We start from the raw sequence: 57,671 nt of genomic DNA, 5'->3' as shown, positions 1-57,671 counted from the left end.
CTGAAGAACGGATTAACCGGGCGAAGAAAATTTGTGAAGCGGAGAATGGAATCTACATTCCTCCCTATGATGATCCACTGATTATGGCCGGTCAGGGAACAGTCGGACTGGAACTAATCGAACAGGTTGAAGACATTGGTGAAGTGTATGTGCCAATTGGCGGCGGCGGATTAATTTCCGGTGTATTAACAGCAATAAAAGAAACCAAGCCATCCATCCGGGTGATTGGGGTTGAACCAGCAATAGCGAACGATACGTATTTATCGCTTAACAAAGGAGAACGGGTAAATATTGGTGGTACGACGACCATTGCAGACGGATTGCGGACCTCTATACCGGGCGAATTAACGTTTCCGGTGGTCCAGAAATACGTGGATGATATTGTATTAGTGGACGAGGATGCGATTCAGGAAGCTTTTGGGATAGTACTAACAAGAATGAAGCAAGTTATTGAAGCCTCCGCCGCTGTTTCAGTTGCAGCTGCTTTAAGAAGTGCTCCCGACGGCAAGCGAATTGTTGCGCTCGCCTCCGGTGGAAATATTGACAATAAGGTGATTCAGTCATTGCTGAAATAGAGTGAAGCAGCTGTTCTTTAAAGCGATAAAGACCGGAATGGAAAGGGGATCAAAATAATGGACTTGGATTTACAAGGGAAATCGGTAATTGTTACAGCAGCAAGCAAGGGATTGGGAAAAGCGACTGCCAAAAAGTTTGCCGCAGAAGGTGCACATGTATTAATTTCCAGCCGCAGCGAAGAAGAATTGAAGAAAACACGGGAAGAAATTCGGTCGGAAACAGGAAACGGACAGGTGGAATATACGGTTTGCGACATTACGGATGCACTGTCAATCAAAGACTTAGTATCAAAAGCAGTGGAGCTAAACGGCAAAGTAGATGTGCTGATTAACAATGCCGGCGGTCCACCAGCTGGAACGTTTGATGACGTTGATGATGACGACTGGAATCAGGCATTTAAGCTGAACCTGCTAAGTTTTGTACGAACCATCAGGGAGGTGCTGCCCCATATGCGGAAGCAGGGTGCCGGACACATCATCAATCTTGCTTCCTCGTCAATTAAACAGCCCATTGATAACCTGATTTTATCAAACACTTTCAGAGCAGGAATTGTCGGGCTTTCCAAAAGCTTGTCACAGGAATTAGCACCGGACAACATTTTAATTAACACAATCGGCCCGGGCCGGATTGCAACGGATCGGGTAGAACATTTAGATCAGGTAAATGCGGAAAAAACGGGTAAACCTTATGAGAAAGTCAAGGAGCAGGCGGAAAAGTCGATACCAATCGAACGATATGGCGAGCCGAAAGAGTTTGCCAATATGGTTGTTTATCTATGCTCCGGGGCAAATACCTATGTCACTGGTCAGGCATTGCTTGTGGATGGTGGGATGGTAAAGGCGTTGTAACGATACTTAACTGCGGTTTCACTCGCACAGGAGAGTGGGGACACTCATTCTCCCGTTAAAGGTATATAGTGCAGATATGACCAAAATTAAAATCGCACATAAAAGGGTCGGAAGCGCACATATCTGGCACCAAACCGCACATATATCTTTCAGAATCGCACATATACGGTATCAAATCACACATATCTGGGCTTCCTGACCATCCCATGCGCTTCATTTTATGTAAACATGCAAAATATATTTGCGGTAATCCACTGGCACCGCAAATATATTTTGCATTCTATTAATCTTTCATCCTGTCAAATAAGCATTCTAACAATTGGCATGGAATTTGCTAGTATGAAAGTGGAAAGATAAATAATTTTGGGAGGGCTTACATGTTAACACCATATAAACACGAACCATTTACAGATTTTACAGTAGAAGAAAATCGTCAGAAACTGGATGCTGGGATGAAAACGATCCAGGCTGAACTTGGAAAACAGTATGATCTTCTAATTGGCGGTGAACGTGTTTCCACTGAGAAAAAAATCACTTCCATTAATCCTGGAAATAAAGAAGAAGTTATTGGAACAGTAGCAAAAGCAGGTAAGGAAGAAGCTGAAAAAGCAGTTCAGGCTGCAGCTGAAGCTTTTAAAACATGGAAATTTACGAAAGCAGTGGACCGTGCCAATATTCTAATTCGTGCGGCTGCCATTGTGCGCCGCAGAAAAGCTGAATTCAAGGCACTGCTTATTAAAGAAGGTGGTAAACCTTGGAAGGAAGCTGATGCGGATATTGCAGAAGGCATCGACTTCATGGAATATTATGCACGCCAGATGATTGAATTGGATCAGGGAAAAGAAATAAACAGCCGGATTGGCGAGTACAATCGTTACATGTACATTCCGACGGGGGTTGCGGTTACAATTCCGCCATGGAACTTTGCATTTGCGATTATGGTCGGTACAACCGTTGCACCAATCGTGACAGGTAATACGACGATTTTGAAGCCGGCAAGTGCCACACCTGTCATTGCGGCAGAGTTTGTTAATGTATTGCTGGAAGCTGGTATGCCGGATGGCGTCATCAATTTCCTACCTGGAAGCGGCGGAGAGGTCGGCGATTATCTTGTCGATCATCCCAAAACATCCCTGATTACGTTTACCGGATCCCGTGATGTTGGTACACGTCTGTATAGCCGTGCTGCAGTAGTGCAGGAGCAACAAAACCATCTGAAACGTGTTATCGTGGAAATGGGTGGAAAAGATACTGTTGTTGTGGACAAAGAAGCAGATATTGATGTTGCAGTAGATGCAATTGTAACGTCTGCGTTCGGATTTTCCGGACAAAAGTGTTCTGCCGGATCACGAGCTGTCGTCCATGAAGATGTCTATGATGAAGTACTTGATAAAGTGGTGAAGCGTACAAACGAATTGACTGTTGGAGAAACAACGACACCTGATATGTACATGGGTCCTGTTATTGACCAGGGTGCGTATGATAAAATTATGGATTATATCGAAATTGGCAAACAGGAAGGAAAACTTGCTGCTGGCGGTGAAGGAGATAATTCGAAAGGCTTCTTTATTCAGCCAACCGTTTTTGCTGATGTCGATATTGAAGCACGTATCATGCAGGAAGAAATTTTCGGGCCAGTTGTTGCCTTTGCCAAAGCAAAAGACTTTGACGAGGCGCTTGATATGGCCAACAACTCAGAATACGGCTTAACCGGCGCAGTCATTTCCAGAAACCGTGAACATCTGAACAAGGCAACGATGGAATTCGATGTAGGTAATCTGTATTTCAACCGTAATTGTACAGGTGCAATCGTCGGATATCAGCCATTTGGCGGGTTCAAAATGTCCGGTACAGATTCCAAAGCAGGCGGTCCGGATTACCTGGCATTGCACATGATGGCAAAAACAGTATCAGAGACATATTAGAATTTTACGGAGCGGGATGTGACAGCATCCTGCTCCAATCAAATGGAAGGAGGAGTTTTCATGGCATCGTCAAAAGAAGTTATCGAACAGACAGAACATTATGGTGCGCATAACTATCATCCGCTGCCAATTGTCGTTGCTGAAGCTGAAGGTGTATGGGTAAAGGATCCTGAAGGCAATAAATACATGGATATGCTGAGTGCCTATTCTGCTGTAAACCAGGGCCACCGTCATCCCAAGATTATTGCTGCGCTGAAAGATCAGGCGGACAAAGTAACGTTGACATCACGTGCATTCCATAATGAGGTACTGGGACCATGGACCAAGCGTGTTGCAGAGATAACCGGAAAAGATAAAGTGCTGCCAATGAACACCGGTGTAGAGGCTGTTGAGACCGGAATTAAAGCAGCCCGCCGCTGGGCATACGAAGTAAAAGGGGTGGAAGACAACAAGGCAGAAATCATCGCAGCAAGGGGAAACTTCCATGGTCGGACATTAAATGCAATTTCTTTGTCTGATGATCCCGGCGCAACAAAAGATTACGGTCCATTCGTTCCTAACATTAACAAGGTGGAATATGGTGATGTTGACGCGATTCGAGCGACAATTACACCAAACACAGCTGCTGTAATTGTAGAGCCAATCCAAGGTGAGGCAGGAATTATTATTCCTCCAGAGGGATATTTAAAAGAAATCCGTTCAATCTGTGATGAAAACAATGTATTGTTCATTGCTGACGAGGTGCAAACTGGTTTTGCACGTACTGGTAAGATGTTTGCATGTGATTGGGAGGGTGTTATTCCGGATATTTTTGTCATGGGTAAAGCATTAGGTGGCGGCGTAATGCCGGTATCTGCAATTGCTGCCAACAAAAATATTATGGATGTTTTCACACCGGGTTCACATGGTTCAACATTTGGCGGAAATCCGTTGGCTTGTGCCGTATCAATGGCTGCGCTTGATGTGATTGAAGAAGAAAAATTGGTTGAGCGTTCACTGGAACTGGGTGAATACTTCGAAAAAGCATTGCGCAAAATCGACAATCCGGAATTGAAGGAAATTCGTGTCCGCGGATTGTTCATCGGAGTTGAGTTCAGTCACCCGGTCCGCAACTATTGTGAAGCATTGAAGAAAGAGGGCGTGTTGTGTAAAGAAACACATGATAACACAATCCGTTTTGCACCACCATTGGTGATTGAAAAAGAGGATCTTGACTGGGCAATTGAAAAAATTCATAACGTGCTTTCGAAATAAAAATGTGCTTTTAAACCTGCTTCGACTGGATAGTCGGGGCAGGTTTTTCTTTTACGTTGGAGGATTTTCCTGTTTAAATTTTCCCGCGGCCAATTGACACCGGACAACTTTTAGGCTACACTATTTTCTAACATTTAAATAATCTTGAAACTCTTATTATGAGCAGGCTGAGGGAATTGGACCGATGAAGCCCAGCAACCGGCGGTAAATCTATTGTGAAACGGTAACATAGCCGTTATCATTCATGATTTGGCACGGTGCTACATCCAACAGAAAGAAGTAACTTTCTGGCAGATAAGAGGTGGATCGAATCTTAATCGTGATAATCATCGACCTCTTTTTTTATAAAAGAGGTCGATTTTTTTATTGGAGAAAGGAGGACACAGCCAGATACATCTCGTTTCAATTTAAACTAACTAGAGAAAAGGGAGAGAGAGCAAACATGAAAAAAGGATTTATTTCTGTATTTAGTATTATATTTATCATTGTTTTAACTGCATGCGGAGCCGACGCATCTGGTGATGAGGTGGACAGTGACCATATCGTTGTTGGGGTTACAGCAGGGCCGCATGAAGAAATTATGGAAAAGGTGAAAGATTTAGCTGCTGAGCAAGGTCTTGAAGTGGAGCTTAAAGTTTTTACTGACTATGTTATTCCCAACACAGCCCTTCATGAAGGAGAGCTTGATGCAAATGTTTATCAGCATCAGCCATTTCTGAATAACTTTAATGAAGACAAGGGCTTGAACCTGGTTTCGATTGGTAAAGCCGTTAATTTTCCAATGGGTATTTACTCCGAAAAGATCAATAATATAAAAGATTTGCAGGAGGGCGGCACAGTTGGGTTCCCCAGTATTTCAACCGGTGCACCAAGGGCATTGAAGCTGTTTGAATCTGCTGGAATTATAGAATTGAAAGATGGCGTGAAGAACAGTGAATTAACTGTGGATGATATTGTGAAAAATCCAAAAAACCTTGAATTTGAACCATTGGATGCTGCGCAAATTCCGTCATTATTGGGTGAACTGTCAATTGCGGCAATCAATACAAACTACGCCACTGAAGCTGGGCTGGTTCCTACCGAGGATGCGCTGGTTATAGAGCCTAAGGATTCTCCATGGGTAAATGTTATTGCCACACGAGAAGAACTGAAGGACGATCCAACATTGAAAAAACTGGTTGATATTTACCATTCACCTGAAGTGAAACAGTTTATTAAGGAAAAATATAATGGATCTGTAATTCCCAGCTGGTAATAAAATTTTTCAGATGCCCCATTCACGAAATGGGGTGTTCTTTATACAAGGAGTGATTCATACATGATTCAGCTTGAACATATATCCAAGGTATTTGATGGAAAGAAAGGACAAACACAGGCGCTGAAAAACGTATCATTGTCTGTGCAGAAGGGTGAAATTTTTGGAGTTATTGGATACAGTGGTGCAGGAAAAAGCACGCTTGTCCGCTGTGTCAATCTGCTGGAACGACCAACAGAAGGGCGCATTATGATAAATGATCGTGATTTAACCACCTTATCAAATGCGCAATTGAATGAATCAAGAAGAAAGATAGGAATGATTTTTCAAGGGTTTAATTTACTTTCGACTGCCACTGTCTATCAAAATATTTTTCTGCCATTGAAATTGACTGGTGTTTCTAAAAAGGAAGCAAATGAACGTGTAGTAAAATATTTGCGTATTGTGGGACTTGAAGATAAACAGGAAGCTTATCCTGCCCAATTATCAGGCGGACAAAAGCAGCGTGTTGCTATTGCACGTGCACTGGCACACGAACCGGAAGTTTTGCTTAGTGATGAAGCAACAAGTGCATTGGACCCGGATACAACGGAGGCAATACTTGATCTTCTGTTGAAAATAAACCGGGAACTTAACATTACCATTTTGTTAATTACGCATGAAATGCATGTTATTCAGAAGGTGTGTGATCATGTTGCGGTAATGGAAAATGGAGAAGTAATCGAATCCGGATCGGTGCTGGATATTTTCACTGACCCGCAGCACACAACCACCAAAAGGTTTACAAGCAGTTTATTCAAGGGGGATGTACCGCAGGATTTACTGGAATCACTGGAACAAAGGGGATCCGTTGTTACGTTATCTTTTGTTGGAAATTCTTCGGAGGAACCTGCTCTTGCGGCGGTCAGTAAGAAGTTTGACGTCTATCCGAATATTTTGTCTGGTAACATAACGCAGCTGAAGGATCAGCCTTTCGGGCGCCTGGTAGTCTTTTTTGAAGGGAATAACGATGAAACAACGTTGGCGATTAACTATCTGGAAAGCGTAGGAGTAAAAGTGGAAGGGGTGGATAAAAGTGTTCGAAGTGATTACCGCGTTTCTTAATCAATGGGGCGATGAAATTGCTGAAGCGATTATTGCCACGATTCAAATGGTAGTGATTGCGCTTGGAATTTCCATTGTGATTGGGCTGCCGTTAGGAATTTTGCTCGTGCTGACAAGACCGGGTAAAAGCCTGGAAAATAAATATTTTTTTCTTTTCTTGAATACACTGATCAATACGATTCGTTCGATTCCATTCATCATTTTGCTGTTTTTCATATTACCATTCACTAAGTTAATTGCCGGAACAACCATTGGCGTACAAGGCGTGATCGTACCGCTGGTTGTGAGTTGTTCACCTTATATTGCCAGATTAATGGAGTCGGCACTGCTTGAAGTGGACCGCGGTGTTATTGAAGCTTATGAGGCAATGGGGATAAAACCGAGGTCCATCATATGGCATGTACTTGTACGGGAGGCACGACCCGGGATCATTCTTGGATTAACGATTGCGACAATAAGCCTGATTGGTGAAACAGCAATGGCAGGTTTGGTTGGTGCCGGTGGATTAGGTGATTTAGCCTACCGTTTCGGACATCTTCGTTACGAAGTGGATGTCATGTATGTGACCGTATTTATATTAATTATTATGGTTCAAAGCATTCAAACTTTTGGTAACCGCATGTCAGCTCGAATGAAAAAAGGATGATCATAGTCGGAAATCTATTTCAAAGCTGGTAAAACGGGGTGGGGGTATAGGCGCCATCGCGTTTTTGCCGAAAAATAGTTATTTGTGCGGAGGCCCATTTTTGGGGCATAATTATACAAATTTGTAGCTGAAAAGTCGTACCAGAAATGTATCATTTCACCTTATAAGCTCTGTCAAAACAGGAAGGTATTGAAACTTGATTACCATGATCAATTCTGCCAAAAATGTCGTCTTTTGCATCTTTATTCCTTTTAATTTCCAATAATTAGTACTATTTAATCGTTTTCATAAAGTTTCGATATGACTATGGGAATCTATTATTTGATTTGCTATTGTGGAATAGACGGTCCGTATAGATTTTACGAAAAGCGCGCGCCTTTCATATTAATGAAGGGGATGGGTGATGCAGTTTGAAGAAGAATAAAATGTTGAGTACTGTTGCCGGAACAGCATTGGCGGTAAGTTTGACGCTGACAGGTGTGACGGGAACGGTAAGTGCCGAAGAGGCAGGCAATAAAGCGATTCAGGAAATGAAGTCGATGACTAATTCAAACTTTAATATAGTCTGGAACAAAGGGGAAACCGCTCCAACATTTGTATCTGGTAAACTATCAAAACAAAGCGTTAAAGGTGTTGGGCAGATAAAAAACTATATTGAAGAAAATAAGGAATTATATAATTTGGATCCGAATTCGGATTTATCTTTTGTTGAAAAATCAACGGACAAGCTTGGCATGACACATTATGAGTTTACACAGTCAGTAGACGGGGTTCCGGTTTATGGAGCAACGTTTACGGTTCACACAAATGAAAACGGAATTGTGTCGGCGGTAACTGGTAAGGTTCATCCAAAGGCTGCAAAAGATTTGGGCAGAAATCTTAAAGCAGACTTATCAAAAAAAGATGCAATTGACAGTGCCTGGGAATCAATTAATCTGACGAAAAAGGAAACAAAAGCAAAAAATGCAAATAAAAAAGCATTGAAAAAAGCAAGTAACCTGGCGAAATCAGAAGTGAAAAACACAGCGGAAAAGGCAGACCTTGTTGTCTATTCAACAGGTGGAGAAAGTCATTTAGCATATCATGTTGAATTGCAGTTTATTTTCCCTGAACCTGGCAACTGGCAGATCTTCGTTGACGCAAATGACGGTTCCATTATTGATTCCTATAATGCAGTTACCGACGCTGGTGCAGCCAGTGGCTATGGATACGGAGTTCTCGGAGATTACAAAGAATTGAACACGTATTTATCAAACGGGTCTTATTTCTTGTATGATGTGACGAACCCAATGAACGGCGTGATTGAAACGTTTACGGCTGAAAACGGAACATATTTGCCTGGATATCGTTCATCAGATAGTAATAACGCCTTCACTAGCGGTAATCAGGCTGCTGCTGTAGACGCCCATGCTTATGCTGACCAAACGTATGATTATTTCTATAACACATTTGGCAGGAACAGCTATGATGGTAATGGCTCATCAATCCGTTCAACTGTACACTATGGCAGCAACTACAACAATGCTTTTTGGAATGGTCAACAGATGGTATACGGGGATGGCGATGGATCAACATTTGCTCCATTATCAGGTGCACTGGATATCGTTGCGCATGAGTTGACACATGCCGTTACGGACTATTCAGCGGGTCTCGTTTATCAGGATCAGCCGGGTGCATTGAATGAATCGTTGTCAGATGTATTCTCCGTATTTGTTGAGCGGGAGGATTATCTGCTAGGTGAAGATGCATATACGCCACGCAGAAGTGGTGATGCGTTACGCAGTCTTTCCAATCCGCCGGCATATGGGCAGCCCGAGCATATGGATGATTACGTGTATACGAATGCGGATAACGGTGGGGTTCATACAAATAGTGGTATCCCAAATAAGGCCGGATACAATACGATTGAAAGTATTGGTGTAGCAAAGGCTGAGAAAATTTATTACCGTGCACTAACTGTCTATCTTGGAGCATACAGCAACTTCAGCGATGCACGCGCAGCACTGCTGCAGTCAGCTGCTGATCTTTATGGGAATGGATCGGAATATGATGCAGTAGCAAATGCATGGAGTAACGTAGGAGTATACTAGAGTTTGAACGGTTGGACTGAAGTGAAGAAACTGGGACAAATTAAAAATTGAAAACTAAGAGACGAACAATTTATAGGACTAGCGGAGGAAATATACGTAGACTCCTGTGGGAGAAAAGGCATAGGTAAGACTCCGAAGTGCGTTAGCACAAGGAGGCTTACCAGCCGCCCACGGAAAGCGAAGTATATTTCCGGAGCGGAGGAGCCTATCTCGTTAATTCGTCTTTTCTTTTGATAAAACACTTTTTGTCCCAGCCTCTTTGCATTTCTAAGGAGTTGAGCGAAATGTTGCGAATTTCGTTATTGTTGATTTTGATCATTGGTTTAATTTCCTGCAGTCAGCAGGGTGAAAAGCCGAAAGTTGATGAGCAGACCGATCCAAATAGTGAACAGTCTTCAGGAAGCAGTGGCGGTATCGTGGCCGGAAGTTTGGAAACCTCACTTCAAATTAAAGATGATCATGCATTGTTTCGAGTGAAAAATCAAACGGAACAAGTGAAAGAACTTCATTTGAAAAGTGAGGATGCGTTTGAGTACATTATCAGAAATGGCGGTGGGGAAGTGGTGTTTGAACAGTCGCAGAATAAAGGTGAAACGGTCGTGCTGAAACAAGCGGAAGAATTGAAATATAAAATCCCATTGCCAGGTGATTTACAGGATGGAACGTACGAACTAACGGCAATACTTCATGGAAATCCTGAGTTGGAAGAAGTGACATCCTTTTCTGTTGGGGAATAGATTAGTAGGGGTCTGTTCAGTACCACCCGGTTTTGAGTTCTTCTATTTAAATAATTGACGGAACTTTCAAAGTTTGCTATATTATTCACCATAATAAAAATATCCAAACGGCTGCTAAATCCAGTTGACTCTTCTGGACAAGAAGAGCAAGCCTGGGGTGTAAACCAGTTGTATGAAGACAGGAGTGAAGTTGATTTCGGCTCCGTTCATAGTGCTGGTTTATTTTTATTTTAAGGGTGTTGGATGTCTTATAACATTAGAAAACTTGGTTGTCACCAAGCCTTTAGGTGACAGCCATAGTTGCACTTATGCAGTAAGAAAGTTTTATACTTTCTTACTGCCGAAAAACAGCGTCCGCTGCGGGGTAAGGCAGATGCTGGTCTTTTTCAAAACAGGAGCCTTGGTGTACAGCTTATTTTTTGTAAGGGATTGCATTAGGGTACAAACCCGGAATTTTTATGGATTAGCAGTTGGAAATTAAAACAGCGGAGAGGATGAGGAGTTTGTTCAGCGATCAGGAACGAATGATACTTGGGATTATTGTAGTGGTCTATTTTTTACTATTAATTTGTTTTTCGTATTACATTAACAATCGTAAAATAAAGAACTATGAAGATTACAATGTTGCCGGACGGTCTGTCTCCATGTTCCCATTAATTTTAACGTTTGTCGGAACAGCCGTTGGTGGATCGATTTTACTCGGATTTATGGAAAATGCGTATCGTTTCGGGATGGGGCAGCACTGGCTGAATATCAGTATCTTAATTACGGGTATTATTACCGCATCGTTTCTCGTTAAGCGGATTCGTTTGATTGGCGAAAAACATCAAATGGTCACGTTGGGCGACTTTACCGCACTCCGATATGGCGAGGGAGCCAGACTGCCGACGGTAATCAGTGTGCTTCTTGCCTATTGTGCCGTAACCGGGATGCAGTTTGTTGCGATCGCGACGATTTTAAACTTGACGATTGGTCTCAGTATGACTGCCGGAATTATTATCAGCTGGGTTTTGCTGACGTTAAAAACATTCCTTGGCGGCCTGAAGTCGGTCGTTTGGCAGGATGCAATTCACGGCACTATTCAAACTTTAGGTGTTTTTCTATTATTTGTGGCCGTGCTTTGGGCTGGAAGTGACTGGGGTGAAATGAAATCATTTGCCGATTCAATCGGTGACTCCGGAGCATTAAGTATTACCAGTATTTCCACGAGTGAGGTACTGGTCTACTTCTTTACGATCGGCGGATACCAGTTTGTCAGACAGGATTTATGGCAGCGCTTTTGGGCAGCAAAAGATTATAAAACAGCCTTATCCGGATATTGGATTGCCATCGCCCTTGCTTTTTTAATTGGTGTTGCGATTATTTCAACAGGAGCTTTTTTGAAATATGGTATGCAGATGACCGAAATTGAACCGAACCTTGTTTATTATGAAGCAATCGGGGCAGTGTTTAACTTTCCAATCGTTGTAATTATGGTCATTGCACTTATGGCAACGGTCATTTCATGTGCTGACTCCTTCTTCATGGCGGGTTCATCTTCTATAATAAACGATATTATTAAGCCGCGAATTAAAGATAAATCTGAAAAAAAGATGCTTCTTTACAGTCGCTATTCGGTTGTCGCGGTATCGGTGATTTCGGTACTGCTCGCTTTGTACATGCCTGAATTGGTCGTGTTATGGGTGATTGGTACAGCGATGCTTGTCTCAGGGTTATTGGCGCCATCCATTTTCGGATTGTTTTGGAAAGGGGCTACGAAAGCTGGCGGGATTTCAGCGATGTGGCTTGGTTTATCGGTAGCGGTAATTTGGCAATTAGCTGGACATCCATTCGGCATTCACCCTGTATTTATTGGATTGCCATTGTCGACGTTAACATTAATTATTGTTTCGTTGGCAACGAAAAAAGAACACTCAGATGCAGAAGATATCTGGTCCCATGTGAACTAATAAATTGGAGATGTTTGAATGAAACCACTTACTGTAAATTTTGCACGAATGAAAGAAACGATTGAATACAGTGCTAAAGTCGGGGAGATTCCCAATCAGGGACTCCGCCGTCTTGCCTTATCAAAAGAAGATAAGACAATGCGGGAGCAGTTGCGGGAATGGATGATTGATGCCGGTTTGGAAGTGAGGATTGATGACTTTGGCAATATGTATGGAAGAAGAAAAGGACAGACAAATTTTGATCCGCTGGTAATAGGTTCACATCTTGATACACAGCCTAATGGTGGCAGGTTTGATGGTGTTCTCGGGGTGTTGACTGCTTTGGAGGCAATTCGTACTCTGAATGATTATGAGATTGAAACGTACCGGCCAATTGAGATTGTAAATTTTACGAACGAAGAAGGTGCACGATTTGAACCGCCGCTTTTGGGTTCCGGTGGTCTGACAGGTGTTTTCTCAAAAGAATATGTGTATAACAGGCAGGATCGGGACGGGAAGTTTTTCAAAAATGAATTGGCGGAAATTGATTTCAAAGGTGGTGAAACAAATCGGCTGCAGCGAGCGCATGCATTTCTGGAGTTACATATTGAACAGGGTCCGGTATTGGAAAATGAAGGGGTAACGATTGGCGCTGTAGAAGGGATAAAAGGAATGTCCTGGCTGGAGCTGAAAGTAACCGGTGAAGGAGGACATGCCGGGCCAACCCCAATGCCGCTTCGAAAAGATGCAATGATGGCAGCAGCTAATATAATCTCGCATATAGAACAAAAAAGCAATGTATTTGATAACGATTTAACTGTGACAGTCGGACGGCTAGATGTAAAACCGGGTGCTGTAAATTGTATTCCGGAAGAGATTGTCTTTTCAGTGGATGTCCGGCATTTGGACGATGAAGTTCGTAAAAAGTTTATCGATGAGATGAAGGTGGAAATGCAAGATATGGCTACGGATAGAAAGGTGGAACTGGAAACAGAAACACTGTGGGAAGTGAACACATCAACCTTTCATGAGGGCATTATTGATCAGGTCTCGAAAAGTGCCGAGCGCCTTGGTTATTCGAACAGACGATTGTACAGCGGTGCGGGCCACGACGCGAAATATATGAATGCGTTTTGCGCAACCGGAATGATTTTTTTGCCGAGTGTGGATGGTAAAAGTCATGTTGAATCGGAATTAACGTTGGATGAGGATATTGAAAAAGGTGCGAATGTTTTACTGGATACGATGATTCATGTGACTGATAACAATGAACAACTGTAAAAGCACAGGGGGAATTTCAATGGAGAAGGTTACTGGGTTCATATGGGACGAGAGCTATTTCTGGCATCAAACCGGAAATGGTGCATTAAATATTAATTCAGGCGGGTGGATACAGGAAGATACCCATGCGGAAAATCCGGAAACCAAGCGCCGTGTAAAAAACTTATTGGATCGGTCCAAGTTTATGAAAGAACTGCAGCAAATCGAGCCACGGGAAGCGTTGCTCGATGAAGTGGGATTGAATCATGGCAGGAAATACATTGAAAAAATAAAAAAGTTAAGCGACAGTGGTGGCGGTGATGCAGGTGAGCATGCGATTGTTGGACCGGATTCGTATGAAATAGCACTCTTGTCAGCAGGCGGAGTGATAACGGCGACTGATGCCGTCATGCAGGGCAAGGTTCACAATGCTTATGCGCTGACTCGGCCTCCAGGTCATCATGCTGGACAGGACGAAGGAATGGGTTTTTGTTTATTCAATAATATTGCAATCGCTGCCAAACATGCGAAGGCCAAATATGGATTGAAGCGGATTGTGATTATCGACTGGGATGTGCATCATGGCAATGGAACCGAAAACGCATTCCGGGATGATCCGGAAGTATTATTTATATCGATGCATCAGGAAAATATTTTCCCGAAAAATCGCGGACAGATCTCCTATGCCGGCGAAGGGAATGGGGAAGGATTTAACGTAAATATTGAATTGCCTGCCGGGACTGGTAATGAAGGATATCTTTATACATTTGATCAAGTAATCGAACCAATCATAAATCAGTTTGAACCGGAACTAATTATGGTTTCAGCGGGCCAGGATCCGAGCCGGTTTGATCCGCTTGGAAGGATGCTGATGACAGCGGACGGTTTTTATCAGATGGCTATGACGGTAAAAGGGTTGGCAGAAAAACATTGTGACGGCCGGCTTGTTGCCTGTCATGAAGGAGGATACAGTACAGCATATGTACCATTTTGCACGATTCGGATTTTGGAAGCACTAAGCGGAAAACAAAGCGGTGTTGATGACCCATTCGATCAGGGTTATCATGAAGGACCGTTGTATCAAAATCAGATTGATGCAGTTGAAAGGGTTAAGGAGGTTCAGGGTGCTTATTGGAGGGTTTGAAGGTCAGGTGAATCCAGGGAAATACTTGGTATCTGAAGTCATACGTGTGTATTTTTACTGGCTGTCACCTAATAGCTTGGTGACAACCAGGTTTTCTAAGATTACTACTTAAAAACTTGTAAACTATAAGATCCACATCCACTGTGATGTGGGTCTTATAGTTTTTATAAGCAATTAATCCACCTCACATAAACGCACCAAACCAATATCCAAGCCCGGTCCCAATATAGTTTCCAACAATATACCCAAGGGTTCCTACAAGCAGGATCGGCACTATCAATTTGTTCCATCCTTTCGCTATTGCCATTGCGGCGGCAGTTGTTGGACCTCCGAGATTTGCGTTGCTGGCGAGCAGGACCTCCTCCAAGTTGAATTTGAACAGTTTTCCCAGGACAAGTGAGAATAATAGATTCATCAAGACAATGATTAATACAAATACAAGCAGCAGCGGCGAGGTTGTAACCACTAGAGCAATAGATGCCGGTACACCAATCACAACAAAGAACAAATAAATCAGAAATGTTCCGATTTCCTGTGTTCCTTGGATGTTTTCAAAATAATTTGGCATCAGAATTACGGCAAGAACCGTTAGTGTTGTCAGCATGAGATAGCGGTCACCAATGATTCCGCCCAGAATTTGATAAAATACATTTACATTTTCACCATTTGGAATGGTTCCAGCAAAGAAATCGGCAAGGTGAAAGGATATGGTGACAAGTGCGAATGCAGATGCAACACTTAACGCGATGTCTTTCAGGGAAATCTCTTTCCGTTTCCAGAATGATGCTGCCTGTGTTTCATCTTCATTACTGGACGCTCCCGACTCAACCTCATCAATATGCGGTGTCCGAAACATGTTTCGAAAAAAATTAAATGTAGGAATAGCCATTAACACAAAAAAGAAAGTTGCCATCATCATATTATCGGCAACTACCGTGGCGGATACCAGCTCACCAGGTGTTTCAAATTTGGCGGCCATCGCGGCAAAATTGACCCCGCCTCCTGTGTAGGATGCCGACATCATGGCACCGATTTTATCCAGATGTGGTATAGCATCTTTTAATAACACGAATGATAGAATCGTACCTGCAACCGTTCCAGCAGCACTTAATAAGAAGATTGTCAGCATCCGACCACTTTCCTGCCAGATTTTCTTGATGTTTGCTTGAAATAATAATAGTGGAATCGCCAGTGGTACCACGTAGCTCCAAACTGCATCATAAACACTCGACTCAAGCGGAATGACATTTAAATTTGCCAGCACCATCGCACCTATCAGCGCAATAATGGCCCCGGAAACTTTGGATGCCCATGTATATTTCTGTTCCAAATAGATACTCACTGCTGCCCACCCTGTTAGGAAAGTCCATAGTGCCCATGTGTTGTCCGGAGATATTAATGATGTTTCCATGATATTCACCCCTGTACATTTATTTATAAGTCAGAAAGTATAAGTGAAGGTTGACCTTATAAGAAAAACTCCGGCACTCGCTATAAGACAAGGCGAATACCGTGTTTTCTAATATTCTACCAGAGACTTTTGACTTTTATAAGCATTTAAAATAATCTGTTATCCCTATTTTATTGAAAACGCTTTTATATTATAATACAGCAAATTGGACCATCCACTTGTCCACTTTGCTGTATGAAAGGATTGCATGCTATGAAACGGTTGCCGGTCAAGAAAAAAAGGGTCTATCACGCGATTGTGGAGCAAATTAAGTCAGGAATGGAGAAGGAGGAATTGGTGCATGGTGAAAAGCTGCCTTCCGAAAGATACTTAGCGGATGAACTGTCTGTTTCCAGAACATCGGTTAAAGAGGCATTCAGTGTTTTGGAAGCTGCGGGTGTTGTAGAGATTAAGCATGGCAGTGGGGTATATCTCCGGAAAAATACGAAAGAAGACCTCATTGCCAAAATGAACGCGGTTATCCGCGGTGTTACCGTTGATATCGTGGAGTTGATGGAACTTAGACTCGCCATTGAACGGGATGCGACTTATTATGCAGCGATTCGAGGTTCAGATCAGGATCTTCAAGCAATATACGATGCATTGCATGAATTGGAAATTGCTGTTTTGCAAGGCAATATTGCTGCGGAAGAGGACTTGACTTTCCATATGGCGATTGCCAGGGCGGCTGGTAATTCAGTTATTGAGAAAGTCATGTATATGCTGTCCGACCAAGTATTGGCAGGGTTAAAAGAAAGTCGGTCCAATACATTGAGTCAGCCAAATAACAGTCGGACCGTTTTGGAGGAACACCGGAATATTTATGACGCGATAAAGGCAGGTGATGCACTCAAGGCCAGGGAATCCATGAGTACTCACCTTCATAACGTCAAGGAGCGCTATTTGTAATTATTTTTAAAGAGGAGGCGTACGTTTTATGAGTTCAGAACAAGGGGTTACTTATCAACAAACAACTTCTCCGGAGGCACCGACTCCCCCGCGTACATTTAAAGGAAAGTTAAAAACGGTTGGTCCTGGATTCGTGACCGCTGCTACCGGTGTCGGAACGGGTGACTTAATAGCCGCACTTGTGGCTGGGGCAGGTTTGGGTATCACACTTATGTGGGCTATTATAGTTGGGGCTATTTTTAAGTATTTTTTTACGGAAGGGATGGGAAGATGGCAGCTTGCGACAGGCCGGACCATTCTGGAAGGTTGGCATTCACTTGGTAAGTGGGCAACCGGGTATTTCGGCGTTTATTCGGTTTTGTGGGGTTTTAGTTATGGCGCGGCAGCTATGTCGACAAGTGCCATTATGATGGTAACGATGTTTCCGATTATGCCGTTATGGGCATGGGCAATTATCCATGGCCTCGCTGGGATGGCTTTGGTGTTGACAGGAAAATATAAGTTGTTTGAAAACATTATGACGATCATGATTGGTATTATGTTTGTAACGGTTGTTGGATCGGCAGTCATTATCATGCCGGAAGTCGGAAATATTTTAAGTGGATTGGTACCACGTACAGGCGACAGTTCCTTGCTGCTGGTTATGGGATTGCTTGGTGGAGTCGGTGGTACGATTACAATGGCTGCCTATGGTTACTGGGTACGAGAAAAGAAATGGGAGGGGAAACGTTGGATTCCAATGATGAAACTGGATACCGCTACAGGTTATGTGATTACAGCAATTTTCACGGTATCATTATTGATTGTTGGAGCTGAATTTTTGTATGGAACCGGTATTGAAATCAACGGCGAAGAAGGTTTAGTAACACTTTCCAATTTATTTGCTGAGGAATTTGGAACATTTGCACGCTGGATGTTTTTGATTGGGGCATGGTCGGCGGCATTTTCATCGCTGCTCGGTGTTTGGAATGGTGTTCCGTATTTATTTGCAGATTTTGTTCGGATTGTTAAGGCAAAAGGTAGACGTCCGGGGAAGCCGGTTTCCGAGAAAGACCCGGCCTACAGGGCGTACTTGCTGTGGCTGACGTTTCCGCCAATGCTTATTTTGTTCTTTGGTAAACCGGTGTTTATCGTTATTTTATATGGAGCGCTTGGAGCATTGTTTATGCCGTTTTTGGCAATTACGCTGCTGTGGCTGCTGAATTCAAAAGCAGTGGATAAAGACTTCAAAAATGGGTGGCTGGCGAATACCGTATTAACTGCCTGTGTTCTGCTATTTACCTATCTCGGCCTTATTGAATTAATCGACATGTTTTAATTGGGAGTGAACATTTTTGACGTATGATTATGCAATTATTGGTGGAGGAATTATCGGTCTGTCAGTTGGGATGGAACTCACAAAACAGCATCCGGATGCGTCTGTTGTTATTTTGGAAAAAGAGTCCGGGGTATCGCTTCACCAGACAGGGAGAAATAGTGGTGTTATTCATTCGGGAATATACTATAAACCTGGCAGTCTAAAGGCTGAACTGGCGCGAAAAGGAAATAAACAATTGGTAGATTTTTGCAGGGAACATGATATACCCTATGATGTTTCAGGAAAAGTTATTGTTGCGACAAGCGAAGAGGAAGTTTCCTTATTGGAAGATTTATATCAACGGGGATTGGAAAACCAACTCGCAGTTGAAAGAATATCAACAGAAGAATTGCGGCGAGTTGAACCACATGTCAATGGTATTGCTGCCATTAAAGTTCCGAGTACGGGGATTGTGGATTACAGGCAAGTTTCGCAACAATTCAGTGCTATCTTTATAGAAAATGGTGGGAGTATTTCGTTGGATACAGAGGTTCAGGATATCTCCTTTGAACAGGAGCATGTTACAATTACAACAAATAAGGGTGCTTTTGATAGTCGCTTTCTTATTAATTGTGCCGGGTTATTCAGTGACCGGATCGCCAAAATGGCAAACATTATGCCGGACTTGAAAATTGTTCCGTTCCGCGGGGAGTATTATGAATTGAAACCGGAGAAACGGTATTTGGTTAAAAACCTTATTTATCCGGTTCCGAATCCGGATTTTCCGTTTCTCGGTGTTCATTTTACGAGAATGATAGATGGCCGGATACTTGTGGGTCCGAACGCTGTATATAGTTTCAGGCGCGAGGGTTATAAAAAATCTGATTTTCAATGGAAAGATTTTTTGGAAGGATTGACATACCCAGGATTTCGTAAGCTTGCTGGTGGAAACTTGACGGAAGGTTTAAAGGAAATGATTCGATCGTACAGTAAAAAAGCTTTTGTGAAAGAGGTTCAGCGCTTCATTCCGGACATTGATGCAGATGATCTGGTTCCGGCAAAGGCAGGTGTGCGTGCACAGGCTCTGGATCAGGAAGGTAATTTACTTGATGATTTTGCGATTATTCATGACAGACGGGCATTGCATGTTTGCAATGCCCCATCTCCGGCGGCAACGGCCAGTATAGAAATCGGAAAGAAGGTTGTTCAAATGATGGATCAGCAAAAATAATGAACAGGGAGAGTTGCTAAAATGAATTCTTTTACCCATCAGGCTCATCCATATCCGGTTAACCGAAATGCAACTTACGCAAATAAGGGCATGGTTGCAACTTCTCAGCCATTAGCGGCTCAAGCTGGATTGGATATTTTAAAAAAAGGCGGCAATGCGGTGGATGCGGCAATTGCTACTGCTGCATGTCTTACTGTTGTCGAGCCAACATCGAACGGGATTGGCGGCGACGCATTTGCACTGGTTTGGATCAATGATGAGCTGCATGGCTTGAATGCGAGTGGAAGGTCACCTGAAGATATTTCGATTGATGACGTTAAACAAGCAGGGTATACGGAAATGCCCCAGTATGGTTGGCTGCCAGTTACGGTGCCTGGTGCGCCCGGGGCGTGGGCAGAACTTTCCCAAAGGTTTGGGAAGCTGCCATTAACCAAGGTAATGGAGTCCGCCATTACCTATGCGGACGAAGGTTTCCCTGTTTCGCCTACACTGGGCAAGTTTTGGAAAAAGGCGTATGATACATTTCGTGAGGAGTTAACGGATTCCATTTTTTCCAATTGGTTTGAGACGTTTGCACCAAAAGGAAGAGCACCACAGGTTGGCGAGATATGGTCATCCCTGGATCACGCGGACACACTGCGTTCAATTGCGGAAACAAATGCTGAATCATTTTACCGTGGTACGCTGGCGGAAAAAATTGCGTCTTTTGCCAGGGACACCGGGGGCTATCTGACTACTGATGATCTTGCTGATTATAAGCCGGAATGGGTCAAGCCAATTGCGGTTAACTACCGGGGATATGATGTCTGGGAAATACCTCCAAACGGACAAGGGATTATCGCACTGCAGGCACTTAATATTTTAAAAGGTTTTCAGTTTGGCGAAAGAGATGCAGTGGATACGTATCATAAACAATTTGAAGCGATGAAGCTGGCGTTTACCGATGGATATGAACATGTGACGGAAGAAAAAGATATGCGTTATACATCAGAGGCTATTTTATCAGATGCATATGGTGAGCTGCGCCGAAACGAGATTGGTGAGACAGCAATGCAGCCAAAAGCTGGTGAACCTTCTTTGAGTGGGACGGTGTATCTGGCGACTGCCGATAATGACGGTAATATGGTTTCCTTTATTCAAAGTAATTATAAAGGATTTGGCTCTGGACTGGTTGTTCCGGGTACGGGAATTGCCCTGCAAAATCGCGGTAGTGAATTTTCATTGAACCCTGACCATGTTAATGCTTTAAAAGGCGGTAAAAGAACATATCACACCATCATTCCAGGGTTTATAACCAAAGATGACAGTCCAATTGGCCCGTTCGGTGTCATGGGTGGCTATATGCAACCACAGGGTCATGTTCAGGTTGTCATGAACATGATTGATTTTCATTTGAATCCGCAGGCAGCGCTTGATGCACCAAGGTGGCAGTGGATCAAGGACAAAGTGATTGAAGTGGAAAACCGGTTTCCACATCATCTTGCACAAAGCCTCGCTGACAAAGGGCACGACGTTCATATTCAGATTGAGCCGAACAGCTTTGGGCGCGGACAGATAATTTTAAGAGACCCGGAAACTGGTGTGTTAATTGGTGGTACCGAGTCAAGAACGGACGGAGCGATTGCAAGCCGGTAGACAGGTGGTGTAACGATGAAAACACAATGGGATTTATTTATTGCCTTTTTTAGAGTAGGTATGCTTGGATATGGCGGTGGGCCTGGCTCGATTCCGCTGATCCATGTCGAAACGGTGAAAAAATATAATTGGGTAACAGATGAAGAATTTGGTGATATATTGGCGCTATGTAACACGTTGCCGGGGCCGATCATTACAAAAATGGCGGGATATATCGGGCACCGGGAGTCGGGTTTTCTCGGGATGCTAAATGCCGTGATCGCCTCGATTCTCCCGACTATTTTGCTGATGGTGATACTGTTAACGACCTTATCTTCATTTAAAGACTTTGACTGGGTAAATGGGATGACTGCTGCCGTTATTCCGGTTGTCGGGGTAATGCTGGCAGTTCTCACCTGGCAATTCTTGAATAAAGCGGGCAAGGGTCTTGGGTGGTTAAAAACGATCATTATGTCGGTCATTATTCTGATTGTCCTGCAGCTCGGGGTCCATCCAGGAATTGTCATTGGTGTGCTGTTAATTCTGGCTTTGGTGCAGAAGGATAAAAGCGGTGACGATGAAAAATCAAGGAGAGGGGCGGGATCATGATTCTTTATTGGCATATTTTCTTAGCCTTTTTCATTCCTGGGATTCTCGGTTATGGTGGCGGACCAGCTTCGATTCCATTGGTGGAAAATGAAGTGGTAGACCGGTATGGATGGATGTCCATCCAGGAATTCAGTGAGGTACTTGCCCTAGGAAATGCACTTCCCGGACCGATTTCAACCAAAATGGCAGGGTACATAGGGTATGAAGTTGGAGGAATACCAGGAGCAATTATTGGTGTATTCGCAACGGTTGCTCCGTCGCTGATGTTGATGATTGCGCTATTGGGTATACTCTACAAATACAAAGATTCCCCAAAGGTTCAACGATTGACCATGTATGTACGCCCGGTCATCGCTATACTGCTCGGTCTTATGGCATGGGATTTTTTTGTGGAATCATATGATGGAATCGGCATCTGGCAGACAGCTCTGCTGATAGGAGGGGGTTACGTTCTGCTTGAGCAGGTTAAAATCCACCCGGCATTTGTGATTGCCGGTGCACTTGTTTATGGCGGGTTCTTTTTGTGAAGATTATTCGACAAGTGACTGTTCGACAGGTGCCTGTCCCCACCCGAATTTTGTTGAATAATCTGTATGAGTTTTTGGGGATAAATATTTTTCCTGCGTTTAGGCTACTCGAGTAGGATTGTTTTGCGCTATGTCGAAATAAGTAATATTGGATTATAGATTATTAAAAGGAGAGATAATTTCAATGAAACTTATAACCATACGAACAGATGAGGGCAATCGCCCAGGGGTAAAAACCGAAAACGGCATATTGGACTTAACAGCGTATTTGTCCGATGTATCAAGTGTACAAGAACTAATTCAAAAATATTCGGTCCAGGATTTATGTGACACAGTTGAACAAGCGAAGGATTTTATAAAGGAAGAGGATTCACTCAATATAGGCTCTTGTATCGACAATCCAGAGAAAATCATCTGCATTGGTAAAAACTATGGCAAGCACGCGGAGGAAACGGGCTCTGATATCCCTAAATTTCCCATTTTATTTAATAAATTCCAAAATGCATTGTCAGGAGACGGCTGTACGATCAAGCTGCCCAGTGTTGCAGAAAAAATAGATTATGAGGCTGAACTAGCCATTGTAATTGGTAAAGAGGCAAAAGATGTGACAGAGCAGGATGCACTTGATTATGTGTTTGGGTATTGCGCCGCAAATGATTTGAGTGCAAGAGATCTGCAGTTCAGGACCGGTCAATGGCTGCTGGGAAAAAGCCTGGATGGGTTTTGCCCAATTGGGCCTCATTTAGTTACGGCAGATGAAATTGAGGATCCGAATGCTTTGGAAATCAGCTGTACAGTTAATGGGGAAGTACGGCAAAAATCTAACACAAGAGATATGATATTTTCGTGCAGGAAACTGATCAGCTACATTTCACAGTACATGACATTGAAACCGGGTGATGTCATTTTGACTGGGACCCCTGAAGGCGTTATTTTGGGATATGATGAGTCCGAACAAGTTTGGTTGCGGGATGGCGATCAAGTAACAGTTGAAATAGAGGGGATTGGGAAACTTAGTAATGTGTTGAAAGGTTAATAGTTTTAGCTGAAGATAATTCGTTGAATGGTTTAAAAGACGATAAAAAGAAGTGTTTTTCCAAAAGAGTATGTTGTAATAAAGGCACTCCCTAACGAAGGGAGGTGAATGGATATGGAAAGTTGGGTATTTCTTTTTACCTCGATTATCAACATGGCTGTTGCCGTAATTAATTTGTCAGTTACCTTGTTGCATTTGAGAAAAAGAAGAAGAGTCGCTCCTTTTCGCAGAAGGAAGAGACTCTAATGTTCCCAAAGGAGAGGTTAATTCCTCTCCTACCATATCTTATTCATATTATAATGTATTTATACAAAAATGGCAAGGTATTCAACTTAAAGGCGAGGTGTATGCTATAATTTGGGCATGTTGCACTTGATATTTCCTTAGTAACACTTTCCATTTTGAGAAAAGACTCTTGAAAAGGAGGCTGGTTCATACGAAGAAAATCTTTTCAATACCTGGTTCTCCCTGTGATTTTCCCTTCCTTATTGCAAGGGACGATGGGGAAATTTTGTGTAACATAGGATCGACTGATGAGTTAAGGTCACTTCATCTCTGCCCCCTCCCCCGACATCTCAATAAATTCACGAACCGCAAAAGGCAGGTATCTGTCCTTTTTCCAGATCATGCCTAATTCCAGGTTAACGGCAGGCTTGTTAAAAGGAATGGCTATGATTTGTTCATTGGTAATGCGTTCACAGATTTTACTTGGTAATAAGGCTACGCCCAGTTTTGCTTCAACCATTTCTATCATAAAGTCTTTCTGTGAGCTTTCACAGACGATATTCGGGGAAAACCCGTGTTTATCACATTCCTGGACAATCTTGTCATGAAGGGAGAAATCGTGCCGGTATAATATAAACGGCTCTTTTCGAATATCTGAAAAGTCGATTGTTTTTTTTCGTGCTAACGGGTCATCTTTATGAACGATAAGCATTAACGGGTCTTTTAAAAGTTTAATTGTCTCAAAGTTTTCTTGTGGAACGGGCAAATTACAAATCAGCCCAATATCAAGCTCTCCCTCGCTGACTCCGGTTTTAATTTTATTTGTCCCAACCTCGGTTAACAAAATATTAATGGATGGATAGGCTTCTTTATACCTGCTGATTAATTTGGAAAAAAATACAGCACCTATAATTGGTGGAATTCCAATTTTAATTTCCCCTCTTTTTAAATCAATCACATCATTTAATTCCGTTGTTAAATTTTCAAACGCATCCAGAACATTTTTTGCATTGACTAAAAATGCTTGCCCGGCATCCGTTAATGCCAATTGTTTGGTCCCCCTGTAAAAAAGCGTGACACCGAGCTCATCCTCCAGATTTTTCATTGTTTTGCTTAATGACGGCTGGGAAATGTGAAGAATCGAAGCTGCCCGTGTGAAATTCAGTTGTCTTGCAACCTCTGCAAAATATTCAATCTGCCTTATATCCATTATCGGCATCCTTTCAAAAACCGTAAATGTGTAATTGTGCCCTATTATACTAAATGGTATAGCTAAAAGGAATAGGATACATGCAAAACTTGTATTTCAGTTATTTCACTGCTGATAGTAAAATGGTAAGTAGATGAAGGAAAGGGAGGAATAGGAATGTCAGATTACGTGAAGGCAGGCAATCTTCAAATTGCAAAAGAGCTTTATGATTTTGTTAATTCGGAAGCGCTCCCGGAAACAGGGCTTGACAATGAAACGTTTTGGGCGGATTTTGGCAAGCTTGTTGCAGATTTAGCGCCGAAAAATAAAGCATTGCTGGAAAAACGTGCTAATCTTCAAAAGCAAATTGATACATGGCATAAAGAAAATAATACGTTTGATTTTGCTACGTATAAGGCATTTTTGGAAAATATCGGCTACCTGGAGCCTGAGGTGGATGATTTTGCTATAACGACAGCGGATGTCGATGATGTCATTACGCTCCAAGCGGGGCCACAGCTTGTTGTTCCGATCGATAATTCCCGATATGCCCTCAATGCCGCTAATGCACGCTGGGGTTCACTTTATGATGCATTATATGGCACGGATGTCATCAGTGAAGAAGGTGGTGCTAGGAAAACAGGTTCCTACAATCCCGTTCGCGGTGAAAAAGTGGTTGCGTTCGCCAAAAACTTCCTTGATGAACATGTACCACTTCAAACATCTTCACATACACAAGCAGCAAACTATGCTATTGTGAACAGTAAATTAACAGTAACCCTAAAAAACGGTGAAACAACCGGCTTGAAGGATGCTTCAAAATTTGCCGGCTACCAAGGGAAAACGGAAGAGCCAAGTGTTGTCCTGCTCAAAAATAATGGATTGCACATAGAAATTCAAATCGACCATAATCACCCGATAGGAAAAACGGATGAAGCAGGTGTAAAGGATATTTATTTGGAATCTGCAACTTCCAGTATTATGGACTGTGAGGATTCCGTTGCAGCAGTGGATGCTGAAGATAAAACACTTATTTACCGAAATTGGCTGGGGCTGAACAGGGGTGATTTAACATCCGTATTTACGAAAGATGGCAAAGAAATAAAGCGAACCTTAAACCCTGACCGACAATACACAGGACCAAATGGTGAAGAAGTTGCACTAACCGGCCGTGTGCTGATGTTTGTCCGGAATGTTGGCCACTTAATGACGAACAATTCGATTCTCGATGCAAATGGAGAGGAAATTCCAGAGGGCATAATGGACGGTGTGCTGACAAGTTTAATGGCCAAACACGGTCTTTTGGGTAATGGGCCATACCAGAATTCACAAAAAGGTTCTATCTATATCGTTAAACCGAAAATGCATGGGTCGGAAGAGGCGGCTTTTGCGAATGAATTGTTTGATCGTGTAGAAGATATGCTTGATATGAAGCGGAATACACTAAAAATTGGTCTGATGGATGAAGAGCGGCGCACAAGTTTGAACCTGAAAAATTGCATTCAGGAAGTGAAGGAACGAATCGTTTTCATTAACACTGGCTTTTTGGATCGAACAGGTGATGAGATTCATACATCAATGGAAGCAGGTCCAATGATCCGTAAAGGTGAAATGAAAGCATCCACCTGGCTGGATGGTTATGAGAAAAATAATGTACGTATCGGTCTAGATGCCGGTTTGAAAGGAAAAGCGCAGATTGGAAAAGGGATGTGGGCCATGCCGGATTTGATGGCTGATATGCTTGAGCAAAAAGCAGGTCATTTAAAAGCAGGCGGGAATACAGCCTGGGTTCCGTCACCGACAGCTGCAACATTGCATGCACTTCACTATCATGAAGTTGATGTCAGACAGGTGCAAGCAGAACTCGCCAAAGAGCAAACGACGTACCAGAATGATATTTTACAAATTCCAATCGCGGAAAACACGGACTGGACCACTGAAAAAGTTCAGGAGGAGCTAGATAACAGTGCGCAAACCTTGCTTGGTTATGTTGTTCGCTGGGTTGAGCAAGGTGTTGGTTGTTCTAAAGTTCCTGATATTAATGATATAGCACTGATGGAAGACCGGGCAACATTGCGTATTTCCAGTCAAATGCTGGCAAATTGGCTGTACCATGGTATTTGCACAGAAGCACAAATGATGGACACACTGAAACGCATGGCAAAAATTGTTGACGGACAAAATGCCGGGGATGAAAATTACCGTCCAATGGCTCCTGATTTCGGTGATTCGGTCGCATTTCAGGCAGCTTGTGATCTTGTTTTCAAAGGAAAAGAACAACCAAGCGGCTATACGGAACCAATCCTTCACCGACGCCGTTTGGAGGCAAAAGAGAAGTATGGAATGGTAAAACCAACATAACGGGACAAGGGGGGATAGATATCCCTATTATGCACTAATGCTTCATAAAAATTGGATTATATGAACTTTTTATACAATTTCGCTTAACTGAGAGCTGCGTTGTATGAGAGCTAACAAAAACAATTATTTTTTTGTTTGCAAACCATTTTTTCGTGTTCTAATAAACATAGAAACAGGAATAAGACATAAACTAATAAAAGACCGAAGATACGGCAATATCTCCGGTCAGCAATTAATCGCTCCCCTTCAAGAGGGGTCAGCGCGAGTAAGAAACAGGCTTCATCCGTTTGCTAAAACTCAGGGAGGTCTATTTCTTATGGTCTATAATCGTTACAACGAGTGTTGCAAAAGCGATCATTAGAACCATTGTTTCAAAAATAGACAAGGCATCATCCCCTTCCGTTATAGCGTATCGCAAGACACTACAACCGACAGGAATGCGCCGACCTCCATTATGGAAAACACGATTTCGCATATTTCCGTTATCACTTGCCTGAACAGTTTAAAGAACTTTTTTAATTTTCCTTTAGCAAGCTATTTGACTAATAAACTTCAATCCTCAGCCTCATTAAAAAAATATTGTTCCGGGCCTTTCCCGTGTCGCTCGATAAGCTGGGGAGCAGCCGGCTCAGTATGTACGGATAATTGCTCATTAATAGTGGGAAGATGTTTTTTGGAAATATAGCCCATCGTTGGTGTTATGGGAAATTGATTCTGTTCCACATTAATACATAAATTCATTAAAATCAATTACTAACTGAATTGGAAAAGTTGTTCTTTGCTGGTTCTTTGTCCAATTACTATTCCCGATGTTCCTTTTTTTCCGCATTTTCGTGCTCCGGTCCCTGCAATAAATCATCAAAAGTAAGCTGTTCAGGGTTTGGGGTTTGACCATAAAAATTTACCATATCCGCATTTCCTCCTCAACTTTTATAACCACCATTTTCACAGATTCATTTGTTGATAATTATACTGGTTTAACAAGTGCCTGTCACACCCGAATTTTGTCGAATGCTTTGTAGTTACATATGCCGGGTTTGGTGTCTTTTGTTGATAAATTAATTTTTATAAATAGAAGGACATACACCCTCTTTTGTCGAATACAATGTAATGAAAGTTTTATAAATTGTGACTTTTGGTGTTTGGAGGATGGTGTATACACATATGTGAACTGCCAAATGTCATAGTCCATTAAATGGAGAGGGGTGTTTTGGATGGAGTTTGGTATTCTGTCACTGTTACCGCCGCTACTTGCGATTGTACTGGCAATCGTAACCCGTAACGTTATTCCTGCGTTATTTGCGGGTGTATGGCTAGGGGCAACGATGATGCATGGCTGGAACCCGTTTGCAGGGATTTATGCCAGCTTTAATGAGTTCATTATTCCGAGTCTCGGGGATCCTTGGGCGATGACAGTACTGGCGTATTGCGGAATTTTTGGGGTTTTGATTATGGCACTGCAAAAAACTGGCGGTGCGCATGCCATTGCCCATGCCATTTCTAAGAAAGTTAAGACTGACAGAGGTGCACAGGGTTCAACAATGCTGTTCGGTATCATTATTTTTTTCGAGGATTATTTTAATGCGCTGACAGTCGGAAGTGTCATGCGTTCAGTTACCGACAAAATGCGTGTGTCGCGTGAGAAACTTGCTTATGTTGTTGATTCGACCTCCGCACCAATGTGTTTGCTGGGTCCTGTATCGACATGGGTGGTTTTTGTAATGGGATTGATTGGGGTGGAGTTTTCCAAACTGGGAATTTCTGAGTCCGAGTATATAACCTATTTGTCGACGATCCCGTTTAATTATTATGCGATCCTGGCAATTCTGATGGTTGGTCTCATCGCATTCAAAAAGTGGGATTTCGGACCAATGGCTCAAGCTGAGTATCGGGCCAGAACAACTGGAAAGGTCATTAGGGATGGTGCACAGCCACCGTCTGATGATGCATTAGAGGAAGTGGAGGTCTCAGAGGGTTATACACCAAAAATGCGGAATATGGTTATACCGCTGGTGGTGCTCGTTGGGATGATTCCGCCGTTATTTTTATGGACTGGCGGTTATCCGGAAAATGACTTTATGACTGCGATCAGCGAATCCAAAGGCGGCATGTCCATTTTGATTGCAGCTTTCACAGCCACTATCGTTGCCCTTGCAATGGGAATGCAGCAGAAATTGTTCAGTTTTAAAGAGTCAATGGATATGATTGTAAAAGGATTCAAAAGTATGACGATAGTGTACATTATTTTGGCATTGGCATGGTCAATCGGAAGTATCACCGACAAGCTTGGTACTGCTTCCTTTGTTGTGGAAGGGCTGACAAATGCAAATGTCTCTCCGATATTTATTCCTGTTTTTATATTTTTGATTGGTGCGTTAATCGCGTTTACAACCGGAACATCTTACGGAACGTTTGCGATTCTTATGCCCATCGCCATACCGCTTGCCGCATCTATGGATATTTCGATGGCAATGATAATCGCAGCCGTATTCAGTGGCGGCATTTTCGGAGACCACTGTTCCCCGATTTCCGATACGACAATATTATCCTCAGCCGGTTCAGCCAGTGACCATATTGACCATGTGAACACACAAATACCATATGCCATCACTGCAGGTGTGAGCGGGCTGATCGCATTCGTTGTCGCCGGTCTGAGCGGATCCTGGTGGGCAGGTCTGATCACGGGTGCTGTCATCCTTGTATTACTTGCATTTCTTGGTAACAAGTTTTGGGGAAAGGCAATACCGGATGGGGCGAAGGAATCCAACACGAACCCGGAATCATCTGAAGCATCTTCCTAAAAGCTGCCTTTCTTACCCTATAAATCGTATTTGAAACTGACAAAGTGGTGTCTTCCGCATTCATTGCTGGAGGCGCCACTTTTTTGTGGGGGGATTCGATTGTAGAGAAAAGAGAAATAGTTGCAAAAAATCTGTTCACCAACTAATTGTTTGATTTGTTATAATATTGTTAGCGTTCTTAGAAGGGGATTGGGCAGCTATGATGAAAGTTTCCATGCAGACAAAGATACTGACGTTAATTATTTCACTTATTTTGTTTATTACATTGGCTTTCACTTGTATTATTGCATATATGGAAATGCAGCAGACGGAAAAGAATATGGGGCATCGTGCACTTCAAGTTGCGACGACAGTCTCGTTTATTCCCTCGGTAATTGAAGCGTTTGAAATGGAAGAGCCTTCGAAGGTCATTCAACCTATTGCCGAAACGATACGGAAAGAGGTTGGGGCTGAATTTATAGTAGTTGGCAATGCGAACGGTATCAGGTACTCACACCCGGAATCATACAAAATAGGCAGGCACATGGTTGGGGGAGATAATGGCCAGGCACTTATCCAGGGTGAATATTATACGTCAAAGGCTGTGGGGAGTCTTGGACCATCGTTACGTGGAAAAGCCCCCATTTTTAATGATGAGGGAAACATTATCGGGATTGTGTCGGTAGGTTTTATGATTGAAGATGTCAAGTCCGTTATTTGGGATAAGCTTGTCAAGGTAAGTGGATTTGCCGTCATTATTGTTCTTTTGGGAGTTGCGGGAGGGGTCTTGCTTTCCCGGAATATCCGGAAAGATATTTTAGGTTTGGAACCACATCAAATTGCTTCACTTTATCGTGAACGACAGGCGATTTTGCTATCGATTACTGAGGGCATCATTGCAATCGATAATGATGGAAGAATTACTATGATTAATCATTCTGCACAACGGATTCTTGGATTACCAGAGGAGTGTACAGGCAAAAAAATTGAAGCTGTTTTACCGAACACGGAGATGTACAACGTTTTAAATTCCGGAGTGAACGACACCAATAGAGAAATGATTTTTCGTAACCGCAATGTAATTGTGAACCGCACACCAGTTATTAAGGCTGACGAAGTAGTGGGCGTTGTTGCAACGTTCAGGGATAAAACAGAAGTAAATGAAATGCTGAATACACTTTCGGAAGTTAGAAGGTATTCCGAGGATTTGCGGGCGCAAACACATGAATTTACGAATAAATTGTATGTCTTATCAGGCTTGCTGCAGCTTGGTCATTATAATGAAGCTATTAAACTGATACACTCTGAGTCTGAAATCCACAGCAAACAGAATAAAGTTCTCATGGGACAAATAAAAGATCGGACGGTTCAGGCTGTTCTGCTTGGTAAAATGGGAAAAGCTTCGGAGAAAAAGGTTGACTTGGTAATTGACTCCAACAGTTCTCTTCAACCGATTCCTAGTCATATTGGGATGTCACAGCTTATTATGATCCTTGGGAATTTGATTGATAATGCAATAGAGGCGGTGGAAACCCAGGAACACAAGCAAGTTGTGTTTTTTGCGACGGATCTTGGTTCGGATATTGTATTTGATATTTCCGACAGTGGAACCGGTATAAAAAATGATGCTGTGGATGGAATATTCCGAAAAGGGTTTTCTAGCAAACAACTTTCCGGAAGAGGCTACGGATTATCCACGGTGAAAGAGACCGTTGCGGAACTTAAGGGCTACGTTGAGGTTCATAATCAGGAAAATGGGGGTGCGGTCTTTTCCGTATTCCTGCCGAAAGATATACAATGGGATGAAAATAAATATGCATGATTTTCAGGGGGGATACAATGATTTCTGTCGTTATTGCTGAAGATGATTTTCGTGTAGCAGGTATACACGAAAAGTTCCTGTCTGAGATTCCGGGAATAAATCTTGTCGGCAAAGCTTTGAACGGTAGTGATACGATACAATTAATCAGAGATAAAAAGGTTGATTTGGTATTATTGGATATTTATATGCCGGACATGCTTGGGACTGAATTGATTAGTGAGATGAGGATCATGAATCCAGGTTTGGATATTATCATGATCTCGGCTGCTACGGAAAAACAGATGGTGGAAGAATCCATTAAAAGCGGAATTTTTGATTATGTTATCAAACCTGTCGAAATGAAACGTTTTATCGCCACCATTGAACGTTATAAACGAACGAAGAAAACGTTTGATGACAAGCAGGAAATTGATCAGTCATTTTTGGATGCGTATTTTGGTCACACTGAACAAAATGATCAAACTGAAAAGACAACCCCAAAAGGAATCGATCCATTAACATTGAAAAATATCCGGGAAATTATGCATCAAACGAGTACCGGAATAACAGCAGAAGAAATGGGCAAAAAGATAGGTGCTTCCAGAACGACTGCAAGACGGTATCTGGAATATTTGATTTCAGTCGGGGAAGTGAAGGCAGAACTGGAATATGGAATTGTCGGACGTCCCGAGCGGAAATATATAATTGTTAAAAAGACATCTTAACAATACGTTAAGATGTCTTTTATGTTCGCAGTAAGAAAGTATAAAATCCTTTCTTACTGCATAAGTGCAACTAAGGCTGTCACCTAAAGGCTTTGTGACAACCAAGTTTTCTAATGAATCATTTTCAGATTGCGTAAACAAAATGAACAAAATATACATAAAATTGTTTTTATGCTTTATTTTGAAAACGGTTACAGGCGTATAATTCTGAATTATAGTAATACACAAGGTTGAAATAATACCTAATATTTAAACAAGGGGGATTTACATTGAAGAAATTATTATTAGCGACTGTACTTATCTTTGTCATGATTTTTGCAACAGCCTGCTCTGGAGGCAGTGACAAAGCTAGTGGATCCAGCGATGGGGCTGACAGTTGGGAGCCTGAAAAATCGATAGAAATTGTTGCTCCAGCCGGTGCTGGTGGTGGATGGGATACTACAGCACGTATGACAGCTAAAATGTTTGGTGAGACAGGCATTATCGAGCAGGACATTGGCGTGGTAAACAAGCCAGGTGGCGGTGGTGCAGTAGGCTGGTCATATGTAATGTCGAAAAACAATCCACACAATTTGTTCGTATCATCACCACCAATACTGCTCGTCCCGTTAAACGGTCAGTCACAGTATGGGCATGAGGATTTCACGCCGCTTTCCAATATGATTGCTGACTACGGTGCGTTTGCAGTAAAAGCGGATGCTAAATGGGATAATCTGAATGAACTGTTTGCGGACATGAGAAAGGATCCATCAAGCATTACGGTAGTTGGGGCATCAGCGCCAGGAAGCATGGACCATATTCAATTTGTAAAGATTGCCAAGGCTGCGGGCGTTGATATTACAAAAATTAAATACGTTTCCGACCAGGATGGCGGAGCTTTGACGTCGCTGTTAAATGGAAGTGTAGATGTATATTCAACTGGTATTGCCGAGACGGTGGAGCAGGTAAAAGCCGGAAAAATTAAAGTTCTTGGTATTACTGCTGAAGAGCGGCTTGACGGTGAAGTGTTGTCAACATTCCCGACAGCAAAGGAACAGGGAATCGACGCAACATTTGTTAACTGGCGCGGATTTTTTGGACCTCCGGATATGGATCCAGCCGCAGTAAAGTATTATGAAACGAAATTTAAAGAACTAAGCGAATCTGATGCTTTTGCCGAAGTAAGAAATAAATATGGATGGACTGAAATGTATATGGACAGTGAGGAATATAAAAAATTCCTTGACAAAGAAAAGAAAGAAATTAAAGGACTTTTGGATGAACTCGGACTCGCGAAATAAATGCAAGGAGGAGCCAATGTTCGCATTGGCTCTTTTAAATAAGGTGGTGTAAATGTGTTCAGTACAACAAATAAGAAAGTATCGTTCATTTTGATGCTAATTGCAGTATTTTATCTGATACTCAGTTTTAATCTTCCAGCGTATGCATATGTACCTGTGGATTCAGATATGGTGCCAATTGGACTCGGGTTTATACTTTTTGCGCTGGCAGTGGCTCTTTTCTTTACGAAGGATCAGGAACCAAATGAGGCTGATAAAATACCTAAAAAAGAACTGCCGGTTGTACTCGGGGTAGTTGCATTTATTATTCTGTACATCTTTCTTTTGGAAATTATCGGATTTATTGTTATGACGGTTCTGTTTTTGTTTCTTTGTTCGCTGTTTCTGGGATACAGGAAACACATTGTCAATGGGATTGTATCGTTAACAATGCCAATCCTCATCTATTTACTATTCGATTCGTTTCTTCAAGTACAATTGCCTACGGGGATATTGCCGTTTTAATTAAGGGAGGTTAACACAACATGGATGTATTTCAAGGACTGGCCCAAGGATTTGAGGTTGCGCTGAGTTTCGAAGGGATTATGTTTGTATTAATTGGGGTTACAGTTGGCACAATTATCGGAATGATTCCAGGGCTTGGGCCAATCACCGCGATTGCAGTTATGATTCCAATTACATACGGGATGAACCCTGCAATTGCTCTGCTATTAATGGCAGGGGTGTATTATGGTGCGGCCTATGGCGGGGCAGCTTCGTCAATATTACTTAACGCACCAGGGGTTTCTGAAGCTGTAGCTACAACATTTGATGGCTATCCAATGGCAAAGCGAGGAGAGGCTGGAAAGGCGCTTGCTATAGCAGCTATTGGCTCATTTGTTGGTGGGACTATCAGTATACTGTTTTTGACATTTTTTGCTCCGTTATTATCTAAGGTTGCGGTGTCATTTGGACCACCAGAATACTTTGCACTAATGCTCCTGGGGATAACAGCCATTTCCAGTTTGGCAGATGGATCTACAATTAAAGCACTCATTTCCGGGGTAATTGGTTTAATGATTGCTACCATCGGAATTGATTCACAGACCGGGACGATGCGCTTTACATTTGGAAACCCTCATTTATTGGAAGGGATTGACTTTTTGGTTATAGCTTTGGGATTGTTCGCCTTAGCAGAAGTCACAACACTTGTGTTAGGCAGAAAACAAAAAATGGACGATATGCACAATGTAGGGAGCTTGAAGCTTTCCAAGAAAGAATATAAGGAATTAGCACCAACGATGGGACGGCAATCGGTTCTAGGGTTTTTGGTCGGTGTTTTGCCAGGAGCAGGTGGAACAATCTCCTCATTTTTGGGGTACATTACGGAGAAAAAAGTTTCCAAAAAGCCGGAGCAGTTTGGTAAAGGTTCTATTCGAGGTGTAGCTGCACCTGAAACAGCGAACAACGCTGCGAACAACGGTGCATTTGTGCCGTTGTTGAGTCTTGGTATTCCTGGTTCAGGAACTACTGCGGTAATGCTTGGTGCATTAATCGTACTTGGTATTCAGCCTGGACCGCTATTGATGACGGATCACCCGGATGTTTTTTGGGGTGTGATTGCAAGTATGTATCTAGGAAATATCTTTCTGCTAGTATTGAATCTTCCATTGATACCATACCTTTCAAGAATATTGCTTGTTCCAAGACCGTTGTTGATCTCACTAGTCATTGTGTTTTGTATCATAGGTGTCTATGCAATCAGTTTCAGCACATTTGACTTATACCTGCTTTTAGCCTTTGGAATTATTGGATATGTCATGCGTCTAGTTCGTTTCCCTGCAGCCCCATTATTGCTGGCTTTTATATTAGGAGGCATGATGGAACAGGCATTCAGACAGTCGTTGACAATTTCAAATGGGAATTTTTCAATTTTTGTAACAAGCCCTATTGCAGCATGTATGCTGGCATTGGCGCTTCTGTCGTTTGTTGTTCCGCTCATCCAAAATAATAGAGCTAAAAAATAAAAATGAGCTTATTATCGGGTTTTATGATAAATAAGGTGATGAAATGAAATGGAAGATCTTATTTTTTATAGCGATAACAGTGCTGTTTATAAAGACCAGGGATACGGTTTTTGCCGATTTCTCCATTGAACAGCAGCTTACACTGGGGCTTCTGGTTGTTGCTGTTTATTTATGGGTGGCATCACCTTTGCCATCCGGTGCAACCAGCATATTGTTAATAGCTTTGATGATGCTTCTCGGTCTTGCTGATGGAGTGGAAGAAGCGGTAGTCGGATTCTTGTCCCCTGCGTTATATTTTATTATCATGCTATCTTTTATCAGTCATGCGCTGGTTAAAGTCGGTATTGATCGTGTGATTGCCGGGACTTTGGTAAAGGTCAGCAGGAGCGGTCCCAAGTCCATCGTATATGGACTCCCGGCATTTATTGCTGTACTTCCGATTATTTTGCCTTCAGCTGTTGCCCGGTTTAAAATATTTTTACCGTTGTTGACCAGATTGAATCATTATTTTGGGTTTGGCGAAAAAAGCTTATTCAAAAAGTTCAGTATGTATGTTATTGGCATGATGAATCAAAATGCAACCATGATTATTTTTACGGGGGGAGGCTTTCCGGTACTTGCTTCCCAGCTGTTCAGCGATTATGGAATTGCAGAGGTTGGCTGGCTGGAGTGGTTTGGACGGATTGCTCCTCCGCTTTGGATTGGATTGTTTCTTGTTACCATTTTCGTATGGCAATTTTTAAAATATACGACGAACGATAGTGAATGGGAGAATCATCGTGACAACATGCCAGTGGACAAAAATGAGCGCGTATCCATGCCACCGGCGTTTTGGGTTGCAGTTATTGGATTTCTGCTGATGATTAGTGCGTGGATTATAACAGACCGTGATCAGGTACCGCTCGTTCTTCCTCCAATGCTGTTGGTGGTACTGTATGCGTTGCCCAAAATGGGATTAATTGATAATAAAGTTATCCGTGGGTATGACTGGGAAAACTTTTTATTGCTGGGAGCTTCCTTTTCTCTTGGAATGTTGATGAGCAGAAACGGTACTGCAGAGATTCTTGCCAAACAATTGCTTGAACTTGTACCACAGGATGGAAGTATCCTGATTAAAGTCATCCTTATTGCGTTGTTTGTGTTTATTCTAAGGTTTATGTTTGTTGTTCCATCATCAGCGGTTATCGTTATTTTCCCAATTGTTATTTCATACGCGGAGTTGATTGGGATTGCTCCGGTAAATCTTTCATTTCTTGTCGTTATGATAATTGGCGGGATGATGGTTTTGCCGATTCATTCGCCGACAACATTCTATGCCTACGAAACAGGTGTCTTTTCAAAAACAGAGCAATATGTAATCGGGATATTTTCCAGTTTCATAATGATGCTGACAGCGATTTTTGCTGCACTATATTATTGGTAAAAGGGGAATGCTTCATGGAAGGTAAAAAAGATGAAATGATAAAGGTTGACCCGCTTTTGGAGGAGATTGCAGACTATGCGTTAAATAAGGAGTTAACGAGTGTTGAAGCACTGGAAACAGCAAAATATGTGTTGATGGATTCGCTGGGGTGCGGATTTTTAGCATTGCGTTACCCAGAATGTGTGAAACATCTCGGGCCAATCGTGTCTGGTACCATTGTTCCCAATGGAAGCAGGGTTCCGGGAACAGATTATGAATTGGATCCAGTACAGGCGTCTTTTAATATTGGTACGATTATTCGATGGCTGGATTATAATGACACGTGGCTGGCGGCTGAGTGGGGACATCCATCTGATAATCTTGGCGGGATTTTGGCAGTAGCTGATTACATAAGCCGGAAAAATATTTCTGAAGGAAAGGCACCTTTAACAGTGAACGATGTATTACTGGCATCTGTTAAGGCACATGAAATTCAAGGAGTACTGGCATTGGAAAATAGCCTGAACAGGAATGGGCTTGACCATGTTCTTTTTGTTAAAGTAGCGACAACTGCTGTTGTAACGGCTATGTTTGAAGGTTCAAAAGAAGAAGTGATAAATGCGGTATCGAATGCATGGGTTGACAACTCCAGTTTGCGGACATACCGTCATTTTCCAAATACGGGGTCACGTAAATCATGGGCGGCAGGTGACGCAGCCAGTCGTGGTGTTCGTTTATCCCTAATGGCAGTTAATGGTGAGATGGGATATAAAACAGCGTTATCTGCTCCAGGATGGGGTTTTCAGGATGTATTATTCGGCGGGAATGAATTAACGATTGGGCGACCATTTGGATCGTATGTTATGGAGAATATATTATTTAAGATTTCATATCCGGCCGAATTCCATGCCCAAACGGCTGCAGAGTGTGCTGTTGAACTGTATCCGCAAGTTTCCGGTCGAATTAGTGAGATAGATAAAGTAACGATAACAACCCATGAGTCGGCAATCAGAATCATTGATAAAACAGGCCCGCTTCACAATCCTGCTGACAGGGATCACTGTATTCAGTACATTACAGCAATCGGATTGTTGTATGGCAACATTACTGCTGATCATTACGAAGATGCTGCTGCAAGTGATGTGCGAATTGATGAGCTGCGTGAAAAAATGGTTGTCGTGGAAAATGAACAATATAGCAAGGATTACCTTAATCCAGACAAACGTTCGATTGCTAATGCAGTACAGGTTCATTTTAAAGATGGAAGCAAGACTGAAAATATTGCTCGTGAATACCCACTTGGACATCGTTTTCGTCGGGATGAAGCTATTCCAAAATTGCTGAAAAAATTCGATGAAAATGTGGAAACCCATTTTGCTGCAAAACAGGCTAAAGAAATTTATAATTTATTTTCGGACACAGAAAGACTGAAAGATATGCCGGTAAATGACTTTATTGGCAGTATGATTTACTAACAATGAGAGGTGAAACGAATGAGCTGGTTAACAGATGAGCAATCGACACAGGAGAAACTGGCAGCCAGGTTCAAAGAATTGATTTCTGCTAAAGAGATGCTTAAATTGCCTGGTGCTCACGATGGAATGGCAGGTCTCGTAGCCAAGCAGACCGGTTTTCAAGCACTATACCTTTCAGGAGCTGCTTTTACTGCAAGTAAGGGATTGCCTGACCTTGGCATGGTAACATCTGAGGAAACAGCAGATCGCGCTAAGGAAATAATCCGGGCTGCTGATTTGCCGGTTCTTGTGGATATTGATACAGGCTATGGCGGTGTTTTGAATGTGGCGCGTACAGCGCGGGAAATGTATGAAGCCCGGGTTGCAGCCGTACAGATAGAAGATCAGGATTTACCGAAGAAGTGTGGACATTTAAATGGAAAAAAACTTGTAACAACTGAAGAGATGGTACAAAAAATCAGAATATTGAAGGAAGCGGCACCATCATTGATGGTTGTCGCCAGGACGGACGCTAATGCCGTGGAAGGATTGGATGCGGCAATTGAGCGTGCCAACGCATATATACAAGCTGGTGCTGATGCTATTTTTCCGGAAGCGTTGACAGATAACACGGAATTTGAACGGTTTAAAATGGCTGTCAATGCACCGCTGCTAGCTAATATGACTGAATTTGGAAAGACACCGTATTATACAGCGGATGAGTTTGCGGATTTTGGGTACAGTATGGTTATTTATCCAGTTACTTCCCTCCGTGTGGCCGCAAAAGCGTATGAACGAATCTTCAATGAAATCATGGAAAAAGGTACACAGAAAGATAAACTGGATGACATGCAGACCCGGAAAGAATTATATGAAACAATCCGGTATTATGATTATGAGGCACTTGATAATAAAATCGCCAGGACAAAGCTTGAATAAGGTTTGTTGGGTTTCTTGGATTATGTAAGATTGCATGCGTGAAAGAACTGCGATCTTCATTTGGGCGTTGTCGCAGTAGACGTATAAAAAAGCCGCCAGTTCACTGAACTGGCGGCTTTTTGGCTAGTTTAATAAATGACATGTCTGTATTGATTCTCGCACAGCTAGTTCTGTTTTTTGTTATTCCCACTTTGTCTGGTCATTCGGCTCTTCGTTCAATCGTGACTTATCATCCGCTTTTTCAACAGTATTGTGTTCTTCCTGAATCCGTTCCAACGTGCGGTCTCTCGAATCTTCCATTTCGCCGCCTGGTTTTAACAGCTTGCTGATGCTGCTGCCTGAAGTTGCCGTTTCCTGATTGCTGTGTTTTTGGTGGGTTTCCTCGGCATCCACCGTACGCTTTGTATAAGGGACAGCTTTAAGTCGTTCATATGGAATTTCCTTTCCAGTGTCCACACATATTCCGTACGTTCCTTCATCAATGCGTTCAAGTGCTTCGTTCACCTCAGTCAGACGCTCTTCCTGTAAATTACCTTCAGCAATCTGCTGCTGACGGTCAACAAACTCGCTTGCGGAATCAGCGAGGTGGTTATCAGCCACGTTCAACTCATCCGGATTGTTGTCAATTGACTCTTCGACAGTTTCTTGTGCTTCCAGATTTCGTTTCATATTTAAAAGATTCGTTTTCAGCTCATTTAACTGCTTGTCAGACAGTGTCACAGAATCAACTCCTTCAGTTTGCTTTTCCTTCTATTGAAGAAGTTTAAACTTGCGCACTGCTCACGATTTCAATAATTGTATTTGTGGATGAGACAATTCACTCGTCAAAATATTGCTGCAAACCGTCGGCTATACTATTGGCCACTTTTTTCCTATATGTGTCTGACTGGATTTTTTCAACTTCTTTCGGATTTGTGATGAATCCAAGTTCAATTAATACTGCTGTATCATTGTTTTCCCGAAGAACATGGTAATCCGCTTGTTTTGCGCCGCGGTTACTCAGATTAATTGTGTCCATTAAGGAATGTTGAATGGACCTGGCCAATTCTTTGCTGTTATCGCCTGACTTATAATACGTACTGATTCCTCCGACAGAAGGGTTCTGAAATGCATTGTAATGCAGACTGATAAATGCATCGGTTTCATGGGCAGCGCTTTTTTGTACACGTTTTTTCAATGATATATACGTGTCGTCCTTCCGCGTAATCGTGATGGTTGCACCTTTGTCTTGGAGCTTTTTAGCAACTTTCTCTGCTGCTGCCAGTGTAAGTTTTTTCTCTTTGATATGGCTGACGCCGATTGCACCGGGATCCTTTCCGCCGTGTCCGGGATCAATGACGATGTGCTTTCCGGATAATGGGTCGTTGGCATCGATCGACAAGGCGGTTGTCAGTACTTGTTCAGGTTTAAATAGCTGCGTTGAATGTTGCTTGCTTTTTTCTTTCTTTGTTGTTTTTTTCGGTTCGGGTATAGAATCGTCAGATGATTCCTTCTGGCTGGTATCGTTTTTCACCGGAGTCAGATATTGTGATGCCACCCACGCTTCCTGCCCATTATAATAGGTTTGCACCCAATCAAATTTTTCCTGAAAAATCGTTATTTTATCGCCTCTGACAAGTTGACCCATTACTTCCGCATTCTGAGCCGGTGTGTTTTTCACTTCAAGTACTTCCGTTTGAACTAAATATGTCTGTCCGCTGTCAGCATGTGTGACAGGGATGAAAATAAACAGTGTCAATAAACTTCCTATTACGATGGTAATCAATTGTTTCCTTATCATAAAACTCCACTCCCGTAACTTTATAGATTGCTATTTTACAAGAGTGTCCAGAAAAAGAAGGAAGTATACATTGTGACAAATGCCTGTCACCACCGAATTTTGTCGAATGATATCAAGTGTTTTTTTTGCTGACTGATCATTTCTATGAATATCAAAAAATAGGAATTTATATACTTGCTTGTTGGTGAAATATGTGTTTCAATGAATAGATAATTTGATAATTTGAAGAAGGTTTGATAGTAATGATGAATAAAATGATGAATCAGAATAAATCAATATCAAAAATGGGATTCTTCTTCATCGCAGTAGCTCTGCTTTGGTTGAAGTCTTATTTGACATACGTTTTTGAGTTTAACCTTGATATACAGAATTTCGTGCAGCAATTTCTGCTGTTTTTTAATCCGCTCAGCTCTGCGTTGATTTTTTTGGGAATCGCGTTATTTGCAAAGGGAAAACGTGCGGGGATTTGGATTATTGTCATTGATTTCCTGATGAGTTTCCTGCTATATGCAAATGTTGTGTATTATCGGTCGGCAACGGATTATATTACATTGCCAACTCTTACACAGACGGATAACTTCGGAAGTCTTGGCGGAAGTATTCTTAATCTGGTTGCCTGGCATGATTTGTTCTATGCAGTGGATATTATTGTATTGATTGCCCTGTATGTACGGAACAGAAATAGCTGGTCGGACAGCCGTATGAAATTACGAAAACCTGCACTTGTGCTTGCAGCTGGTGTAATGGCGTTCGCTGTTAACCTTGGTCTTGCCGAGGCAGATCGTCCGGAGCTGTTAACCAGAACGTTCGACCGTAACTATATTGTGAAGTATTTGGGATCGTACAATTTTGCAATCTATGATGCGGTTCAGACGATAGAGTCGTCCAGACAACGTGTGCTGGCGGACAGCAGTGATATTACGGTAGTGGAAAACTATACCGCCAACAAATATGCAGCACCGAATAAAGAACTTTTTGGGGCGGCTAAAGGCAAAAATATTATTAAAATACACCTTGAGTCGTTTCAGTCGTTTTTAATAGATTACAAGCTTCATGGTGAGGAAGTGACACCATTTTTAAACTCACTGGTGCACAATGAAAGCAAGAATTTCACGTATTTTGATAACTTCTTTCATCAAGTTGCACAAGGAAAAACTGCTGATGCGGAATTAATCATGGATACGTCACTTTATCCATTGCCACAAGGAGCGGCATTTGTGACTAAGGGAAACAACACGTATCAGGCACTGCCGGCGATTCTGGGGCAAAAACAGGATTACACATCCGCGGTTTTCCACGGCGACAACAAGAGTTTTTGGAATCGGGATGAAGTTTATAAACAATTTGGGGTCGATAAGTTTTTCCATTCCAAATATTATGATATGAATGAGGGAAACACTGTTAACTATGGCTTAAAAGATAAGCCCTTCTTCAAGCAATCCATTCCAATGCTGAAGTCGCTGGAAAAACCGTTTTACGCACACATGATGACGTTAACGCATCATCATCCATATTTGATCAGTGATAAAGAGGCGTCCATCAAGCCGGCGAATACTGGTGATCCATCAGTGGACCGCTATTTCCAGACGGCACGATATCTGGATGAGTCACTGAAACAATTTTTCAAGGATCTGAAGGAAGCAGGATTGTATAAGGATTCGGTTATTATGATTTACGGTGACCACTACGGTATTTCGGAAAACCATAAAAAAGCAATGAAGCAAATTACCGGAGAAAAGATTACCGACTTTAAGCATACGCAATTGCAACGTGTTCCGTTTATGATTAAAGTTCCTGGTGTTGACGGCAAAGGGACTGTTCATGAATATACAAGTCAGATGGATGTTATGCCGACAATGCTGCATTTGATGGGAATAAAGGCCAATAATTATATTATGTTTGGTACCGACATGTTTTCAAAGCAGCATAAGGAATATGTGGTGTTCCGGGATGGTGATTTTGTCACTCCCAAATATACCATGGCTGATGGCAATTTTTATGATAATGATACAGGTAAGCCTATTAAAGAGCCGACAAAGAATATGAAGGAAATGGCCAAAAAAGTACGCCATGAACTGGAGTTGTCTGACAACGTACTTTACGGCGACCTTTTACGGTTTTATGAACCAAGTAAATCTTGGAAGCCTGTAGACGCATCGGAGTTTTCGTATATTAAGAAAGCAGAGAAACAAAAATAAAGTACACCAAAAAAGCAGACTCGTTTGGGTCTGTTTTTTTGTGTGTGAATACTACCCCGCTGGAAAATTTTAAATAAATTTTCCAATTTATAATTTGTTTATCGTATAATAGTACTATTAAAATACAGGGGTGACCAGATGAAGAAAATAGTAATCGTGGCATTTGTTGTGACAATACTTTGGATATTACTTATGACGTTTAATCCGTTGTATGTAATTTCCGGATCCATGTTAACCGGGGCGCTGGTGCTCCAACATAAATTTCCTGAAATGAAAGGAGCGCTTGGAGAATGGCAAGTAAGACGTTTATTGCAAAAGCTTGATACAGAAAAATATACACTATACGATGATTTGTATCTGACGAGAGATGATGGCCGTACAGTCCAGATTGACCATGTAGTTACGTCAGCATTTGGGGTCTTTGTTATTGAAACCAAGCATTATAATGGATGGATTTTTGGAAAAGAAACGCAGCAAAATTGGACCCAGGTTATATATAAACGAAAGGAGAAACTGTATAACCCGATTTGGCAAAATTATGGCCATATCCAAACGTTAAAAAGCAGTTTGAATAAGGAAGACATGAAATCTGTTTTTTCAATAATTGCATTCTCTGATCAGTCTACTCTTAAAATTGAAGATAATTTTAAGAACGCCAGAGTGATTCAATTTCGGCAATTAATTGACGTGATTAAAGCGTCGCATGTGCGCGTAATAAATGAGGCTGAATTAACGGAGATTAATCGGACGATGGGTAGCTTGGTCATAACGGATAAAAAAGCGAAAAAGAAAATAAAGAAGCAGCATGTACAATCAATTAAAAGGGAACGGAAACAGACGGGACGGACCACTAAAAAGAAATTGAGGCAAAATATATGCCCGAAATGCGGTGGAGAGCTATCGGTCAAGAATGGAAAGTACGGCGCCTTTTACGGTTGCAGTAATTTTCCAAAATGCAGATTTACGGGTAAAGTCTCATAAAAATGACTGGTGGGAGGTGCGGATTCGTAAAGTTTTTTAATAGATGACAGGCTTAAAGATCAATAAAAAATTGCAGGTGCAAAATGCTGAATAAAGCTTTAAAAGTGCCGGATTCTTTTTATTTTCGCCGGAATAAGTCTATTTTTTTCCGAATAAAAACAAAATCTGCCGGATTAATTCGCATTTTTCCGAATCCTTATGCCACCGTCAGAAGTTCAGTAACCTCATCAATCTTTATCCTACACAAATATAAAAATTGGCCGGTGCCTGTTGCCGGCCAATTTTGCTGATTATTTATCAACACCGAATGTGAATGTTGTTCTGGACATATATTCCTTTTCAGGTGTGAGCAGAATCGGCGGGAAGTTGTCATGTGATAATGCGGCGGGGTGTTTTTGCGTTTCGAGACACACGCCCATATATCTTCCTGATGTGCCACTTTTCAGTTTCAGATTATCGTCGAGGTTATTGGATGTATACATAACTATTCCGGGTTCATCCGTTGTTACTGTCAGTGTACGACCGCTCCCCGGTTCACGCACCTCCACATCTGCCTTTCCACTCTTATCAAAAAGAAAATAATGATCATATCCGTTGCCGACAATTTTATTTTGTGGGTGATTCGTAATCAGGCCATCTTTCAGGTTGTGTCCGTTTGTAAAATCAAACGGGGTGCCTGCTGCATCAAGGATGTTTCCTGTCGGTATGAAGCTGCTGTCCAGTTCCGCATAACGCTTACTTGCCATGGTGATATGGTGGTTTTCGATGGTACGCTTTCCGTTCCCGCTCAAATTGAAATAGGAATGATTGGTCAGTGCGAGCGGGGTAATTTTGTCTGTATTGGCATGATAAGTAATGGTAAAGCGGTTCCGGTTGTCCAGTTCATAGGTAACATCAACACTCAGTGTACCGGGATACCCTCCTTCATTATCAGGACTTTGATGTGAAAGCGTAACTCCCACACTGTGGTTTGTCCTGAATGGAGCCGCATCCCACAATACGCTGTGAAAACCATTCGGGCCGCCATGCAGGTGGTTAGCCCCTTCGTTTGCCGTTAATTGATACACTTGATTGTGAACGGGTAATGCAGCATCCTGGATTCTTCCAGCTACACGGCCAATAATGGCGCCGAAAAATACTGGATTTGCTGCATAATCCCGGTAGTCATCAAACCCGAGAATGACATTTTCCACATTCCCGTTACGATCAGGGGCGCTGATTTCCGTGATGATTCCTCCATAATTAAGGAAACTCACGCTGGTTTGACTATCATTTGTCAATGTGAATTCCCGCCATGTTGTTTTAATCTCTGTTATGTGTTGCTCGGTTATGTTCATTCGATCATTCCTTTTCGTTCAGGGTTTTAATGAAATTTTTAAATGCTGTTTCGCCGGTGTTGGTACGTTTGAAAACACCAGCATGTTCCAATACCTGCACAAATTTTTTGCCCAGTTCCGTTTCGATGATTGATTCTGTTGCACGTTCCTCGGTCTGGATGCCATATGCTCCTCGCATTTGTTCTGCCCATTGCTTGTGGGGGGCAGCGACGTCAGTTTTTCTACCAAGCAGAAAATGTTTGACTTCATCGAGTTCATTTTTTAACCGGGCCGGCAAAACCGCCAGTCCCATTACTTCGATCAATCCGATGTTTTCCTTCTTAATATGATGGACATCAGCATGCGGGTGGAAGATGCCCAGCGGATACTCCGCCGTTGTCAGGTTATTTCTTAGGACAAGATCAAGTTCATAAAATCCATCACGCATGCGGGCGATTGGTGTAACGGTGTTATGTGGTGTGTTGCCGGTAAACGCTTCAATATCCACTGAGGAATCTGAGTATCCTTTCCAGCTGTTTAAAATGTGTTCGGCTGCATCCAGCAGCTGCCCCTTCTTATTGCATTTCAAACGAATGACAGAAAGCGGCCAGTTCAGGACAGACGCTGATACTTCCTGCCATTGGTCAAGCTGAAACGGAAATGCTTCCTGTGCATCGGTCATCGCAAACCGGTAACGCCCGCCCTGATAGTGATCATGCGACAGGATGGATCCGCCTACAACCGGCAAGTCTGCATTGGATCCCATAAAATAGTGCGGGAACTTGTCGATAAACGCCAGCAGCTGCTCAAATGTTTGCCGCTCAATCCGCATGTTGCGGTGTTCTTCTGCAAATAAAATGCTGTGTTCGTTGTAATAAACGTATGGAGAGTATTGCAGAAACCAGTTTTCTCCGGATAAAGGAACCCTGATGACACGGTGGTTGGCTCTGGGCGGATGCCCGGTTCTTCCTGCATATCCCTCATTTTCAATGCAAAGTGCACATTTCGGGTAATTGATTTCGTGCTTATTTTCCCGTTCCCGTCGGATTTGTTCGGGATCCTTTTCTGGTTTTGATAAATTAATTGTAATGTCCATCTTGCCGTAGTCGGTATCTGTTTTGAAATGCATATTTTTTTCGATCCGTTTTGTCTGAATGTAGTTGCTGTTTTTGCTCAGCTGATAAAAATAATCCGTTGCCGTTTGTGGTGAGGTGTCATATTTTTGCCAAAAAACATGATTGACGGCTGAAGGCAGCGGCATCAGACAATTCATCATATCAGCGGAAAGCCTTTCTTTTTCATCCAAAACATCCCCGATAACCTGATTGCTCACGGCGTAATCAACTATTTGGTCAAGCAGATCCGGAATCGTTCCATTAGTATATGGCCCGGTGTTTTCGGGAAAAGAATCCAGCTGCAATTTGTGCATGATTTGATTTCGTACGTATATGCGGTCTATTTTTTCGATTAACCTGATCGTGATTGCGCGATCAATCAGTCCTTCAATATGTTCATAAATCATATGATTACTCCTCTGTCATTTTTGCACCGTCACTGATTGTTGCGGTGTAGAATGTCGCTTTATAACCAATCGCCTGCTGATATGCCTCATTGACATTGTTTTTAAAACGATCTATTTTATCGTTTTCCACAATTGCGATGGCACATCCACCAAATCCGGCACCGGTCATGCGTGCACCGACAACACCGTCCTGGCGCCAGGCCGCTTCCACAATTGCGTCCAGTTCCCGTCCAGTTACTTCATAATCATCTCTCAGGGACCGGTGGGAGGCATTCATTAATTCGCCGAACCGGTATAAATTGCCTTGCCGCAACTCGCGCATTGCGTCCAATGTACGCATGTTTTCCGTGACAGCATGTCTTGCACGTTTTCGGTGCGTTGGGTTTTCAATTAGATTCTGATACTCACCCAACATGTTTTCGGACAACTCCCCGAAACTATCGATAGGAAGTTCTGTCTGTAAATCAGCCAGTGCCTGTTCACACTCCTGCCTGCGCTCGTTGTACTTTGACCCGGCGAGCGTGCGCTGTTTGTTCGTGTTAATGATGATAATGGAGTGGTTCTTCAGGTTAATTGGCGCATAATCATAAGCAAGTGTTTGACAGTTTAGCAGGATGGCATTGTCTTTTTTGCTCATTCCGATGGCAAACTGATCCATTATACCGCTGTTAACCCCAAGATATTTATTTTCCACCTGTTGGCCGAGTTTCACCATCTTCATCCGGTTAATCTGAAGGTCAAAGATTTTTTCCAAAAAAACCCCGGTAACCATTTCAATCGAAGCGGATGAAGAGAGACCGGCACCGTTTGGGATGTCCCCGTAGAAAAGAATATCGGCCCCATACGAAATCGGATAGCCTGCATTCATGACAGATTGTATCATTCCTTTGGGGTAATTAGCCCAATCATGCCGCTCGTTATAGCTTAAATCGCTAAGGTCACATTCAATGATACCTGCTTCCGGAAAGTTCATGGAATAAAAACGAAACAGGGTGTCATCCCGTTTTGTTCCAACAGCATATGTACCGAATGATATTGCTGCAGGAAATACGTGTCCTCCATTGTAATCAGTGTGTTCGCCAATCAGATTAATTCTGCCGGGAGCGAAAAATGCAGGTGGTTGTTCGGAGCGGTTAAATATTTTCTGAAAGGCTTGATTTAGTTTTTCCATACGTTGGGAATCCCCCTTATAGATTATTTTAAACGCTTACAATTTAGTTAAAGTCTACTACAACATGAGGTAAAATACAATAAAATATTACTGATATTTTAGTAAAAATAATTGTGGCAGCGTTGCCCGGAATTTGCGCTTATTATAAAAGGGAAAAGCTTATTCTTTACATAAATGTTATGAAAGCGTATACTGATTCATGAATTTATACATTGGAGGTTATGACATATGGGTGGTAAAAATATAGGTAAAAAAATGATATTTTTCCTTGGCGCTCTGGGTGGACTGCTGTACGGATATGATATGGGAGTCATTTCGGGTGCACTGTTGTTTATTAAAGATGATATACCGTTGACAAGTTTTACAGAAGGATTGGTTGTCAGTTCGATGCTGATTGGGGCAATATTTGGATCCGGTTTCAGTGGACCATTATCGGATAAATTCGGACGACGCAGGCTGGTGTTTATGATATCCGTTGTGTTTATTATTGGTGCGTTGACACTCGCGCTGGCACCGAATATGGTTATGCTGGTAATCGGGCGGTTGATTATCGGACTTGCTGTTGGCGGATCGACTGCAATTGTTCCAGTTTACTTATCGGAAATGGCGCCGACAGCATCACGCGGTTCATTAAGCTCATTGAACCAACTGATGATTACAATCGGGATTCTGTCATCTTATCTGGTAAACTATGCGTTTGCCGATATGGAAGCATGGCGCTGGATGGTCGGACTCGCCGTTGTACCGTCACTTATTTTAATGATTGGTGTTCTGTTTATGCCGGAAAGTCCAAGATGGTTGCTTGAACATCGAAGCGAACAGGCCGCACGAAGCGTGATGAAGCTAACACGTAAGGAATCTGAAATTGATAAAGAAATTGATGAAATGAATGAGATTAACCGCGTTTCGGAAAGTACATGGAACGTGCTGAAGTCGTCCTGGCTGCGTCCAACACTGATTATTGGTTGTGCGTTTGCGTTATTCCAGCAGATAATCGGGATTAATGCGATTATTTACTATGCACCGACGATTTTCAGTGAAGCCGGACTTGGAGATGTGACATCGATTCTTGGTACAGTCGGAATCGGTACAGTTAACGTGATTATGACGATAGTAGCGATTATGATTATTGATAAGATTGATCGGAAAAAGCTGCTTGTGTCTGGTAATATTGGCATGGTTGCATCGTTATTGGTTATGGCAGGTTTGATTTGGACGATTGGACTTGACTCATCTGCCGGGGCTTGGATTATTGTTGCATGTCTAACCTTGTTCATTATTTTCTTTGCTATTACCTGGGGACCGGTTCTTTGGGTTATGCTTCCGGAATTGTTCCCAATGCGCGCCCGTGGTGCTGCAACAGGCATTTCTGCGTTAGCCCTGTCGATCGGAAGCCTGCTCGTTGCACAACTTTTCCCGTTACTGACGGAAGTAATGGGCATTGAACAAGTTTTCCTGATTTTTGCAGCGATTGGAATTGGGGCGATGATTTTCGTTATCAAATATTTGCCGGAAACCCGCGGCCGCAGTCTTGAAGAAATTGAAGCGGATCTCAGGAAACGGACTTCAGCCGCCAAAACAGGTAACATGTAGAGTGTCTGTGATTACAGAAATGGAGAGGAAGAAATGGCTACAATAAAAGATATTGCGCAAAAAGCGAATGTATCAATAGCTACTGTTTCACGTGTGCTCAACAGCGATCCGAGCATTTCTGTGGGTGCAGACACACGACAGCACATCATGGATGCTGCCCGGCAACTCGGATATACCAAACATCTTGATAAAAAGAATAAACGTCTGCGGATTGCAATTGTTCATTGGTATACGGAAAAAGAAGAGCTGAATGACATGTATTATTATTCCATCAGACTTGGTGTCGAGAAAAAGCTGGACAGGAAGGGTTATGCGTATATCCGTTTATTTCAAAATACTGATAAGAATCCGGATGTTGACGGCATCATCGCAATCGGGAAATTTTCTGTCCGGCAGAAAAAACAGCTGGAAAAATGGAGCTCAGCCATTTGTTTTGTGGATGATGTCCATGCCGGACCATCAGCTGACTCGGTGGTTGTGGATTTTCACCAGGCAACAGCGGATATTCTGAATCGATTTCTGGACCGCGGACATGCGAAAATTGGCATGCTTGCCGGTGAGGAAACAGTTTTTGGATCGACAGAAGTGCTGGATGATCCGCGGTACAGAAGCTACTGCAGTATTTTGCAGGAAAAGGACTGCTTTAATGAGGCGCACAATTTTAAAGGGACGTTTACGGTAGAATCCGGATATGAAATGATGAAAGAAGCTGTTCTTACTTTGGGTGAAGGCCTTCCCGGAGCCTTCTTTTGTGCAAATGACTCAATCGCTATCGGTGCGATGCGCGCCTTAAACGACCTGGATGTAAAAGTTCCTGAGCGCGTAAGCATTGTCGGATTTAACGATTCCAGTGTGGCAAAATATGTCTCCCCATCATTGAGTACTGTTAAAGTATACACGGAGCTGATGGGTGAGACATCAGTATCCCTGCTGGAGGAACGGATTCTTGACGGACGTACCGTAGCCAAAAAAGTTGTGCTTGCCACAGAGCTGATTGAGCGGGAGAGCGGTTGAGTCAATTTCTGTTGCTGTGAGATGGGCTTTTTGGAAAAGGTTCTTAACCGGTTAAAAATCGCAAGACAGATTCGAAGCCGTGTAAAAAATGGCGCTTCCCGATGGTGAAGCGCCATTTTTTTCGCACGTTTCGGCCGGAGTTCGCACGTTTCGGCCGGAGTTCGCACGTTTCGGCCGGAGTTCGCACGTTTCGGCCGGAGTTCGCACGTTTCGGCCGGAGTTCGCACGTTTCGGCCGGAGTTCGCACGTTTCGGCCGGAGTTCGCACGTTTCAGGCGGAGACTTCTAGCTTCCCGTAATCGTCACTAAACTCAATTGACTTTGATTTAAAAAGCGCACTGGAATTCTGCTGGTTCCTAAGCCGCTGTCAATATAGAGATACTGCCCGGGACCGAATTCGAATACGCCTTTATCCAGCTTGGGAAACAGTCCTTGATCCGGTGCTACAAGTGCTCCGATAAGTGGTGCACGTACCTGACCGCCATGGGTGTGCCCGCTTAAAATCAGGTCAGCTGGTATAGTGGAATACATATTAACGATGTTCGGGGCATGGGAAAGCAGGATTGTATAGTTGTTCGGATTGATACCGCTGAATGCTTCGTCCATGTCTTCATGTTCCTTGGAGGGGTCGTCAATGCCAATTAAATTAAGTGTTGCATTTTCGATTGTAATTTGTGTGTTCCGGTTATTCAGAATGGTCACACGCCGGTCGTGCAAGCCATTCAGCAGTTCTGCTTTGCGGCTGTTTGCCCAATCGTGGTTGCCCGATACGAAATAGACATGTTTATGATTGGCTGTTAATCGCTCCACAAGAGAAAAAACTCTTCCAAGCGTTTTTGTATCATCATCCAAAAAATCACCTGTCAGGACTATAATGTCGGGACTGGCTATTTTTGCAAAGCTAACTAACTGCTCATTATTAAAGCCAAAAACCTTATTATGCAAGTCGGTCATCTGCAATAGTGTGAAGCCTGATTCGGATGGTATCTTATTCGTCTTAAAAGTGACATGATTAAGTTTAAACTGATTCGTTTCAAAACGAATCCGCCGCAAAATCGCGTAAATAGATGTAAGTAATGTGAAGGCAGTCAGTAGTTTTTTCATGTATGGCACCACCTGGGGAAATAAGATTTTTATGGATTTAAGTGTAGCATAGCGTGATGGGTCTGTCATTGTATACAGTATTTCCAATTGCCAAAGATTAGACTTCATTTCTGAAAATTGGTAAAGTTAGTCATGGGCAACATCATTGTTCGAAAGGGTGAAGTCATGGAAAAACAGGAACAGCCAACTATACGAAAGAGATGGAAGCCGGACTTCCTTATATCAGCTTTACTGTTTTTAACCCCGGTTGGTATAGCTATTTTCATTGGGGTGATGCTGTATAAGGGAGGTATTCAAGGATTCAATTTTGGCGGAAATTTTGGAACATTGGGTGATTTTTTCAATGGGATTACAACACCGATTCTGACCGTCTTCATGGCCGTTTTTGCCTATAAAGCATTTCGCAGCCAGCAGGAACAGCTTGAACTGCAAAAGAAAGATTCACAGCGGATGCAGATTGAAGAGACCTTTTTTCAATTGTTCGGGTTACATAACAATATGATGAACGGACTTGAGTATACCATCACCGATGAAAAGAACAATTATACAGGCAGAACATTTTTTGAGAAGGCATACATGGATTTAATTCATTATTATATCAAAGACGATGACGAGGGAGAAGAGCGGATTAAACACTCAATGGAAAAACTCGATGATAAACATAATAATAACTTCCATTTGTACTATAAAAATCTATTTCAACTGTTCAACTGGATTTATGAACACCGTGATGTACTCACCGTGAAACAGACGAATATGTATGGCTGAAAAATATCGGTAAGGGTTATTTCGCTTTTGATGAGATTTCGGAACTGCCTATAACATTCATTAAGATGGATATGCATCTCGTAAATAAATGGGGGAATCAAAAAATTCTCATTCCGTATCTAGTGAATGAGGCGAGAGACCAGGGGTGGAATGTTATAATTTCCGGCATTGAAACAGAGGAACAATTTAGCAGGCTGCGGGGATGGCAGGAAATTTAAATTACTGTTTATTCGACAATAGATGACATGCTTCTTTTAAATTTGGTAATTTTATACTATAGTTAATATATAAGAACAATGGGGGATAAGGAGTTACACGAAAGTAGTACTGTTTTCCTTTTTGTATTTTAAAAGAAGGGGAGAGTAAATGATAAGCAACAGTGATCTAATGGAAAAAGCAATTGAATTATATGCCGAACGGTTTGAACTGACTGCAATCGTAACGGATCAGAATGCGGTGCCGGTTCATTCAGTGAAAGGAGAGAATGAACTGTGCAATATCCTTTTTAATCAGAACAGAAGCAGTATGGCGGAGCTGATGAAAGAGGCACTGCATGAACTGGATACAGTTGCGGAACCAATTTTATATGAAATAATTCCGGGCATTCATACGCTGATTGCGCCCGTGGACAGTTTAACGAATGATAAACACTATTTATGGGCTGGGCTGATTATCCGGGATGAATCAAGAGGTTGGCTGCGAAAACACCTTGAAGCAACCATTCCTGGTACATATGATTGGAAGCGCATTCTTGATAGTGCACCTGTTCTGACAAAGGGCAGAAAACGTTTATGGATGAATTGGATCAAAAAACTGGTTCACCTGTCTTCGCTGTACGAACAGGAAGAAAACAATTCACCCGCATACCAGATACAAAGCGATTTATTGCAGCGGGTGTCTGGAAAAGACAGCCTTGATATAGATGAACTTTTATGGAATTTTGTCGCCGACAGTAATATATTCGATTTTCTGGGTTTTGCGGAAACACATAATAAGGACGAATATGTGATTACACATTTCGCCGGTTGTTCTCCTGAAGTGTTGCTTGAATCCACCTTCTCACTTGGTGAAGGCTTCTTGGGACGCATTCCGCTAAGCAGCAAATATTCCAAGTGGGAAAAAATAACGAGTGATCCGAGGGCAGGAATCTTTCATGAACATAATCTGTTTCCAAATGCTCTTTTCGGATATCCAATAACGAAGCATGATGGTACACGGGCAGTATTGTTTGGTGGAAAGTTGGAAGAAAATCAGATTTCTGCACAAGAACTGGAAATTGGCCACATGTTGGCGGCAGTTCTGGAACGAAGTATCGTGACAAGCGCGCTAAAGCAGGAAAATATAAAACAGCTGCAACGTCTGTCATCACTGGGTGAAATTTGCAGGATGATGGTCCAGGCTCCGGATTTGAAAAGTACATTATATATATTTGTTGATATCGGCCTCAGTATTTTGGAGGGAACGTTCTCAAGTATTATTTTGAAAGATCCTGAAAGCGGAAAAATAAAGCTGATATCAAGAGGCAGACACCCTGATATAAAATCGTTTGCGAGAAATATTTTAAAGCGGTACGAGGGTGATACGGACAGATTGAATGTATCGCTCAAAATGCATGATGATGAAACTTCCTGGGAGCAGCCGGTAATTGAATGCCCATTATACTATAAGGAAGAGTTAATGGGAGTACTGTGTATTGGCACCGACATAACGACAGAATTACAATTAAGTAAAGAGATGAATTTTTTACAGACATTGTCTATTATTGGCGGTATTACACTTTTTCTGGCAAGTCAGGATGAATATCGTGCGGAACAACGGCAAATTCATACATTGTTCCGGTCAATAGAACAATTTGATAAGGAACGGTTTCATAAAGCTGAAGAAGCGGTTCGGGTCGCCGCCATGTTTACAGAAAGAATTGGGATGAACCTGTTGAGCAAACGTGTTATTGAACACGGATGTATGCTTGCCTCGTATGACTATTCATTTATTCAGGAAATGCTGCCGGAGAGCAGTGTTGGTGCCAAAATGATGGAATGCAGGGAATTACAAGCTGGCGAGAGAAGTTGGAAAGCGGCATGTCAGGAAAGCCGGATTATCGCACTTATTCTATCTTATATTGATAATGGTAATGTTGACAATGTCGAATATCTCCCTGAAGATCCGGATGAACTACTTGATCAATTTCTCCGTTTTATTGACGATAGTACGATAGTTGAAGAGGAAATTGACCCTGAAGAAGTTACTGAAACAGCGGGAATGGAAGATTTGAAGCTTTCACCAAGAGAATCGGACGTTCTTAAACTTATGATGGAGGGGTTCAGTAATCGTGAAATTGCTGAAAAGCTGTATATAAGTGGTCACACGGTTAAAAATCACGTAACAAAGGTGTTTCAAAAGCTTGGTGTTTCCGACCGGGCGCACGCTATTTCTAAAATATATCGGATGAAGTACTCACAGAGTAAACATTAATAAGGACTAAATACCCGCAGCCGATTGGCGACGGGTATTTTTTTGGGATTAAAGTCTCAGGGAAGCTATTCCTGTTTTGTTAATAGGGATGAATATAGGAATGACAGTGGATGTCATTATTTTACAAATATCTGCATAATAAGACACATCAAGAAAGTCCTAAGCATCAAAAATACTGTGTTAAGTCTGCAGATGGAGTGGTCATTGTGAAGCTGGTCAACAAGAATACAGGTGACGTTATCGCAACGAATGTTCAAACAGCGTATTCATTTTGGCGGCGATTCAGGGGGTTGATGCTGAAAGAAAACATGCCTGAGGGATCTGCACTGCATATCGCACCTTGTCCATCCATTCATACGTTTTTCATGAAGTTCAGCATTGATATTTTATACCTAAATAAGGAAAACGAGATTGTTGGTGTGGAAAAAGAACTGGCTCCGGGGAAAATTGGAAAGCGGTTTGCCGGCGGGTACTCGGTAATCGAGTTTCCAACAGGTGGCATATGTGATTTGGCTGTGCATATAGGTGACACTTTGGACTTTGTTGATGAAGGTTGGGAGTATGGTAGTTAAATATATTATAAGAAGGAGAGGATCTTAATGTTAGATCGTTTTGTAGGTTTGTTTAAGGAAGAAGAAGGACAAGGTATGGTTGAGTATGGGTTGATTATTGGATTAGTGGCAGTAGTAGTAGTTGGTGCTTTAGTTCTAGTTGGTGATGAACTTGTTGGAACTTTTAAAGATATTGTTACCAAACTACAAGGTGGAGATGGTGGTGCAACAACATAATGGTATTTAGTAATACAGAAGGACAAAGGACCCTTTTTTAGGGTCTCTTGTCCATATGTAATCAAACAACGAATGAAAGGATGGAACAAATGATAGATATTCTTTTAATTGTTATTCTATTAATTTGTGTCATTACCGATATCAAAAATCGAAAAATCTACAACAACATTATATATCCCGCTTTATTGTTCAATTTTATCTATCAATTCATAACAGGCGGTTGGACAGAACTGGGCTATTCTTTCATTGGTTTTTTGATTGGATTTGGATTGTTATTAATTCCATACATGCTGGGCGGCATGGGAGCGGGAGATGTAAAACTGCTCGCATTAATCGGTGCCATGAAAGGTGGAAATTTTGTGTTTGAATCGTTTATTTACATGGCCTTGATTGGTGCTGTGTTCGCAATTGGCGTAATATTGTTCCGACGAGGCGTACTGAAATCGATGTTGTATTACATAAGCAGCCTGAAACAAGGGGTTAGGCTTCAAGGCGGGGTTTCCCGTGGATCATTGACAGCTACTTATCCATATGGAGTTGCGATTGCCGGGGGAGCATTTTTATGCCTGGTGATGCAAGGGTGGAATTTAATGTGATTAAAAAAGAAGACGGTCAATCCCTGGTTGAGTTTGCGCTTGTTATTCCTATACTTTTGCTGCTCCTTGTAGGGATTTTTGATTTTGGCAGGGTAATGATTTCCTATCTCGAATTGGAAATGGTATCGCAGGAGACGGTGAGAAAAGCCGGACTAGGTGCTGGTGATGGCGATATTACTGCTTATGCCCACGATACTAATCATTATTCGCTCGTTGATGCAGATGAAGTAAGTGTTGCATCGATTAGTCCTGATGAAGCAAACAGAGACTCGGGAGATTACGTTACCGTTACATTATCCTATCCGGTTCAGGTTTTTCAGGTGCTTGGAGATTTGTCCATGTCATTTTCCATTGAATCCAGTTCCACGATACGGGTCGAATGAGGTGTAAGTGATGCGTGCATTGTTTAAAAAGTTGAACAGAGAAAATGGAAACGTCCTGGTTCTGGTTGCTGCCGGTATGGGGGCGTTATTGCTGATGACGGGACTTGTAATTGACGGCGGAAATCTGTTTGTGAAGAAAAGTTATTTGCAAAAGACTGCAAATGCTGCCGCGTTATCCGGTGCGCAGGAAATTGTAAATAGTGAAGCGGATGTGGAAACCGTCGTAAACAGAATTCTTGCTGAACATGGGGAAGAAGGAAGCCTCCAAAATCTTGAAATTACTATAGGTAGTCAGTTGAATGTTGTGTTGACAAAAAATGTTCCACTTTATTTTGCATCGTTATTTGGTATTGAAAATGTACCAGTATCGGCAAATGCGAAAGC

At 42.3% G+C, this 57,671-nt stretch carries 51 protein-coding genes and 1 riboswitch (2 of these 52 running past the window's edge); of the genes, 42 read left to right on the top strand and 9 right to left on the bottom strand.

Features of this window, described 5'->3' with window-relative positions; translation table 11 throughout:
- The 13 genes from ABD010_RS02190 to ABD010_RS02130 all read left to right on the top strand — a co-directional run.
- On the top strand, positions 1-575 hold the 3' portion of the coding sequence (locus tag ABD010_RS02190) for a threonine ammonia-lyase (RefSeq protein ID WP_343809856.1). It extends 370 nt beyond the left edge of the window; the window shows 575 of its 945 coding nt (coding positions 371-945); the start codon falls outside the window, past its left edge; the stop codon is at positions 573-575.
- Positions 576-632: 57 nt separating this feature from the next.
- Positions 633-1,424 (top strand): SDR family oxidoreductase, encoded by a 792-nt coding sequence (locus ABD010_RS02185; protein ID WP_343809855.1) that lies wholly within the window; start codon positions 633-635, stop codon positions 1,422-1,424.
- A gap of 377 nt (positions 1,425-1,801) precedes the next feature.
- Entirely contained in the window at positions 1,802-3,349 is a 1,548-nt protein-coding gene (pruA, locus tag ABD010_RS02180) for an L-glutamate gamma-semialdehyde dehydrogenase (protein WP_343809854.1), read from the top strand.
- Positions 3,350-3,409: 60 nt separating this feature from the next.
- On the top strand, positions 3,410-4,603 hold the full coding sequence (locus tag ABD010_RS02175) for an ornithine--oxo-acid transaminase (RefSeq protein ID WP_343809853.1): 1,194 nt from the start codon (positions 3,410-3,412) through the stop codon (positions 4,601-4,603).
- A 150-nt stretch (positions 4,604-4,753) separates the two neighbouring features.
- Positions 4,754-4,904: riboswitch (SAM riboswitch) on the top strand.
- A gap of 141 nt (positions 4,905-5,045) precedes the next feature.
- Positions 5,046-5,858, top strand: coding sequence for a MetQ/NlpA family ABC transporter substrate-binding protein (locus ABD010_RS02170; protein WP_343809852.1), 813 nt, complete (start codon positions 5,046-5,048; stop codon positions 5,856-5,858).
- Positions 5,859-5,921: 63 nt separating this feature from the next.
- Positions 5,922-6,962: a methionine ABC transporter ATP-binding protein gene (locus tag ABD010_RS02165; RefSeq protein ID WP_343809851.1), complete on the top strand. Its 1,041-nt coding sequence runs from the start codon at positions 5,922-5,924 to the stop codon at positions 6,960-6,962.
- Entirely contained in the window at positions 6,943-7,608 is a 666-nt protein-coding gene (locus tag ABD010_RS02160) for a methionine ABC transporter permease (protein ID WP_343810171.1), read from the top strand. The genes ABD010_RS02165 and ABD010_RS02160 overlap by 20 nt, the downstream gene beginning before the upstream one ends.
- Positions 7,609-8,033: 425 nt before the next feature.
- The gene (locus ABD010_RS02155; protein ID WP_390350894.1) at positions 8,034-9,698 is read left to right on the top strand and encodes a M4 family metallopeptidase; all 1,665 of its coding nucleotides are present in this window, start codon (positions 8,034-8,036) and stop codon (positions 9,696-9,698) included.
- Positions 9,699-9,982: 284 nt separating this feature from the next.
- A complete protein-coding gene (locus ABD010_RS02150; protein ID WP_343809849.1) occupies positions 9,983-10,435 on the top strand; it encodes a BsuPI-related putative proteinase inhibitor in 453 nt (150 codons plus the stop codon).
- Between the two features lie 172 nt (positions 10,436-10,607).
- Entirely contained in the window at positions 10,608-10,916 is a 309-nt protein-coding gene (locus tag ABD010_RS02145) for a hypothetical protein (protein ID WP_343809848.1), read from the top strand.
- 22 nt (positions 10,917-10,938) lie between these two features.
- Complete coding sequence (locus ABD010_RS02140) at positions 10,939-12,384, top strand: sodium:solute symporter family protein (protein WP_343809847.1); 1,446 nt, start codon at positions 10,939-10,941, stop codon at positions 12,382-12,384.
- A gap of 18 nt (positions 12,385-12,402) precedes the next feature.
- Entirely contained in the window at positions 12,403-13,644 is a 1,242-nt protein-coding gene (locus tag ABD010_RS02135; RefSeq protein WP_343809846.1) for a Zn-dependent hydrolase, read from the top strand.
- 19 nt (positions 13,645-13,663) lie between these two features.
- Positions 13,664-14,767 carry a class II histone deacetylase gene (locus ABD010_RS02130; protein ID WP_343809845.1) on the top strand — a complete coding sequence of 368 codons (1,104 nt, stop codon included), beginning with the start codon at positions 13,664-13,666 and terminating at the stop codon, positions 14,765-14,767.
- A 184-nt stretch (positions 14,768-14,951) separates the two neighbouring features.
- Here the strand turns inward: ABD010_RS02130 and ABD010_RS02125 are convergent, their stop codons facing one another.
- Positions 14,952-16,178, bottom strand: a complete 1,227-nt coding sequence (locus ABD010_RS02125; RefSeq protein ID WP_343809844.1) for a DUF819 family protein — start codon at positions 16,176-16,178, stop codon at positions 14,952-14,954.
- 252 nt (positions 16,179-16,430) lie between these two features.
- Here ABD010_RS02125 and ABD010_RS02120 point away from each other — a divergent pair, with 252 nt between their 5' ends.
- From ABD010_RS02120 to ABD010_RS02090, 7 genes are all read left to right on the top strand, one after another.
- On the top strand, positions 16,431-17,126 hold the full coding sequence (locus ABD010_RS02120) for a FadR/GntR family transcriptional regulator (RefSeq protein ID WP_343809843.1): 696 nt from the start codon (positions 16,431-16,433) through the stop codon (positions 17,124-17,126).
- Between the two features lie 28 nt (positions 17,127-17,154).
- Positions 17,155-18,444, top strand: a complete 1,290-nt coding sequence (locus ABD010_RS02115) for an Nramp family divalent metal transporter (protein WP_343809842.1) — start codon at positions 17,155-17,157, stop codon at positions 18,442-18,444.
- Between the two features lie 16 nt (positions 18,445-18,460).
- Entirely contained in the window at positions 18,461-19,654 is a 1,194-nt protein-coding gene (gene lhgO, locus ABD010_RS02110) for an L-2-hydroxyglutarate oxidase (protein WP_343809841.1), read from the top strand.
- 21 nt (positions 19,655-19,675) lie between these two features.
- Positions 19,676-21,289 (top strand): gamma-glutamyltransferase family protein, encoded by a 1,614-nt coding sequence (locus ABD010_RS02105; RefSeq protein ID WP_343809840.1) that lies wholly within the window; start codon positions 19,676-19,678, stop codon positions 21,287-21,289.
- Positions 21,290-21,304: 15 nt separating this feature from the next.
- Positions 21,305-21,877: a chromate transporter gene (locus tag ABD010_RS02100; protein WP_343809839.1), complete on the top strand. Its 573-nt coding sequence runs from the start codon at positions 21,305-21,307 to the stop codon at positions 21,875-21,877.
- Entirely contained in the window at positions 21,874-22,404 is a 531-nt protein-coding gene (locus ABD010_RS02095) for a chromate transporter (RefSeq protein ID WP_390350885.1), read from the top strand. The genes ABD010_RS02100 and ABD010_RS02095 overlap by 4 nt, the downstream gene beginning before the upstream one ends.
- Positions 22,405-22,588: 184 nt before the next feature.
- Positions 22,589-23,440 carry a fumarylacetoacetate hydrolase family protein gene (locus ABD010_RS02090; RefSeq protein ID WP_343809838.1) on the top strand — a complete coding sequence of 284 codons (852 nt, stop codon included), beginning with the start codon at positions 22,589-22,591 and terminating at the stop codon, positions 23,438-23,440.
- A gap of 544 nt (positions 23,441-23,984) precedes the next feature.
- On the opposite strand, the gene ABD010_RS02085 is transcribed toward ABD010_RS02090, so the two are convergent.
- Entirely contained in the window at positions 23,985-24,875 is an 891-nt protein-coding gene (locus tag ABD010_RS02085; protein WP_343809837.1) for a LysR family transcriptional regulator, read from the bottom strand.
- 156 nt (positions 24,876-25,031) lie between these two features.
- Between ABD010_RS02085 and ABD010_RS02080 the strand changes: the two genes are divergently transcribed.
- The gene (locus ABD010_RS02080) at positions 25,032-27,215 is read left to right on the top strand and encodes a malate synthase G (RefSeq protein ID WP_343809836.1); all 2,184 of its coding nucleotides are present in this window, start codon (positions 25,032-25,034) and stop codon (positions 27,213-27,215) included.
- Between the two features lie 307 nt (positions 27,216-27,522).
- Here the strand turns inward: ABD010_RS02080 and ABD010_RS18285 are convergent, their stop codons facing one another.
- A complete protein-coding gene (locus ABD010_RS18285) occupies positions 27,523-27,690 on the bottom strand; it encodes a putative holin-like toxin (RefSeq protein WP_390350884.1) in 168 nt (55 codons plus the stop codon).
- 739 nt (positions 27,691-28,429) lie between these two features.
- Here ABD010_RS18285 and ABD010_RS02075 point away from each other — a divergent pair.
- The 9 genes from ABD010_RS02075 (at position 28,430) to prpB (ending at position 39,602) form a co-directional block, all read left to right on the top strand.
- Positions 28,430-30,016, top strand: a complete 1,587-nt coding sequence (locus tag ABD010_RS02075; protein ID WP_343809835.1) for a Na+/H+ antiporter NhaC family protein — start codon at positions 28,430-28,432, stop codon at positions 30,014-30,016.
- A 199-nt stretch (positions 30,017-30,215) separates the two neighbouring features.
- A complete protein-coding gene (locus ABD010_RS02070) occupies positions 30,216-31,817 on the top strand; it encodes an ATP-binding protein (protein WP_343809834.1) in 1,602 nt (533 codons plus the stop codon).
- A gap of 17 nt (positions 31,818-31,834) precedes the next feature.
- Entirely contained in the window at positions 31,835-32,521 is a 687-nt protein-coding gene (locus ABD010_RS02065) for a response regulator (RefSeq protein ID WP_343809833.1), read from the top strand.
- A 269-nt stretch (positions 32,522-32,790) separates the two neighbouring features.
- Positions 32,791-33,801 (top strand): tripartite tricarboxylate transporter substrate binding protein, encoded by a 1,011-nt coding sequence (locus tag ABD010_RS02060; protein ID WP_343809831.1) that lies wholly within the window; start codon positions 32,791-32,793, stop codon positions 33,799-33,801.
- 54 nt (positions 33,802-33,855) lie between these two features.
- Entirely contained in the window at positions 33,856-34,305 is a 450-nt protein-coding gene (locus ABD010_RS02055) for a tripartite tricarboxylate transporter TctB family protein (RefSeq protein ID WP_343809829.1), read from the top strand.
- A 20-nt stretch (positions 34,306-34,325) separates the two neighbouring features.
- Entirely contained in the window at positions 34,326-35,807 is a 1,482-nt protein-coding gene (locus ABD010_RS02050; protein WP_343809827.1) for a tripartite tricarboxylate transporter permease, read from the top strand.
- Positions 35,808-35,850: 43 nt separating this feature from the next.
- Positions 35,851-37,230, top strand: a complete 1,380-nt coding sequence (locus tag ABD010_RS02045) for an SLC13 family permease (RefSeq protein WP_343809825.1) — start codon at positions 35,851-35,853, stop codon at positions 37,228-37,230.
- 14 nt (positions 37,231-37,244) lie between these two features.
- Positions 37,245-38,684, top strand: a complete 1,440-nt coding sequence (locus ABD010_RS02040) for a bifunctional 2-methylcitrate dehydratase/aconitate hydratase (RefSeq protein WP_343809823.1) — start codon at positions 37,245-37,247, stop codon at positions 38,682-38,684.
- 18 nt (positions 38,685-38,702) lie between these two features.
- Positions 38,703-39,602 carry a methylisocitrate lyase gene (gene prpB / locus ABD010_RS02035; RefSeq protein WP_343809821.1) on the top strand — a complete coding sequence of 300 codons (900 nt, stop codon included), beginning with the start codon at positions 38,703-38,705 and terminating at the stop codon, positions 39,600-39,602.
- Positions 39,603-39,782: 180 nt separating this feature from the next.
- Here prpB and ABD010_RS02030 read toward each other — a convergent pair whose 3' ends face one another.
- Positions 39,783-40,322 (bottom strand): TraR/DksA family transcriptional regulator, encoded by a 540-nt coding sequence (locus ABD010_RS02030; protein WP_343809819.1) that lies wholly within the window; start codon positions 40,320-40,322, stop codon positions 39,783-39,785.
- Between the two features lie 97 nt (positions 40,323-40,419).
- Complete coding sequence (locus tag ABD010_RS02025) at positions 40,420-41,382, bottom strand: N-acetylmuramoyl-L-alanine amidase family protein (protein ID WP_343809817.1); 963 nt, start codon at positions 41,380-41,382, stop codon at positions 40,420-40,422.
- 242 nt (positions 41,383-41,624) lie between these two features.
- On the opposite strand from ABD010_RS02025, the gene ltaS reads away from it, so the two are divergent.
- Positions 41,625-43,580: a lipoteichoic acid synthase gene (gene ltaS, locus ABD010_RS02020; protein ID WP_390350883.1), complete on the top strand. Its 1,956-nt coding sequence runs from the start codon at positions 41,625-41,627 to the stop codon at positions 43,578-43,580.
- Positions 43,581-43,718: 138 nt separating this feature from the next.
- Positions 43,719-44,561, top strand: a complete 843-nt coding sequence (locus ABD010_RS02015; RefSeq protein WP_343809815.1) for an NERD domain-containing protein — start codon at positions 43,719-43,721, stop codon at positions 44,559-44,561.
- 290 nt (positions 44,562-44,851) lie between these two features.
- Here ABD010_RS02015 and ABD010_RS02010 read toward each other — a convergent pair whose 3' ends face one another.
- The 3 genes from ABD010_RS02010 to ABD010_RS02000 are packed head-to-tail and all read right to left on the bottom strand — an operon-like array spanning position 44,852 to position 48,570.
- Positions 44,852-45,898, bottom strand: a complete 1,047-nt coding sequence (locus ABD010_RS02010) for an aldose epimerase family protein (RefSeq protein WP_343809813.1) — start codon at positions 45,896-45,898, stop codon at positions 44,852-44,854.
- Positions 45,899-45,902: 4 nt separating this feature from the next.
- Positions 45,903-47,399, bottom strand: coding sequence for a UDP-glucose--hexose-1-phosphate uridylyltransferase (galT, locus tag ABD010_RS02005; protein ID WP_343809811.1), 1,497 nt, complete (start codon positions 47,397-47,399; stop codon positions 45,903-45,905).
- 4 nt (positions 47,400-47,403) lie between these two features.
- On the bottom strand, positions 47,404-48,570 hold the full coding sequence (locus tag ABD010_RS02000; protein ID WP_343809809.1) for a galactokinase: 1,167 nt from the start codon (positions 48,568-48,570) through the stop codon (positions 47,404-47,406).
- 228 nt (positions 48,571-48,798) lie between these two features.
- Between ABD010_RS02000 and glcP the strand changes: the two genes are divergently transcribed.
- Both glcP and ABD010_RS01990 read left to right on the top strand, forming a co-directional pair.
- The gene (glcP, locus tag ABD010_RS01995; protein ID WP_343809807.1) at positions 48,799-50,163 is read left to right on the top strand and encodes a glucose transporter GlcP; all 1,365 of its coding nucleotides are present in this window, start codon (positions 48,799-48,801) and stop codon (positions 50,161-50,163) included.
- 33 nt (positions 50,164-50,196) lie between these two features.
- Positions 50,197-51,177, top strand: coding sequence for a LacI family DNA-binding transcriptional regulator (locus tag ABD010_RS01990; protein ID WP_343809805.1), 981 nt, complete (start codon positions 50,197-50,199; stop codon positions 51,175-51,177).
- A gap of 284 nt (positions 51,178-51,461) precedes the next feature.
- Here the strand turns inward: ABD010_RS01990 and ABD010_RS01985 are convergent, their stop codons facing one another.
- Complete coding sequence (locus ABD010_RS01985) at positions 51,462-52,280, bottom strand: metallophosphoesterase (protein WP_343809803.1); 819 nt, start codon at positions 52,278-52,280, stop codon at positions 51,462-51,464.
- Positions 52,281-52,445: 165 nt separating this feature from the next.
- Between ABD010_RS01985 and ABD010_RS01980 the strand changes: the two genes are divergently transcribed.
- The 8 genes from ABD010_RS01980 to ABD010_RS01950 all read left to right on the top strand — a co-directional run.
- Positions 52,446-53,048 carry a hypothetical protein gene (locus ABD010_RS01980; RefSeq protein ID WP_343809800.1) on the top strand — a complete coding sequence of 201 codons (603 nt, stop codon included), beginning with the start codon at positions 52,446-52,448 and terminating at the stop codon, positions 53,046-53,048.
- On the top strand, positions 53,045-53,266 hold the full coding sequence (locus ABD010_RS18280) for an EAL domain-containing protein (protein WP_390350892.1): 222 nt from the start codon (positions 53,045-53,047) through the stop codon (positions 53,264-53,266). Before ABD010_RS01980 ends, ABD010_RS18280 begins: the two co-directional genes overlap by 4 nt.
- 148 nt (positions 53,267-53,414) lie before the next feature.
- Entirely contained in the window at positions 53,415-55,520 is a 2,106-nt protein-coding gene (locus ABD010_RS01975; RefSeq protein WP_343809798.1) for a response regulator transcription factor, read from the top strand.
- Positions 55,521-55,630: 110 nt separating this feature from the next.
- A complete protein-coding gene (locus ABD010_RS01970; protein WP_343809797.1) occupies positions 55,631-56,092 on the top strand; it encodes a DUF192 domain-containing protein in 462 nt (153 codons plus the stop codon).
- Positions 56,093-56,119: 27 nt separating this feature from the next.
- Complete coding sequence (locus tag ABD010_RS01965; protein WP_343809796.1) at positions 56,120-56,308, top strand: Flp family type IVb pilin; 189 nt, start codon at positions 56,120-56,122, stop codon at positions 56,306-56,308.
- Between the two features lie 89 nt (positions 56,309-56,397).
- The gene (locus tag ABD010_RS01960) at positions 56,398-56,904 is read left to right on the top strand and encodes an A24 family peptidase (protein WP_343809795.1); all 507 of its coding nucleotides are present in this window, start codon (positions 56,398-56,400) and stop codon (positions 56,902-56,904) included.
- A complete protein-coding gene (locus tag ABD010_RS01955) occupies positions 56,901-57,287 on the top strand; it encodes a TadE/TadG family type IV pilus assembly protein (protein ID WP_343809794.1) in 387 nt (128 codons plus the stop codon). Before ABD010_RS01960 ends, ABD010_RS01955 begins: the two co-directional genes overlap by 4 nt.
- Positions 57,288-57,297: 10 nt before the next feature.
- On the top strand, positions 57,298-57,671 hold the start of the coding sequence (locus tag ABD010_RS01950) for a pilus assembly protein TadG-related protein (protein WP_343809792.1). 544 nt of this gene lie beyond the right edge of the window; the window shows 374 of its 918 coding nt (coding positions 1-374); its start codon is at positions 57,298-57,300; the stop codon falls past the right edge of the window.

Origin of the sequence: Virgibacillus siamensis (genome assembly GCF_039522605.1) — a bacterium.
Taxonomy (GTDB): domain Bacteria; phylum Bacillota; class Bacilli; order Bacillales; family Amphibacillaceae; genus Lentibacillus; species Lentibacillus siamensis.
The sequence above is the reverse complement of the archived record's forward strand: the minus strand, read 5'-3'. Positions and strand labels throughout refer to the sequence as shown.

Coding starts and splice junctions, on each gene's coding strand:
- ABD010_RS02185 (WP_343809855.1), top strand. CDS start 633: ATGGACTTGGATTTACAAGGGAAATCGGTAATTGTTACAGCAGCAAGC.
- pruA (WP_343809854.1), top strand. CDS start 1,802: ATGTTAACACCATATAAACACGAACCATTTACAGATTTTACAGTAGAA.
- ABD010_RS02175 (WP_343809853.1), top strand. CDS start 3,410: ATGGCATCGTCAAAAGAAGTTATCGAACAGACAGAACATTATGGTGCG.
- ABD010_RS02170 (WP_343809852.1), top strand. CDS start 5,046: ATGAAAAAAGGATTTATTTCTGTATTTAGTATTATATTTATCATTGTT.
- ABD010_RS02165 (WP_343809851.1), top strand. CDS start 5,922: ATGATTCAGCTTGAACATATATCCAAGGTATTTGATGGAAAGAAAGGA.
- ABD010_RS02155 (WP_390350894.1), top strand. CDS start 8,034: ATGTTGAGTACTGTTGCCGGAACAGCATTGGCGGTAAGTTTGACGCTG.
- ABD010_RS02150 (WP_343809849.1), top strand. CDS start 9,983: ATGTTGCGAATTTCGTTATTGTTGATTTTGATCATTGGTTTAATTTCC.
- ABD010_RS02145 (WP_343809848.1), top strand. CDS start 10,608: ATGAAGACAGGAGTGAAGTTGATTTCGGCTCCGTTCATAGTGCTGGTT.
- ABD010_RS02135 (WP_343809846.1), top strand. CDS start 12,403: ATGAAACCACTTACTGTAAATTTTGCACGAATGAAAGAAACGATTGAA.
- ABD010_RS02130 (WP_343809845.1), top strand. CDS start 13,664: ATGGAGAAGGTTACTGGGTTCATATGGGACGAGAGCTATTTCTGGCAT.
- ABD010_RS02125 (WP_343809844.1), bottom strand. CDS start 16,178: ATGGAAACATCATTAATATCTCCGGACAACACATGGGCACTATGGACT.
- ABD010_RS02120 (WP_343809843.1), top strand. CDS start 16,431: ATGAAACGGTTGCCGGTCAAGAAAAAAAGGGTCTATCACGCGATTGTG.
- ABD010_RS02115 (WP_343809842.1), top strand. CDS start 17,155: ATGAGTTCAGAACAAGGGGTTACTTATCAACAAACAACTTCTCCGGAG.
- ABD010_RS02105 (WP_343809840.1), top strand. CDS start 19,676: ATGAATTCTTTTACCCATCAGGCTCATCCATATCCGGTTAACCGAAAT.
- ABD010_RS02100 (WP_343809839.1), top strand. CDS start 21,305: ATGAAAACACAATGGGATTTATTTATTGCCTTTTTTAGAGTAGGTATG.
- ABD010_RS02095 (WP_390350885.1), top strand. CDS start 21,874: ATGATTCTTTATTGGCATATTTTCTTAGCCTTTTTCATTCCTGGGATT.
- ABD010_RS02090 (WP_343809838.1), top strand. CDS start 22,589: ATGAAACTTATAACCATACGAACAGATGAGGGCAATCGCCCAGGGGTA.
- ABD010_RS02085 (WP_343809837.1), bottom strand. CDS start 24,875: ATGGATATAAGGCAGATTGAATATTTTGCAGAGGTTGCAAGACAACTG.
- ABD010_RS02080 (WP_343809836.1), top strand. CDS start 25,032: ATGTCAGATTACGTGAAGGCAGGCAATCTTCAAATTGCAAAAGAGCTT.
- ABD010_RS18285 (WP_390350884.1), bottom strand. CDS start 27,690: ATGCGAAATCGTGTTTTCCATAATGGAGGTCGGCGCATTCCTGTCGGT.
- ABD010_RS02075 (WP_343809835.1), top strand. CDS start 28,430: ATGGAGTTTGGTATTCTGTCACTGTTACCGCCGCTACTTGCGATTGTA.
- ABD010_RS02070 (WP_343809834.1), top strand. CDS start 30,216: ATGATGAAAGTTTCCATGCAGACAAAGATACTGACGTTAATTATTTCA.
- ABD010_RS02065 (WP_343809833.1), top strand. CDS start 31,835: ATGATTTCTGTCGTTATTGCTGAAGATGATTTTCGTGTAGCAGGTATA.
- ABD010_RS02050 (WP_343809827.1), top strand. CDS start 34,326: ATGGATGTATTTCAAGGACTGGCCCAAGGATTTGAGGTTGCGCTGAGT.
- ABD010_RS02045 (WP_343809825.1), top strand. CDS start 35,851: ATGAAATGGAAGATCTTATTTTTTATAGCGATAACAGTGCTGTTTATA.
- ABD010_RS02040 (WP_343809823.1), top strand. CDS start 37,245: ATGGAAGGTAAAAAAGATGAAATGATAAAGGTTGACCCGCTTTTGGAG.
- prpB (WP_343809821.1), top strand. CDS start 38,703: ATGAGCTGGTTAACAGATGAGCAATCGACACAGGAGAAACTGGCAGCC.
- ABD010_RS02025 (WP_343809817.1), bottom strand. CDS start 41,382: ATGATAAGGAAACAATTGATTACCATCGTAATAGGAAGTTTATTGACA.
- ltaS (WP_390350883.1), top strand. CDS start 41,625: ATGATGAATAAAATGATGAATCAGAATAAATCAATATCAAAAATGGGA.
- ABD010_RS02015 (WP_343809815.1), top strand. CDS start 43,719: ATGAAGAAAATAGTAATCGTGGCATTTGTTGTGACAATACTTTGGATA.
- ABD010_RS02010 (WP_343809813.1), bottom strand. CDS start 45,898: ATGAACATAACCGAGCAACACATAACAGAGATTAAAACAACATGGCGG.
- galT (WP_343809811.1), bottom strand. CDS start 47,399: ATGATTTATGAACATATTGAAGGACTGATTGATCGCGCAATCACGATC.
- ABD010_RS02000 (WP_343809809.1), bottom strand. CDS start 48,570: ATGGAAAAACTAAATCAAGCCTTTCAGAAAATATTTAACCGCTCCGAA.
- glcP (WP_343809807.1), top strand. CDS start 48,799: ATGGGTGGTAAAAATATAGGTAAAAAAATGATATTTTTCCTTGGCGCT.
- ABD010_RS01990 (WP_343809805.1), top strand. CDS start 50,197: ATGGCTACAATAAAAGATATTGCGCAAAAAGCGAATGTATCAATAGCT.
- ABD010_RS01985 (WP_343809803.1), bottom strand. CDS start 52,280: ATGAAAAAACTACTGACTGCCTTCACATTACTTACATCTATTTACGCG.
- ABD010_RS01980 (WP_343809800.1), top strand. CDS start 52,446: ATGGAAAAACAGGAACAGCCAACTATACGAAAGAGATGGAAGCCGGAC.
- ABD010_RS01975 (WP_343809798.1), top strand. CDS start 53,415: ATGATAAGCAACAGTGATCTAATGGAAAAAGCAATTGAATTATATGCC.
- ABD010_RS01970 (WP_343809797.1), top strand. CDS start 55,631: ATGTCATTATTTTACAAATATCTGCATAATAAGACACATCAAGAAAGT.
- ABD010_RS01965 (WP_343809796.1), top strand. CDS start 56,120: ATGTTAGATCGTTTTGTAGGTTTGTTTAAGGAAGAAGAAGGACAAGGT.
- ABD010_RS01960 (WP_343809795.1), top strand. CDS start 56,398: ATGATAGATATTCTTTTAATTGTTATTCTATTAATTTGTGTCATTACC.